Origin of the sequence: uncultured Methylovirgula sp., assembly GCF_947646745.1 — a bacterium.
Classification (GTDB): Bacteria; Pseudomonadota; Alphaproteobacteria; order Rhizobiales; family Beijerinckiaceae; genus Methylovirgula.
This window is the reverse complement of the sequence record NZ_CANSHK010000013.1, coordinates 1-53,354: the sequence shown is the minus strand read 5'-3', so window position 1 is coordinate 53,354 and position 53,354 is coordinate 1. Positions and strand designations below refer to the sequence as shown.

The 53,354-nt window shown below is 63.2% G+C and carries 68 protein-coding genes (1 of these 68 running past the window's edge); 22 read left to right on the top strand and 46 right to left on the bottom strand.

Going from position 1 to position 53,354, the window contains the following annotated elements; genetic code table 11:
- A protein-coding gene (locus tag Q0025_RS05695) for a histone deacetylase family protein (protein WP_297296918.1) crosses the window boundary here: on the top strand, positions 1-179 show its 3' portion. Its footprint begins 778 nt before the window's first position; the window shows 179 of its 957 coding nt (coding positions 779-957); the start codon falls outside the window, past its left edge; the stop codon is at positions 177-179.
- Here Q0025_RS05695 and ribB read toward each other — a convergent pair.
- Positions 152-1,234: a 3,4-dihydroxy-2-butanone-4-phosphate synthase gene (ribB, locus tag Q0025_RS05690; protein ID WP_297296891.1), complete on the bottom strand. Its 1,083-nt coding sequence runs from the start codon at positions 1,232-1,234 to the stop codon at positions 152-154. The genes Q0025_RS05695 and ribB overlap by 28 nt on opposite strands.
- A gap of 60 nt (positions 1,235-1,294) precedes the next feature.
- On the opposite strand from ribB, the gene Q0025_RS05685 reads away from it, so the two are divergent.
- On the top strand, positions 1,295-2,074 hold the full coding sequence (locus tag Q0025_RS05685) for a phosphodiester glycosidase family protein (RefSeq protein WP_297296889.1): 780 nt from the start codon (positions 1,295-1,297) through the stop codon (positions 2,072-2,074).
- Positions 2,075-2,078: 4 nt separating this feature from the next.
- Here the strand turns inward: Q0025_RS05685 and aroC are convergent, their stop codons facing one another.
- The 4 genes from aroC to Q0025_RS05665 form a co-directional block, all read right to left on the bottom strand.
- Positions 2,079-3,164, bottom strand: coding sequence for a chorismate synthase (aroC, locus tag Q0025_RS05680; RefSeq protein ID WP_297296887.1), 1,086 nt, complete (start codon positions 3,162-3,164; stop codon positions 2,079-2,081).
- An 18-nt stretch (positions 3,165-3,182) separates the two neighbouring features.
- Positions 3,183-4,031 carry an enoyl-ACP reductase FabI gene (gene fabI / locus Q0025_RS05675; RefSeq protein ID WP_297296885.1) on the bottom strand — a complete coding sequence of 283 codons (849 nt, stop codon included), beginning with the start codon at positions 4,029-4,031 and terminating at the stop codon, positions 3,183-3,185.
- A gap of 222 nt (positions 4,032-4,253) precedes the next feature.
- Positions 4,254-5,213, bottom strand: coding sequence for a DnaJ C-terminal domain-containing protein (locus Q0025_RS05670; RefSeq protein WP_297296883.1), 960 nt, complete (start codon positions 5,211-5,213; stop codon positions 4,254-4,256).
- Between the two features lie 110 nt (positions 5,214-5,323).
- Complete coding sequence (locus Q0025_RS05665) at positions 5,324-5,764, bottom strand: RT0821/Lpp0805 family surface protein (protein ID WP_297296881.1); 441 nt, start codon at positions 5,762-5,764, stop codon at positions 5,324-5,326.
- A gap of 80 nt (positions 5,765-5,844) precedes the next feature.
- On the opposite strand from Q0025_RS05665, the gene pdxH reads away from it, so the two are divergent.
- From pdxH to Q0025_RS05650, 3 genes are read left to right on the top strand one after another with little or no spacing between them, the layout of a single operon-like run.
- The gene (gene pdxH / locus Q0025_RS05660; protein WP_297296879.1) at positions 5,845-6,444 is read left to right on the top strand and encodes a pyridoxamine 5'-phosphate oxidase; all 600 of its coding nucleotides are present in this window, start codon (positions 5,845-5,847) and stop codon (positions 6,442-6,444) included.
- Positions 6,441-6,884, top strand: coding sequence for an NUDIX domain-containing protein (locus tag Q0025_RS05655; RefSeq protein WP_297296877.1), 444 nt, complete (start codon positions 6,441-6,443; stop codon positions 6,882-6,884). The genes pdxH and Q0025_RS05655 overlap by 4 nt, the downstream gene beginning before the upstream one ends.
- Before the next feature lie 4 nt (positions 6,885-6,888).
- Positions 6,889-7,449, top strand: a complete 561-nt coding sequence (locus tag Q0025_RS05650) for a TIGR02301 family protein (protein WP_297296876.1) — start codon at positions 6,889-6,891, stop codon at positions 7,447-7,449.
- Positions 7,450-7,452: 3 nt separating this feature from the next.
- On the opposite strand, the gene Q0025_RS05645 is transcribed toward Q0025_RS05650, so the two are convergent.
- Positions 7,453-8,778 (bottom strand): dihydroorotase, encoded by a 1,326-nt coding sequence (locus Q0025_RS05645; RefSeq protein WP_297296874.1) that lies wholly within the window; start codon positions 8,776-8,778, stop codon positions 7,453-7,455.
- A 95-nt stretch (positions 8,779-8,873) separates the two neighbouring features.
- On the opposite strand from Q0025_RS05645, the gene Q0025_RS05640 reads away from it, so the two are divergent.
- The 5 genes from Q0025_RS05640 (at position 8,874) to Q0025_RS05620 (ending at position 11,912) form a co-directional block, all read left to right on the top strand.
- Positions 8,874-9,716, top strand: coding sequence for a folate-binding protein (locus tag Q0025_RS05640; RefSeq protein ID WP_297296872.1), 843 nt, complete (start codon positions 8,874-8,876; stop codon positions 9,714-9,716).
- Positions 9,713-10,330 carry a DNA-3-methyladenine glycosylase I gene (locus tag Q0025_RS05635; protein ID WP_297296870.1) on the top strand — a complete coding sequence of 206 codons (618 nt, stop codon included), beginning with the start codon at positions 9,713-9,715 and terminating at the stop codon, positions 10,328-10,330. The genes Q0025_RS05640 and Q0025_RS05635 overlap by 4 nt, the downstream gene beginning before the upstream one ends.
- 1 nt (position 10,331) lies before the next feature.
- Complete coding sequence (locus Q0025_RS05630; RefSeq protein WP_297296868.1) at positions 10,332-10,994, top strand: phosphohydrolase; 663 nt, start codon at positions 10,332-10,334, stop codon at positions 10,992-10,994.
- A gap of 121 nt (positions 10,995-11,115) precedes the next feature.
- A complete protein-coding gene (locus tag Q0025_RS05625; RefSeq protein WP_297296866.1) occupies positions 11,116-11,628 on the top strand; it encodes a protein tyrosine phosphatase in 513 nt (170 codons plus the stop codon).
- Positions 11,629-11,663: 35 nt separating this feature from the next.
- Entirely contained in the window at positions 11,664-11,912 is a 249-nt protein-coding gene (locus Q0025_RS05620) for an exodeoxyribonuclease VII small subunit (RefSeq protein ID WP_297296864.1), read from the top strand.
- 22 nt (positions 11,913-11,934) lie between these two features.
- Here Q0025_RS05620 and Q0025_RS05615 read toward each other — a convergent pair whose 3' ends face one another.
- The 3 genes from Q0025_RS05615 to Q0025_RS05605 all read right to left on the bottom strand — a co-directional run bounded on the left by Q0025_RS05615 (position 11,935) and on the right by Q0025_RS05605 (position 13,357).
- Positions 11,935-12,843 (bottom strand): ion channel, encoded by a 909-nt coding sequence (locus Q0025_RS05615; RefSeq protein WP_297296862.1) that lies wholly within the window; start codon positions 12,841-12,843, stop codon positions 11,935-11,937.
- A 150-nt stretch (positions 12,844-12,993) separates the two neighbouring features.
- Positions 12,994-13,206: a hypothetical protein gene (locus tag Q0025_RS05610; RefSeq protein ID WP_297296860.1), complete on the bottom strand. Its 213-nt coding sequence runs from the start codon at positions 13,204-13,206 to the stop codon at positions 12,994-12,996.
- Positions 13,207-13,213: 7 nt separating this feature from the next.
- Positions 13,214-13,357, bottom strand: a complete 144-nt coding sequence (locus Q0025_RS05605) for a hypothetical protein (RefSeq protein ID WP_297296858.1) — start codon at positions 13,355-13,357, stop codon at positions 13,214-13,216.
- Between the two features lie 177 nt (positions 13,358-13,534).
- Between Q0025_RS05605 and Q0025_RS05600 the strand changes: the two genes are divergently transcribed.
- The gene (locus tag Q0025_RS05600; RefSeq protein WP_297296856.1) at positions 13,535-14,188 is read left to right on the top strand and encodes a glutathione S-transferase family protein; all 654 of its coding nucleotides are present in this window, start codon (positions 13,535-13,537) and stop codon (positions 14,186-14,188) included.
- 30 nt (positions 14,189-14,218) lie between these two features.
- On the opposite strand, the gene glyS is transcribed toward Q0025_RS05600, so the two are convergent.
- Complete coding sequence (glyS, locus tag Q0025_RS05595) at positions 14,219-16,345, bottom strand: glycine--tRNA ligase subunit beta (protein WP_297296853.1); 2,127 nt, start codon at positions 16,343-16,345, stop codon at positions 14,219-14,221.
- Positions 16,346-16,557: 212 nt separating this feature from the next.
- Here glyS and Q0025_RS05590 point away from each other — a divergent pair, with 212 nt between their 5' ends.
- Genes Q0025_RS05590 through Q0025_RS05580 form a run of 3 tightly spaced genes read left to right on the top strand, consistent with a single transcriptional unit; the run spans position 16,558 to position 18,348 of the window.
- Positions 16,558-16,944 carry a DUF6165 family protein gene (locus tag Q0025_RS05590; protein ID WP_297296851.1) on the top strand — a complete coding sequence of 129 codons (387 nt, stop codon included), beginning with the start codon at positions 16,558-16,560 and terminating at the stop codon, positions 16,942-16,944.
- Between the two features lie 32 nt (positions 16,945-16,976).
- The gene (locus Q0025_RS05585) at positions 16,977-17,783 is read left to right on the top strand and encodes an NAD kinase (protein WP_297296849.1); all 807 of its coding nucleotides are present in this window, start codon (positions 16,977-16,979) and stop codon (positions 17,781-17,783) included.
- Positions 17,767-18,348: an NUDIX domain-containing protein gene (locus tag Q0025_RS05580; protein ID WP_297296847.1), complete on the top strand. Its 582-nt coding sequence runs from the start codon at positions 17,767-17,769 to the stop codon at positions 18,346-18,348. Before Q0025_RS05585 ends, Q0025_RS05580 begins: the two co-directional genes overlap by 17 nt.
- Before the next feature lie 33 nt (positions 18,349-18,381).
- On the opposite strand, the gene Q0025_RS05575 is transcribed toward Q0025_RS05580, so the two are convergent.
- Entirely contained in the window at positions 18,382-19,677 is a 1,296-nt protein-coding gene (locus Q0025_RS05575; RefSeq protein ID WP_297296845.1) for a DUF2336 domain-containing protein, read from the bottom strand.
- A gap of 92 nt (positions 19,678-19,769) precedes the next feature.
- Between Q0025_RS05575 and Q0025_RS05570 the strand changes: the two genes are divergently transcribed.
- On the top strand, positions 19,770-20,378 hold the full coding sequence (locus Q0025_RS05570) for an aldolase/citrate lyase family protein (protein WP_297296843.1): 609 nt from the start codon (positions 19,770-19,772) through the stop codon (positions 20,376-20,378).
- Positions 20,379-20,389: 11 nt separating this feature from the next.
- Here Q0025_RS05570 and Q0025_RS05565 read toward each other — a convergent pair whose 3' ends face one another.
- Positions 20,390-20,950, bottom strand: coding sequence for a nitroreductase (locus tag Q0025_RS05565; RefSeq protein ID WP_297296841.1), 561 nt, complete (start codon positions 20,948-20,950; stop codon positions 20,390-20,392).
- Between the two features lie 142 nt (positions 20,951-21,092).
- Between Q0025_RS05565 and Q0025_RS05560 the strand changes: the two genes are divergently transcribed.
- The 4 genes from Q0025_RS05560 (at position 21,093) to cobS (ending at position 25,111) form a co-directional block, all read left to right on the top strand.
- Positions 21,093-22,064 (top strand): hypothetical protein, encoded by a 972-nt coding sequence (locus Q0025_RS05560; protein ID WP_297296839.1) that lies wholly within the window; start codon positions 21,093-21,095, stop codon positions 22,062-22,064.
- Between the two features lie 114 nt (positions 22,065-22,178).
- Positions 22,179-22,349: a DUF3311 domain-containing protein gene (locus tag Q0025_RS05555; protein WP_297296837.1), complete on the top strand. Its 171-nt coding sequence runs from the start codon at positions 22,179-22,181 to the stop codon at positions 22,347-22,349.
- Positions 22,346-23,896: a monocarboxylate uptake permease MctP gene (gene mctP, locus Q0025_RS05550; RefSeq protein WP_297296835.1), complete on the top strand. Its 1,551-nt coding sequence runs from the start codon at positions 22,346-22,348 to the stop codon at positions 23,894-23,896. Before Q0025_RS05555 ends, mctP begins: the two co-directional genes overlap by 4 nt.
- Positions 23,897-24,271: 375 nt before the next feature.
- Positions 24,272-25,111: an adenosylcobinamide-GDP ribazoletransferase gene (gene cobS, locus Q0025_RS05545; protein WP_297296833.1), complete on the top strand. Its 840-nt coding sequence runs from the start codon at positions 24,272-24,274 to the stop codon at positions 25,109-25,111.
- A 28-nt stretch (positions 25,112-25,139) separates the two neighbouring features.
- On the opposite strand, the gene Q0025_RS05540 is transcribed toward cobS, so the two are convergent.
- The 8 genes from Q0025_RS05540 to Q0025_RS05505 form a co-directional block, all read right to left on the bottom strand.
- Positions 25,140-26,387 carry a M23 family metallopeptidase gene (locus tag Q0025_RS05540; protein WP_297296831.1) on the bottom strand — a complete coding sequence of 416 codons (1,248 nt, stop codon included), beginning with the start codon at positions 26,385-26,387 and terminating at the stop codon, positions 25,140-25,142.
- Between the two features lie 128 nt (positions 26,388-26,515).
- Positions 26,516-27,211: an rRNA adenine N-6-methyltransferase family protein gene (locus tag Q0025_RS05535; protein WP_297296829.1), complete on the bottom strand. Its 696-nt coding sequence runs from the start codon at positions 27,209-27,211 to the stop codon at positions 26,516-26,518.
- 124 nt (positions 27,212-27,335) lie between these two features.
- Positions 27,336-28,136, bottom strand: coding sequence for a 5'/3'-nucleotidase SurE (gene surE, locus Q0025_RS05530; protein WP_297296827.1), 801 nt, complete (start codon positions 28,134-28,136; stop codon positions 27,336-27,338).
- A 13-nt stretch (positions 28,137-28,149) separates the two neighbouring features.
- Positions 28,150-29,673, bottom strand: coding sequence for a serine--tRNA ligase (gene serS / locus Q0025_RS05525; protein WP_297296825.1), 1,524 nt, complete (start codon positions 29,671-29,673; stop codon positions 28,150-28,152).
- A 16-nt stretch (positions 29,674-29,689) separates the two neighbouring features.
- Positions 29,690-30,472, bottom strand: a complete 783-nt coding sequence (gene tatC, locus Q0025_RS05520) for a twin-arginine translocase subunit TatC (protein ID WP_297296823.1) — start codon at positions 30,470-30,472, stop codon at positions 29,690-29,692.
- A 9-nt stretch (positions 30,473-30,481) separates the two neighbouring features.
- Positions 30,482-30,880, bottom strand: a complete 399-nt coding sequence (locus Q0025_RS05515; RefSeq protein WP_297296821.1) for a twin-arginine translocase subunit TatB — start codon at positions 30,878-30,880, stop codon at positions 30,482-30,484.
- A 24-nt stretch (positions 30,881-30,904) separates the two neighbouring features.
- On the bottom strand, positions 30,905-31,135 hold the full coding sequence (locus Q0025_RS05510; RefSeq protein WP_297296819.1) for a twin-arginine translocase TatA/TatE family subunit: 231 nt from the start codon (positions 31,133-31,135) through the stop codon (positions 30,905-30,907).
- 108 nt (positions 31,136-31,243) lie between these two features.
- Positions 31,244-32,062 (bottom strand): ATP12 family chaperone protein, encoded by an 819-nt coding sequence (locus Q0025_RS05505; protein ID WP_297296817.1) that lies wholly within the window; start codon positions 32,060-32,062, stop codon positions 31,244-31,246.
- Positions 32,063-32,189: 127 nt separating this feature from the next.
- Here Q0025_RS05505 and ppc point away from each other — a divergent pair, with 127 nt between their 5' ends.
- Complete coding sequence (gene ppc, locus Q0025_RS05500; protein ID WP_297296815.1) at positions 32,190-34,970, top strand: phosphoenolpyruvate carboxylase; 2,781 nt, start codon at positions 32,190-32,192, stop codon at positions 34,968-34,970.
- A 23-nt stretch (positions 34,971-34,993) separates the two neighbouring features.
- Positions 34,994-36,628 (top strand): NAD-dependent malic enzyme, encoded by a 1,635-nt coding sequence (locus Q0025_RS05495; protein WP_297296813.1) that lies wholly within the window; start codon positions 34,994-34,996, stop codon positions 36,626-36,628.
- Between the two features lie 185 nt (positions 36,629-36,813).
- Here Q0025_RS05495 and Q0025_RS05490 read toward each other — a convergent pair whose 3' ends face one another.
- Together Q0025_RS05490 and Q0025_RS05485 are read right to left on the bottom strand one after the other, a co-directional pair.
- Positions 36,814-37,812, bottom strand: a complete 999-nt coding sequence (locus Q0025_RS05490) for an RluA family pseudouridine synthase (protein WP_297296916.1) — start codon at positions 37,810-37,812, stop codon at positions 36,814-36,816.
- Positions 37,813-37,955: 143 nt separating this feature from the next.
- The gene (locus tag Q0025_RS05485) at positions 37,956-39,263 is read right to left on the bottom strand and encodes a replication-associated recombination protein A (RefSeq protein ID WP_297296811.1); all 1,308 of its coding nucleotides are present in this window, start codon (positions 39,261-39,263) and stop codon (positions 37,956-37,958) included.
- A 172-nt stretch (positions 39,264-39,435) separates the two neighbouring features.
- On the opposite strand from Q0025_RS05485, the gene Q0025_RS05480 reads away from it, so the two are divergent.
- Entirely contained in the window at positions 39,436-40,095 is a 660-nt protein-coding gene (locus Q0025_RS05480) for an AAA family ATPase (protein ID WP_297296809.1), read from the top strand.
- Positions 40,096-40,152: 57 nt separating this feature from the next.
- On the opposite strand, the gene Q0025_RS05475 is transcribed toward Q0025_RS05480, so the two are convergent.
- The 24 genes from Q0025_RS05475 to Q0025_RS05360 all read right to left on the bottom strand — a co-directional run.
- On the bottom strand, positions 40,153-41,562 hold the full coding sequence (locus Q0025_RS05475) for a DegQ family serine endoprotease (RefSeq protein WP_297296807.1): 1,410 nt from the start codon (positions 41,560-41,562) through the stop codon (positions 40,153-40,155).
- Positions 41,563-41,598: 36 nt separating this feature from the next.
- On the bottom strand, positions 41,599-41,991 hold the full coding sequence (locus Q0025_RS05470) for a DUF4260 domain-containing protein (RefSeq protein ID WP_297296805.1): 393 nt from the start codon (positions 41,989-41,991) through the stop codon (positions 41,599-41,601).
- Complete coding sequence (gene rplQ / locus Q0025_RS05465; protein WP_297296803.1) at positions 41,988-42,404, bottom strand: 50S ribosomal protein L17; 417 nt, start codon at positions 42,402-42,404, stop codon at positions 41,988-41,990. The genes Q0025_RS05470 and rplQ overlap by 4 nt, the downstream gene beginning before the upstream one ends.
- A gap of 89 nt (positions 42,405-42,493) precedes the next feature.
- Positions 42,494-43,555 (bottom strand): DNA-directed RNA polymerase subunit alpha, encoded by a 1,062-nt coding sequence (locus Q0025_RS05460; protein ID WP_297296914.1) that lies wholly within the window; start codon positions 43,553-43,555, stop codon positions 42,494-42,496.
- Positions 43,556-43,583: 28 nt separating this feature from the next.
- A complete protein-coding gene (rpsK, locus tag Q0025_RS05455; RefSeq protein ID WP_297296801.1) occupies positions 43,584-43,979 on the bottom strand; it encodes a 30S ribosomal protein S11 in 396 nt (131 codons plus the stop codon).
- 58 nt (positions 43,980-44,037) lie between these two features.
- Positions 44,038-44,406, bottom strand: a complete 369-nt coding sequence (rpsM, locus tag Q0025_RS05450; RefSeq protein ID WP_297296799.1) for a 30S ribosomal protein S13 — start codon at positions 44,404-44,406, stop codon at positions 44,038-44,040.
- A gap of 220 nt (positions 44,407-44,626) precedes the next feature.
- Complete coding sequence (locus Q0025_RS05445; RefSeq protein ID WP_297296797.1) at positions 44,627-45,220, bottom strand: adenylate kinase; 594 nt, start codon at positions 45,218-45,220, stop codon at positions 44,627-44,629.
- A complete protein-coding gene (secY, locus tag Q0025_RS05440; RefSeq protein ID WP_297296795.1) occupies positions 45,217-46,551 on the bottom strand; it encodes a preprotein translocase subunit SecY in 1,335 nt (444 codons plus the stop codon). Before secY ends, Q0025_RS05445 begins: the two co-directional genes overlap by 4 nt.
- Positions 46,552-46,643: 92 nt before the next feature.
- Entirely contained in the window at positions 46,644-47,129 is a 486-nt protein-coding gene (gene rplO / locus Q0025_RS05435) for a 50S ribosomal protein L15 (protein ID WP_297296793.1), read from the bottom strand.
- 10 nt (positions 47,130-47,139) lie between these two features.
- Positions 47,140-47,334, bottom strand: coding sequence for a 50S ribosomal protein L30 (gene rpmD, locus Q0025_RS05430; RefSeq protein WP_297296791.1), 195 nt, complete (start codon positions 47,332-47,334; stop codon positions 47,140-47,142).
- Positions 47,335-47,345: 11 nt separating this feature from the next.
- Positions 47,346-47,924 carry a 30S ribosomal protein S5 gene (gene rpsE / locus Q0025_RS05425; protein WP_297296789.1) on the bottom strand — a complete coding sequence of 193 codons (579 nt, stop codon included), beginning with the start codon at positions 47,922-47,924 and terminating at the stop codon, positions 47,346-47,348.
- A 67-nt stretch (positions 47,925-47,991) separates the two neighbouring features.
- Positions 47,992-48,354 carry a 50S ribosomal protein L18 gene (rplR, locus tag Q0025_RS05420; protein WP_297296787.1) on the bottom strand — a complete coding sequence of 121 codons (363 nt, stop codon included), beginning with the start codon at positions 48,352-48,354 and terminating at the stop codon, positions 47,992-47,994.
- 72 nt (positions 48,355-48,426) lie between these two features.
- Complete coding sequence (gene rplF / locus Q0025_RS05415) at positions 48,427-48,960, bottom strand: 50S ribosomal protein L6 (RefSeq protein WP_297296785.1); 534 nt, start codon at positions 48,958-48,960, stop codon at positions 48,427-48,429.
- Positions 48,961-48,981: 21 nt separating this feature from the next.
- Complete coding sequence (rpsH, locus tag Q0025_RS05410) at positions 48,982-49,380, bottom strand: 30S ribosomal protein S8 (protein ID WP_297296783.1); 399 nt, start codon at positions 49,378-49,380, stop codon at positions 48,982-48,984.
- A gap of 10 nt (positions 49,381-49,390) precedes the next feature.
- The gene (gene rpsN / locus Q0025_RS05405; protein ID WP_297296781.1) at positions 49,391-49,696 is read right to left on the bottom strand and encodes a 30S ribosomal protein S14; all 306 of its coding nucleotides are present in this window, start codon (positions 49,694-49,696) and stop codon (positions 49,391-49,393) included.
- A gap of 36 nt (positions 49,697-49,732) precedes the next feature.
- Positions 49,733-50,419, bottom strand: a complete 687-nt coding sequence (gene rplE, locus Q0025_RS05400; protein ID WP_297296779.1) for a 50S ribosomal protein L5 — start codon at positions 50,417-50,419, stop codon at positions 49,733-49,735.
- Complete coding sequence (gene rplX / locus Q0025_RS05395) at positions 50,412-50,729, bottom strand: 50S ribosomal protein L24 (RefSeq protein WP_297296777.1); 318 nt, start codon at positions 50,727-50,729, stop codon at positions 50,412-50,414. The genes rplE and rplX overlap by 8 nt, the downstream gene beginning before the upstream one ends.
- Complete coding sequence (gene rplN / locus Q0025_RS05390; RefSeq protein WP_297296775.1) at positions 50,729-51,097, bottom strand: 50S ribosomal protein L14; 369 nt, start codon at positions 51,095-51,097, stop codon at positions 50,729-50,731. Before rplN ends, rplX begins: the two co-directional genes overlap by 1 nt.
- An 86-nt stretch (positions 51,098-51,183) precedes the next feature.
- Positions 51,184-51,435, bottom strand: coding sequence for a 30S ribosomal protein S17 (rpsQ, locus tag Q0025_RS05385; RefSeq protein WP_297296773.1), 252 nt, complete (start codon positions 51,433-51,435; stop codon positions 51,184-51,186).
- A gap of 3 nt (positions 51,436-51,438) precedes the next feature.
- Entirely contained in the window at positions 51,439-51,648 is a 210-nt protein-coding gene (gene rpmC, locus Q0025_RS05380) for a 50S ribosomal protein L29 (protein WP_297296771.1), read from the bottom strand.
- A 10-nt stretch (positions 51,649-51,658) separates the two neighbouring features.
- A complete protein-coding gene (gene rplP / locus Q0025_RS05375) occupies positions 51,659-52,072 on the bottom strand; it encodes a 50S ribosomal protein L16 (RefSeq protein ID WP_297296770.1) in 414 nt (137 codons plus the stop codon).
- Positions 52,073-52,101: 29 nt separating this feature from the next.
- On the bottom strand, positions 52,102-52,824 hold the full coding sequence (rpsC, locus tag Q0025_RS05370) for a 30S ribosomal protein S3 (protein WP_297296768.1): 723 nt from the start codon (positions 52,822-52,824) through the stop codon (positions 52,102-52,104).
- Between the two features lie 10 nt (positions 52,825-52,834).
- Positions 52,835-53,227 carry a 50S ribosomal protein L22 gene (gene rplV / locus Q0025_RS05365; protein ID WP_297296766.1) on the bottom strand — a complete coding sequence of 131 codons (393 nt, stop codon included), beginning with the start codon at positions 53,225-53,227 and terminating at the stop codon, positions 52,835-52,837.
- Between the two features lies 1 nt (position 53,228).
- Positions 53,229-53,354, bottom strand: a 126-nt coding sequence (locus Q0025_RS05360; protein WP_297296913.1) for a ribosomal protein S19 family protein, incomplete at its 5' end; no start/stop codon positions are given.

Below are 53,354 nucleotides of genomic sequence, written 5' to 3'. Positions count from 1 at the left end.
AGGCCGATTTCGCTTGGGTGACGGCGCAGATCATGGACGTCGCCGAGCATTGCTGCGACGGCCGCGTCATCTCGCTGCTGGAAGGCGGCTATGATCTCGCGGCGCTCGGCCGTTCCGCCGCCGCGCATGTCGCGGCGCTGATGGGCACAAGCTATTTTTCGCCTTCGACGGATTCGTAGGCAACGATCTCAATGCCGAAGCCCGAGAGGCCGACATAGTTCAGCGGCGACGATGTCCGCAGCCGAATCGAGGAAATGCCGAGATCGCGCAGGATCTGTGCGCCGACGCCGATTTCGCGCCACTCCTTGGTCCGCTGCGCCTCGGAGGCGGTTTCCTTCAGTTCCGAGAGAACCGGTACGCCCGCCGTGCCGTCGCGCAGCAGGACGAGGACGCCGCGGCCTTCCTGCCGGAATCGCTCCAGCGTCTTCGGAATGAGAGTGCTGCCGGTGATGACATCGGCGATGAGGTCGACGCGATGCAGACGCGCCGGCATGCCGCGTCCATCGCCGATGTCGCCTTGCACGAAGGCGAAATGATGCACCGGCTCATACGGCGTCGCATAGGCATAGCCGGTCAGCCGTCCGCTCGGCGCTTCGACCGGGAAAACCTTCACCCGCTCGACCAGCTTCTCGCGCTCCTGCCGGTAGGCGATGAGCTGGGCGACGGAGAGCCGTTTCAATTTATAAGTATCGGCAAAGGCCTGGATTTGCGGACCGGCCATGACGCTGCCGTCGTCATTGGCGAGCTCGCAGATAACGCCGACCGGCGGCAGGCCGGCGAGGCGGCAGAGATCGACCGCCGCCTCCGTATGGCCGGTCCGCATCAAGACCCCGCCTTCCCGGGCGATGAGCGGGAACACATGCCCCGGCCGGACGAAATCCGCCGCGCCCATATTGCCGTTGGCCAGCGCCCGAACGGTGTTGGTGCGCTGCTCGGCGGAAATGCCGGTCGTCAGCCCATGCCGCACGTCGACAGACACGGTGAAAGCGGTGCCGAGCGGCGCATCGTTCGTTGCAACCATCGGCTGAAGATTGAGCCGGCGCGCCTCCGCCGCCGTGAGCGGCGCGCAAACGATGCCGCTCGTATGGCGGATGATAAAGCCCATCTTTTCCGGCGTGCAAAGCGAGGCCGCACAGATCAGATCGCCTTCGTTCTCGCGGTCGTCGTCATCGGTGACGATCACGATCTCGCCGCGTGCAATCGCCTCGATCGCCTCGGTCACGGTATGACGCATGCTGAAAACCCCACGAATCCTGTTAAAATGGCTAGATAAGCAACATCGCCCGTTCGAACAATGCTGCGCAAACCCGGCCTTCCGACGCTCCTGCGCATCGCGCTTGGACTCCTCGGCGTTTTCGTCTCCCTGCCCGCCGCGCGGCCGGCGGAGAGCGCCCCTTGCAGCGACATCAGCGAGGCCGGCCAGCGTTATACGATCTGCGTCTTCGACGCCCGCACGAGCCGGCTGCGGCTGTTTCTCGCCGGCACCGACGGCAAGCCCTACAGCAGTTTCGCGGCCGTCGCTGCGGCGCTGAAGGATCGGGGTGATTCGCTCGCCTTCGCGATGAACGCCGGCATGTTCGGAACCGATTTCCGCCCCGTTGGGCTTTATGTTGAGAACGGCCGCCGCCTCGTGCCGGCGAATACGCGCTCCGGCTCCGGCAATTTCCATATGAAGCCCAACGGGATCTTCTATTTCGGCGGCAGCAGCGCCGGCATCATGGAGACGAGCCGCTTTCTCAAGGCGCGGCTGCATCCCGAATATGCGACCCAATCGGGGCCCATGTTGGTCATCGACGGCGCCCTGCATCCGAAGATAGAGGCCACCGGCACATCGGAGAAAATCCGCAACGGCGTCGGGGTGCGGGATGGCCATGTCGTCGTCTTCGCGATTTCCGATGAACCGGTCACCTTCTATCGCTTTGCGACGCTGTTCCGCGACCGGCTGCATTGCCCCAACGCACTCTTCCTCGACGGCTCGGTGTCAAGCCTCTACGCGCCGGAGGCTGGCCGCGATGACACCCTGCTGCCGCTTGGGCCCATTGTCGGCGTGGTCGGCAAGGGCGGCGTGCGCTAACCCTTCAGCCTATTTGGGCGCGATGGCGCAGGAACTGGTCGGCCAGCACGCAGGCGACCATCGCCTCGCCGACCGGCACGGCGCGGATGCCGACGCAGGGGTCGTGGCGCCCCTTGGTGACGATTTCGGTCTCCGCGCCCAGACGGTCGATCGTCTTGCGCGGCGCCAGAATCGACGAGGTCGGCTTGACCGCGAAGCGCGCCACGATCGCCTGTCCGGTCGAAATGCCGCCCAAAATGCCGCCGGCATGATTGCTCGAAAAAACCGGCTGGCCGTCGTTGCCGATCCGCATCTCGTCGGCATTGTCTTCGCCGCTGAGGGCCGCCGTTGCGAAGCCGTCGCCGATCTCGACGCCTTTCACCGCATTGATCGACATCAGCGCCGCGGCGAGTTCGGCATCGAGCTTGCCATAGATCGGCGCGCCCCAGCCGGCTGGCACATTCTCCGCGACGATCTCGATCACGGCGCCAATGGACGACCCCGCCTTGCGGATCGCATCGAGCTTCGCTTCGAACTCGCGCGCCTTACCGGCGTCCGGCGAGAAGAAGGCGTTGCGCCGCGTCTCGGCCCAATCCCATTTGGCGCGATCGATCCAATCCGCGCCCATCGCGACGAGCGCACCGCGGATCGTGACATCGCCGATCACCTTGCGGGCGATGGCGCCGGCAGCGACGCGCATCGCCGTTTCGCGCGCCGAGGCGCGCCCGCCGCCGCGGTAATCACGGATGCCGTATTTGGCATCATAGGTGAAGTCGGCGTGGCCAGGGCGGAATTTGTCCTTGATCGCGTCGTAATCTTTCGAGCGCTGATCCTCGTTTTCGATCAAAAGGCCGATCGGCGTGCCGGTCGTCACCTGCTGCCCGGCAGGGCCTTCGAAGACGCCGGAGAGGATTTTGACCGTGTCGCTCTCCTGGCGCTGCGTCGTGAAACGCGACGTCCCCGGCCGGCGCTCGTCGAGATAGCGCTGAATATCCGCTTCGCTCAGCGGGATGCCGGGCGGGCAGCCATCGACGACGCAGCCGATCGCCGGCCCGTGGCTCTCGCCGAAGGTCGTAACCCGGAATAAATGGCCGAAGGTGTTATGGGACATGGCGGGAGAGCGTTTGCGCTACTCCTTGATGAGCGCCGACATGTCGGGCGCGGCCGGGTTCTTCATGCCGACGATATGATAGCCGGCGTCGACATGCATGACTTCGCCGGTGATCCCGCGCGCCAGCGGCGAAAGCAGAAAGGCGGCGCTTTCGCCGACTTCCTCGATCGTCACCGAGCGGCGCAGCGGCGCGTTATATTCGTTCCACTTCAGGATATAGCGGAAGTCGCCGATGCCCGAGGCCGCGAGCGTCTTGATCGGGCCGGCCGAGATCGCGTTGACGCGGATGTTCTTCTGGCCGAGATCGGCCGCGAGATAGCGCACCGAGGCTTCGAGCGCCGCCTTGGCGACGCCCATGACATTATAGTGCGGCATCCATTTCTCGGCGCCGTAATAGGTGAGCGTGAGGAGCGAGCCGCCGTCGGTCATCAGCTTCTCAGCGCGCTGCGCGATCGCGGTGAAGGAATAGCAGGAGACGAGCAGCGTATTGGCGAAATTGTCGGCGGTCGTCTCGACATAGCGGCCAGTGAGCTGGTCCTTGTCGGAGAAGGCGATGCAATGGACGACGAAGTCGAGGCTGCCCCAGAGCCGCTCGACCTCGGCGAAGACCGCATCGATCGTCGCCTCTTCGGTGACGTCGCAATGGCCGACGACAGCGGCCTGCAGCTCCTCGGCCAGGGGGCGAACCCGCTTTTCGAGCGATTCGCCCTGGTAGGTGAAAGCAAGCTCGGCGCCGGCCGCGCGCGCCGCCTTGGCAATGCCCCAGGCGATCGAGCGATTGTTCGCCGCACCCAGGACGAGGCCGCGTTTGCCGGCCAAAATTCCAGGGGCGATTGTTTCTGCGGATAGGCGCTCCGGCTGCGTCATTCTGGGTCCTGGGCAATGGTGGGGGCCCCGGCCGGCAAAGCCGGCCTCGGGCAGAAGCCTTTAACCCGGTTTACGACGATTGGCCAAGCCCATGTCGCGCGCAGCGGCGCTGCGAACGCACGCATTTTGCGAGGAACGAGCGCGGTTGGCGCCCGATTGGCGCGAATCAATCACAATGCTTTCGGATTGTTGCAGGTGACGGCTGCAATCGTGATGGGCAGCTCAGGCCAGATCGTGGCGCGGATCGTAGGGCCGCTGCTTCTGCCATTTCTCGGCGAGCGCCGTCAGATCGGGGTCGGTCCCGTCAGGCAGGACGATCCGCAGCGTGACGAGCAGGTCGCCGGGGGTCCCGCTCGGGTTCGGCAGGCCCTTGCCGCGCAGCCGTAGCGTGCGGCCGCCGTTCGAGCCGGCAGGCACCGTCAGTTCCACCTTGCCGTCGAGCGTCGGCACGTTCACCTTCGCGCCCAACACAGCTTCATAAAGCGTCAGCGGAAGATCGAGCCGCAAGTCCCTGTTATCGACTCGAAAATAGGGATGCTTGGCGATCTTGACCGTCACCAGAGCGTCGCCGGTCTCGCCGCCATAGGCACTGGGATGGCCCTGCCCTTTCAGCCGGATCGCCTGGCCGTCCTCGATCCCAGCCGGAATCGAAACTTCGAGCGTGCGTCCGGTCGGCAAGGTCACGCGGCTCTTGCCGCCATGCACCGCTTCGCGCAGGCTCACGCTGATCTCGGCGCTGACATCCTCGCCGCGCGGCAGGCTCGTGCGGCTCTGCTGGCCGCCGCCCCCGCGCCGCGCCGCGCCGAAGAGCTCGCTGAAAAGGTCGCTCGCGTCGAAACCGGCCGCACCGCCGCCTGGCGCCGAGCGAAACTCGAAATGCTCAAAACCACCGCCCGGCGAGCGCCGCGTAAACCCACCGGGGCCAGCGCCGGCGCCAAAGCCTTCGAAGCCTTGGAAGCGCGGCTTGCCTTCGGCATCGATCTCGCCACGATCGTACTGGCCGCGCTTCGCCTCGTCGCCAAGAATTTCATAGGCGGCACTGACTTCGGCGAATTTGTCCTTCGCCTTGGGGTCCTTGCTCTGATCGGGATGATATTTCTTGGCAAGCTTGCGATAGGCCTTCTTGATCTCGGCCAGATCAGCCGTCTTCGCTATGCCCAGAATTGTATAAGGATCGCGCATCTTCGAGCCCGTTGGCGCGGCCGCCCTTTATGGCGCGGACGCAATGTCTCGACGCCAACTTGGGGGTTTCATGCGTCTGACGCAAGTCTGCCGTAAATGCCGCAGCGAGCTCAGCCTTTGGCGGCCGGCCGCACATCGGTGACTTGCCAATCGCCTGTCCGGTTGGAGCAAGCGGTGCCTTGCAACGAGTCGTCGATATCGTTGCGGTCGACCGCGGCGGAAAAGGCGCGGCAGGTTCCCGATGCCGTCGCATAGGCCGCGCCGACCGGCGAGAACGAGCCTTTCGTGCCGGAATCGGGATTGGTCCAGGCAACGGGAGCATTTCCAGCGCCAAGCGCCGCGATCAGCGCCGCCTTGGCCCGACGCCAATCTTCGCCGACAAGGCCGTCAAGCTGCGGTTTCTGGATCGAACCGGTCGTATCATCGTCGCCGAGCAGCGAGCCCATCGGCATCGACACGGAGCAGCCGCTCAAAAGCGTGCCGGCAAACAGGACGACCAAAGGCCATGCCGAAGCCCTCGTCAGAGCCTTCCTCTTTCCCTTATAACCCATGCGGCGAGACCCCCATCTCGGCAGGTAGGCTTAACCTCATCACCGACGGTGGCAGAAGTCTAGAGTGGAATGAATTAACCGTGCGTGACTTTACCGAAGCTGACGACCCTTTCGCCCTTTTTGCCGATTGGCTTGCCGCCGCCGAGAAGACCGAGCCGAACGATCCCAATGCGATGGCGTTGGCGACCGTCGATGCCGATGACCTGCCCGATGTCCGCATGGTCCTGCTCAAGTCGTTCGATGGCAATGGCTTTGTTTTCTATAGCAATTCGGAAAGCGCGAAGGGGCGTGAACTGGCCCACACGATGAAAGCGGCCGGTCTGTTTCATTGGAAATCGCTGCGCCGGCAAGTGAGGCTACGCGGTCCGGTGGAAAAAGTCAGCGACGCCGAAGCCGACGCTTATTTTTCCACCCGTCCGTTGCAAAGCCGCATCGGCGCTTGGGCCAGCCAGCAATCGCGCCCGCTCGAGAGCCGGTTTGCGCTGGAAACGGCCGTCGCCAAATATGCCGCCAAATTCGCGCTCGGCTCGGTGCCGCGGCCATCCTATTGGATCGGCTATCGAATCCGCCCGGTGGCGATTGAATTCTGGTCGGACGGCGCGTTCCGGCTGCATGACCGCATCCTGTTCAGCCGCTCTGTCCCCGAGGGCTCCTGGCAGAAGCAGCGGCTCTCGCCGTGACCCTCGCGGCGCCGCGGCCGCATGTCGGCGTGAGCATATCGGTGTTCCGCAATGGCCGCGTCCTGCTCGCGACGCGGACCAAGCCGCCCTATTCCGGCCTTTTCACCTTGCCCGGCGGCCATATCGAAGCGGGCGAGAAAGCCGCCGATGCGGCGCTGCGCGAGCTTGAAGAGGAAACCGGCGTTAAGGCCGCGCTGATCGGCTTCAACCAATATGTCGAGATCATCGCGCCGCCGGATGCGGCCGGTATCCGGCGGCATTTCGTGATCCTCTCCTTCGTCGGCGGCTGGCTTTCGGGCGAGGGCACGCCCGGCCCTGAAGCCGGCGAAATTTTGTGGACTTATCCGCAAGACATCGCCCTACTTAAGACATCGCCGCAGCTCATCGAGGTGGTGGCGAATGCGTGGAAGGTTTTGCTGCGGCAAACATCGCCGGACTGAACGCGTGCAGAAAAGTCGGCCTCTGATCCTTGTCATGCTCTGCCTTGCCGGCCCGCCGGCGGCGCAAGCGCAGGGATTCTTCAATTTCAATTTCTTCGGGCCGCCACCGCAATACCGGCCGCAAGAGTTCGAGCCGGCGCCGCGCCGGGTGCATCCGCACCCTCACCCGCATCCCCACATGACGGCGCTGCCCAAGCCCGCCGTCGCCAATGCCAAGCCCGGCGCGCCGGCGACACCGGCACCGCTGCCGGACGAACCGCCGCCGCCCTATGAGCCGCAGCTTCTGCGCCTCTCCGAATTGCTCGGTGCCCTGACCTATTTGCAGGATCTCTGCGGCGGCCAGAGCGGGCAGGTCTGGCGGCAGAAAATGACGTCGCTCATGAATGCGGAGACGCAAAATCCATCGCGGCGCTCGCGCCTCGCCGGCGCCTATAACCGCGGCTTCAATGGCTATGAGCTGAGCTACCGGCAATGCACGCCGAATGCGCAGGCAGTGATCACCCGTTTCCTTGACGAATCCGGCCGGATCGCCCGCGACGTCACGCACCGTTACGGGACGTCTTAGGTGTCACAGGCCGCCGACGAATCGCACCGCTTCGCCCTGCCCCGGTGTCACAATCTCGCCCTGCCACATCACCCGCCGACCGCGGATAATCGTGCCGACCGGCCAGCCCACGACGCTTACGCCGTCATAAGGCGTCCAGCCGCTGCGCGAAGCGCTCCAGGCGTCAGAGATCGTCTCGCGCCGTTTCAGATCGACGAGGGTGAAATCGGCATCGTAGCCGACGGCGACACGGCCCTTGCCGGCGATGCCGAAGAGCCGCGCCGGGCCCGCGCTCGTCATATCGACGAAACGTTCGAGGCTCAGCCGCCCGGCATTCACATGATCGAGCATGACGGGCACCAAAGTCTGCACGCCGGTCATGCCCGAAGGGCTTTGCGGATAAGGCTTGGCCTTCTCCTCCAGCGTATGCGGCGCGTGGTCCGAGCCAAGAATATCGGCAATGCCTTGGCTGAGCCCCCACCAGAGACGCTCGCGATGCCGCGGCGCACGAATCGGCGGATTCATCTGCAGTCGCGTGCCGAGCCTAGCATAATCGTCGGCGCTGAAACTCAGATGCTGCGGCGTCACTTCGACACTGGCGACATCCTTATGCTCCGCCAGAAAATCGATTTCCTCCGCCGTCGAGACATGCAGCACATGGATCGCCGCATGCTGTTCGCGGGCAATGCGCACGAGCCTGCGCGTCGAACGCAATGCCGCTTCTTCGTCGCGCCAGACGGGATGCGACGCCGCATCGCCGGCGACGCGCAAAGGCTTACGCTCCTCGAGGCGATATTCGTCCTCGGAATGAAAAGCCGCGCGCCGCCGCGTTTGGCCAAGAATCGCGGCAACGCCTTGATCGTCGGCAACAAGCAGCGAGCCGGTCGACGAGCCCATGAAGACTTTGATGCCCGCGGCGCCCGGCAATCGCTCTAGCTCGGGAATGTCGTTGACATTCTCATGCGTGCCGCCGACCCAAAAGGCGAAATCGCAATGCATCCGGTGATGCGCGCGGCGCAGCTTGTCGGCGAGTTCGGCAGCGCCGGTCGTCAACGGATTGGTATTGGGCATTTCGAAGACCGCCGTGACGCCGCCCAGGACCGCGCCGCGCGAACCCGTCTCCAGATCTTCCTTATGCGTCGCGCCCGGCTCGCGGAAATGCACCTGCGTATCGATGACGCCCGGCAGGATATGCAATCCCTTCGCGTCGAGGGTCTCGCCGGCCGACGCGCGCGACAAGTCGCCGATCGCGGCGATCCGGCCGCCGCGGACGCCGATGTCGCGCGGGCCAATGCCGTCCTGATTGACCAGAACGCCGCCCTTGAGAATGAGATCAAAAGTCTCCGACATGATCCTCGCTCGCCTGCGGCGGAAAAAGCTTGCCTTGCGGCCCCGTGCGGGCCGATTAAATACGAATGGACTGCAACGCAAGCCGGAATGGATCGATGGATAGAGGCGCGAGCCTGCTTGCCGACCGCGGGATCATCAAAATATCGGGTGCCGAGGCGCTTGGCTTCCTGCACCGGCTGGTGACCAACAGCCTCCTTGATCTAAAGCCCGGCGCGGCCCGCTATGCGGCCCTGCTCTCCGGCCAGGGCAAGCTTTTGTTCGATTTCTTTGTTGTCCCTTTGCCCGAAGGGCCGGAGGCCGGCTGCCTGCTCGACTGCCCGCGCAGCCAAATCCCCGATCTCGTCAAAAAGCTCAATCTGCATAAGCTCAGGGTGCCGATCACGATCGAGGATGTGAGCGCGAGCCTGGCTGTTGCCGCCGTTTGGGGCGAACCGCCGCCGGCAGGCTTTTCCGGCGTCGCCTTTGCCGATCCGCGGGCTGAGGATCTCGGCCTGCGGCTCATTGCGCCGCCCGAGTCGCTCGCCTTCGCCACGGCTCCGCAGGACGGCTATGAGGCACACCGCACCGCCTTGGGCGTGCCGAAGGGCGGCGTCGATTTTCCCTATGGCGACGCCTTCGTGCATGATGCCGATCTTGATTGGCTGAACGGCGTCGACTTTCAGAAAGGCTGCTATCCCGGCCAGGAGGTCGTCGCCCGCGTGCATTTCCGCAAATCGGCGCGCAAGCGCATATTGAAAGTGCGTTTCGATGGCCCCCCGCCTGCTCCCGGCAGCGCGGTGACGATGGGCGAGATCAACATCGGCCATATCGGCTCGGTCGCCGGCGCGCGCGGCCTCGCCATGCTGCGGCTCGACCGTGTCGAGGATGCCAAAGCCGCCGGCACGCCGCTGATGGCCGGCACCGCGGCGCTCGATGTCGCCCCGGTGCCGCCGCAATGACGCACACGCATGCGCATGCCGACGGCAAGACGCGCTGTCATTGGCCGGGCGACGACACGCTCTATCTCGCCTATCACGACGACGAGTGGGGCGTGCCGGAATATGACGACCGCGCACTGTTCGAAAAATTCATCCTCGATGGCTTTCAGGCCGGGCTGTCATGGATCACCATCCTGCGCCGGCGCGACAGCTTCCGCAAAGCCTTCGACCATTTCGATCCGGCCAAGATCGCCCGCTATAAGCCGACGAAGCTCGCCGCACTGATGCAGGACCAAGGCATTATCCGCAATCGCGCCAAGATCGAAGCTTCGGTCAGCTCGGCGCAGGCCTATTTGGCTTTGCAGGAGCAAGGCGGCTTCAGCCAATACCTCTGGAATTTCGTCGACGGCGCGCCAGTGCAGAACAAATTCCGCCGCCAGGATCAAATCCCGGCCGAGACGCCGCTCTCGCTCAAAATCTCGAAGGACCTGAAGCAGCGCGGCTTCAAATTCTGCGGCCCGACCATCGTCTATGCCTTCATGCAGGCGATCGGCATGGTCAACGACCATATCGTGCCCTGCTGGCGGCATGAGGCCGTCGCCGCGCTCGCCGAACAGAACGCCAAGGGCCGCTGACATGGCTGCGGCGCGCGCTTGGGTCCGGCTGCTATCGGGCAAGAGACTGGATCTCCTCAACCCGACGCCCTTCGACTGGGAAGACGAGGATCTGGCGCTCGGCCTCGCACGCACTTATCGCTGGGGCGGCCATTCGGCATGGCCGTTGCCTTTGTCGGTGGCGCAGCATTCGCTGTTCGTGCTGCAATTGCGACGGCAGCGGTTTCCCGAGGCGAAAGACGCGCGCGCCGACCTGCGCGAATTGCTGCATGATGCCGACGAGGGTTTGCTCGGCTTCGATTCAATCTCGCCGCTCAAGCCTTTCCTCGGCGAGGCCTATCATGATCTCGTCGCGCGCCTGCAGAATGCCATCGGGGTGCGTTACGGCCTGCCGGCCTGGACCGCAAAGGAAAAGCGCATCCATAAAGAGGCCGACCGGATCGCCGCGGCGACCGAGGCGGTGCGCGTCGTCGGCTGGACGCTCGACGAGGTGCACCGCGTCCTGCGCATTCCCTTTGAGCCTTTGACGCAGGATCCGCTCGAGCCGGTCTATGGCGACAAAGCCTTTGCGCCCTGGCCGCCGCAGTGCGCCGCCGAGCGCTTCCTGGCCGAACTCAAGGCTTTGACACGGGCCGCAGCCGGTCCGTCGAAAAAGGCCGATAAGCGAGAAAAATCCTTGGCTTAAATTATAAAACGCGGGCTTGAACCATCGGACGCGGCAGCTTGCCTCTCGCCGCCCCGCGCCGAGGCGTTTAGAATGGCGCAAGCCGCGATTCAGGCGGCCGTTCGATCATGAGGAAACGCCGGTGCCGCGCCTTCACGTTTGCTCGCTTTTTCGGATTTCCGAAATCACCGAGGCGACGGGTGCAAAATCGCTCGTCACGCTGATCAACCGCGACATTCACGTCGAGCGGCCGCCGGCGATCGCCCCGGAGCGGCATCTGCATGTTGCGATCTCCGATATTTGCGAGGCCACCGAAGGGCATGTGCTGGCCGACGCCGGCCATGTCGAAACCCTGATTGATTTCGTTCGCGCCTGGGACCGGGCGCAACCGCTGGTGATTCATTGTTTCGCCGGCGTCAGCCGTTCGACGGCGGCCGCCTACATCACAGCCTGCGCTCTCAGTCCCGATACGCGCGAAAGCGAGATAGCCCGGCGCCTGCGGCACGCTTCGCCGACCGCCACGCCGAATGCGCATCTTGTCGGCCTCGCCGACCGGATTCTGGCGCGCGGCGGCCGCATGAGCGCCGCCATCAAGCAGATCGGCCGCGGCGCGGATTGCATCGAAGCCGAGCCTTTCGCATTGGACCTCAATTAAACCGATCCATCTCCTCTTGCCGATATGAGCCGAATGTGAGCGACGACCAAAACGACATCAGCACGTTGACGTTCGAAAGCGCGATGAAGGAACTCGAATCGATCGTCGAGCGGCTGGAAAAAGGCAATGTCGAGCTCGAGGAGTCGATCGCGATCTATGCCCGCGGCGAAGCCTTGAAGAAACGCTGCGATGAACTGCTCAGAAGCGCCGAGGAGCGGATTCAGAAGATCACGCTTGGCGCCGACGGCAAGCCGACCGGGACCGAGGCGCTCGACGCCGAATAGCGAATAGAAGCGCCCCGCCGCCTCAATCCAGTGCGCCAGCGGGAGCCTCGGGCTCGGTCCAGCCGACGCGCGAAAGATCGGCAATCGTGCGGCCCTGCTCATCGATCGCAACCGCATCGGCGTAACGGTGACCAAACAGAATTTCGCTCGGATCGTAATCCTTGTTGTCGTAAACGTGCGCCGAAAGCATCGGGTCGCGTGACTCGATCGACAGGAAGAGACGTGTCACGAATTTCGGAAAGCTCTCCGCGTCGTATTGATGGAGCGGGCTTGTTGCATCGATCCGGTGCATCAAGGTCCAAGTCAGGCCGAAGATCGGAATATGCGAGCGCATCAGCGGCAGATCGTAGATGCGGCGGAAGAATTGCCCTTCCGCGGTCCATTCGCTGATCAACGCCGAAAGCTCGGCCTTGGTCTCGGCCATGGCATGGGCGCGGCCGTTGCCGATGCGGATCATCAGCGTGCGCTCGCCGTTGAAGTGGCCGATGACGGCTTTTTCGGCATAAATGACCCGCGCACGCGGTCGCGAGAACCGAACGAAAACGAGACCGGTCATGATCGTCATGAAGGTCATGCCGGCGAAAATCTCGGTCGAGGCGACGATATGGCCATAAAGCGTTGCCGGCGACATGACGCCGTAGCCAACCGTCGCCAGGGTTTCGAGGCTGAAGAAAAAGGCGTCGCCCAGCGAACCCGGACGGACATTGTTCACGCTTCCGGGCTGCGCAAGGTAGAGCAGCGCGAAGATGAAGTTGAGCGACAGATCGATCGCCAGAAGCGTTGCGACGAATCGCGGCCAGCTCATGGCGAGCGCGATGTGATAAGGATCGCGCCAGTCGAGTTTGCGCGCATCGCGGCCGCGCAGCACAAAGGCGCCGCCGCGCAGCGTCATGCCCGTCGGCTTGAGCTTTCTCATCTTGTCGTTGGCCATGACCAATCTCCGCCAAGCCGCTTTGGTAGCGGATCGGCGGAGAAAGTCGAGCGCGCAGAGCGCGTCAAAACTGGAATCGAGAACCTCGGTTTTTCAATCGCATCGAATTGATCCGAAAACCGCTTCGCACTTTTCGGTCCGATGCTCTAACTATCCGAATTTCATACTGATCGGGTCGCGGCTGATTTCGAGCTCGCCCTGATAGGCCTCGCATTCTTCTTCGGCATAGCGCAGCGCCGCCGCTTCATCGCGGAACAGGCCGCCGCAAAGGCCGTGCGTTTCGATAACGATCCAGCCAGCTTCAGGGTCACGTCCGACGACAAAATGGGCGCCGTCGGCAGCGGGAGGGTGTTGGTCGCTCATCTGGATTTCAATGCCCCGCCAAAAAGTCGGCGGCGCGAACGAGCAGGCCGAATGCAACCATGCAGGCGATCGTGCCTGCCAGCAAAACCTCGGGCCGCACGAGAAGGCTCGGCTCCGATTCCGCACGACGCGCGCGCGCTCTTGATCTCATCTTCATCTCCAACGCCGAAACCTCGGCAGCGGCCGAAATTTGGCGATGAGACCATATAGATTCGAGAGGCGCCGAAGCCGCGCGGTATATAAGGCGCAAGAGGTCTCCAATCTCTTGATTTGGCCTTGAAAGCTTGCCGACCCCGCAGCCGATGCTTTTTTACCCGGAGGCCCCGCGATGACCGTCGTCATTACCGCCTTTGAAAGGTCACCCGATGGCGGCAAGGGGCTGGCGCGTGATACGCGCGTGCGCTGGGCGCTCGAGGAAGTGGGACAGCCTTACGAGGTTCGCCATGTTTCGTTCCGCGCGATGAAGGAATCCACACATCTTCTTCTTCATCCCTTCGGCCAGATTCCCACCTATGAAGAGGGCGACCTCGCCCTATTCGAGACAGGGTCGATCGTCTTCCACATCGCCGAACGCCATGCGGGGCTGCTGCCGAACGATGCGAATGCGCGAGCGCGCGCCATCACATGGATGTTTGCCGCGCTCAATACGGTGGAACCGACAATCCTTGAACTGGCGACCGCCAGACTGCTGGAAGCTGACAAGCCCTGGAATAAGGAACGCCTGCCTTTGGTCGAGGAGCGCGTCCGAAGCCGGTTGAAGCAACTGTCCGCTCGCCTTGGCGATGCAGACTGGCTCGATGGCGCGTTCAGCGCCGGCGATCTGATGATGGTGTCGGTGCTGCTCAGGTTAAAATCTTCAGGCATTCTCGACGAATGTCCGAACTTAGCCGCCTATGTCGCCCGCGGCGAAGCGCGGCCCGCCTACAAGCGGGCTTTCGACGCCCAATTGGCCGTTAACAGCGGCAAGCCACCGACCGCCTGATTGAGGTCCGTCCTGCACGGCGTTTCAGCTCTAGCCCGCGATCTTTGAGAAATCCGCGACCTGATGAACCGCATCGCGGAGCGCGCTCAGCAACCGCAGACGATTGAGACGCAGCGCCGGATCGTCGGCATTGACGGTGACCTTGTCGAAGAAGGCATCGACCGGCGCGCGCAACTGCGACAAAGCCCGCATCGCCCCGGCAAAATCTTCCGCAGCAATGGCACGCTCCGCGTCGGCAACCGCGATGCCGAGGCTTTCCGCCAAAGCCTTTTCTTCCGGGAGAGCGAGCTTTCCTGATGCGAAAGGCTCGGCATAGCTTTTCGCTTCCGCGGCGCCGGCTTTCTTTTCTTCGGCGCGCAGAATATTCGCCGCGCGGCGATAGCCGGCGAGAAGATTCCTGCCATCGTCACTCTCGAGAAAAGCGCCGAGCGCCTCGACGCGGCGGACGATGAGCAGCAAGTCATCGTTCGTTCCGCCCGGCCCCGGCGCGGCGAAAACCGCATCGATCAGATCGTGCCGTGCGCCCTTGTCGCGCAGATAGACTTTCAAGCGGTCGGCGAAAAAGCCTAGCACGCTTTGGATGAGATCGTCCGGCACGCTTTTGAGATTCGCATAGCCCGCACGTGCGGCCTGCGTCGCCGCGGCGATCCGCAGCCGCAGATCGTTTTCGAGAATGATCCGGATGATGCCGAGCGCGGCGCGGCGCAAGGCATAAGGGTCTTTGCTGCCGGTCGGCTTTTCGTCGATCGCGAAGAATCCCACGAGCGTATCGAGCTTGTCGGCCAGCGCCACGGCGATCGAAACCGGCGCCGTCGGGATCAAATCCGACGGGCCTTGCGGCCGGTAATGATCGCCGATCGCCGCGGCGATCTCCGCCGGTTCGCCGTGGGCGCGGGCATAATATTGGCCCATCAGCCCTTGCAGCTCGGGAAATTCGCCGACCATCTCGGTGACGAGATCGGCCTTGGCGAGACGCGCCGCCCGCGCTGCCTTTTCGGAATTGGCGCCCACGACCGGCGCCAATTCCTGCGCCAAGCTCATGATCCGCCGCACCCGCGCACCCTGCGAGCCCAGCTTGGCATGAAAGACGATATTTTCGAGCTTTGGCAGCCGGTCTTCAAGCTTCGTCTGAAGATCGGTCTCGTAGAAGAATTTGGCGTCCGCCAGCCGCGCCCGCACGACACGGCCATTGCCTGCGATGATCGCCGCCCCGCCATCGGGCGCGGCGATATTGGCGACCAGCGCGAATTTATTGGCGAGCGCCCCGGTCGCGGCATCGCGCAGCACGAAACATTTCTGGTTGGCGCGGATCGTGGCGCGGATGACTTCCGGCGGCAGGGCCAAAAAATCTTTGTCGAACGTGCCGATCAGCACGACCGGCCATTCGACAAGGCCGGCGACCTCTTCGAGAAGGCCCGCGTCCTCGACGAGCTCCAGCCCCTGCGCATGGGCAAGCGTGCGGGCATCATAAAGGATGATGTCGCGCCGGCGGGCGGGATCGAGCACCACCTTCGCTTTTTCGAGCGCGCTCACATAATCGTCGAAACGGCGCACCCGGATCGCGCCCGGCGCCAGAAAACGATGCCCATAGGTGACATTGCCCGCCGCGATCCCGGCGACGGAAAAATGCACGATCTCCGGCTCTTCCGTCTCCGGCCCGAAGGTGGCGAGGATGGCGTGCAGCGGCCGCACCCAGCGGAAAGCGTCGGGCTTCACCGATTCGGCGCCCCAGCGCATCGATTTCGGCCAGGGGAAATTCGTCAGGATCGGCGGCAGGATGTCGGCCAGAACCTCTTGCGTCGCCTTGCCCGGCCGGGCGATGGTCGCGACGTAGAAATCGCCCTTTTTCGGATCGCTTTCGATCTGCGCTTCGGCGACGCTCGCCAAGCCCGCACTCTTCAAGAAGCCGTTGATCGCTGCGGCCGGCGCATCGGTGCGCGGCCCCTTGCGGACCTCTTTCGTGTCGCTCTGGCGTGGCGGCAGGCCGGCGATCTGCAGCGCAAGCCGGCGCGGCGTGACGAAACTGCCGGCGGATTCGCTGAAAAGATTGCGCTCGGCCAAGGCATCGGTAACGAGCTTTTTCAGGTCCTGCGCCGCCTGCGCCTGCATGCGGGCGGGGATTTCCTCGGAAAAGAGCTCAAGCAAAAAATCGGGCATGGATGTCACAACGGCCGGGGTGCGGGCCGCTTCTATAGGCGGGCGGCTTACATTTCAACGTATTGCCGGGCGCCCCCGGAGCCGCTAAGAGGCAAACGCATCCGCTGGCGCGCCGATCCGTCGAGGGGAAGCCGCGCCACTTCACGATGTTGGAGCATGGTCCGATCGAAAACGTCGGGCAAGTTTCGGTCCATGCTCTGAGGGGGCGGTCCATGCCTATTCTGGTCGAAATCGCCGCCGGCGAATTGATCGACAAGATCACCATTCTCGAGATCAAGCTCGATCAGATCGGCGAGGCCGCCAAGCGCGCCAATATCAGCCGCGAATATGAGCATTTGCGCGCCGTTTTCCGCGACCAGATCAGGCCGAGCGAGCGGCTTGCCGAACTGACGGCGGCGCTCAAAGCCGCCAATCAGGAACTCTGGCATATCGAAGACGATATCCGCGACCGCGAGCGGGCGAAGGATTTCGGCCCGGACTTCATCGCCCTCGCCCGTTCCGTCTATCAGACCAACGACCGCCGGGCGGCGCTGAAACGCGAAATCAACGCCCTGCTGCAAAGCCCGATCGTCGAGGAAAAAAGCTACGCGGCTTATTAAGCCGGCCTCCAACATGCGGTGAATCACGACCGATGCCCGACTCCAACGCCAGTCCGCACTTGAAGCGCATCGCGTTTCTGTCATCCGGCGTGCCGGAGGCCGAGGCGGCGCGCATCCGCCTGATCCACCTTTATGGCAACAGCGACGCCGCGACGGCCGATGTCATTGTTGCGCTCGGCGGCGATGGGCTGATGTTGCAGACGCTGCACCGGTTCATGAATACCGGCAAGCCGATCTACGGCATGAACCGCGGTTCGGTCGGCTTCCTCATGAACGAATATCACGAAGAGAACCTCGTCCAGCGGATCGAGGAAGCCGAATCGTCGGTGATCCATCCGCTGGCCATGATCGCGACCGACATCCACGGCAAGATCGCCACTGCGATGGCGATCAACGAAGTGTCGGTGCTGCGGCAATCCTATCAAGCGGCGAAAATCCGCATCTCGATCGACGGCAAGGAGCGGCTCGCCGAGTTGATCGCCGACGGCGTGCTACTTGCGACGCCGGCAGGCTCCTCCGCTTATAATCTTTCCGTCGATGGGCCGATCCTGCCGCTCAACTCGCCGCTGATGGCGCTCACGCCGATCTCGGCCTTCCGGCCGCGGCGCTGGCGCGGCGCGCTGCTGCCCGATACCGCGCATGTGACGCTCGACGTGCTCGAAGCCGATAAGCGGCCGGTGGCCGCCGTCGCCGATCATTTCGAGTTCAAGGAAGTTCTCAAAGTCGAAATCGCCATGGACCACGCGACCAATCTGGTCATCCTGCACGATCCCGGTCATTCGCTCGACGAGCGAATCCTGCGCGAACAATTCGGCTTCCAAGATGAGCGGCGCAGTTAAAATCCTTTGCCGCGAGATCGTCTCGCGCGGCTTCGGCTTGCTTGAACGCGTCACCTGGCGGCGGCGCAAATTCGACGGCACGCCGCAGGAGATCACGCGCGAATTCTACGACACCGGTCCCGGCGCCACGATCCTGCTCTACGATAGAGAGCGGCGGCGCATCTTGCTCGTGCGGCAGTTTCGGCCTGCGGTCTATCTTGTCGAGGGTCGCGACAGCCTGCTCGAGACTTGCGCCGGCAAGCTCGAAGGGGCTGCGGCGGCTGAGCGCATCGTCATGGAGGTTCTGGAGGAAACCGGCCTCAGGATCGGCGCGCCGACCTATCTTTTCTCCGCCTATATGAGCCCCGGCGTCTACGCCGAGAAGATCAGCTTCTTCACCGCGCCTTATTCCCCGCGCGACCGCGTGACGAACGGCGGCGGCCTCGCCGATGAAGGCGAGGATATCGAAATCGTCGAACCCACTCTCGACGAGGCCTTGGCGATGATCGAAACCGGCGAGATCGCCGATGCCAAGACGATCCTGCTCATCCATTACGCCGTGCTCCACCGGCTGATGGAGCGCTAAAATCTCGCCGCCGGATCGCTCAGGCGCGATGCGTCAGGCTGCAGCGAGTTCCGCTTCGATCGCGGCGAGATCGATGGTGATCCCGACCGGCATGGCCTCGAAAGCATCCTGGTCGGTCAACCACAACGGTGCTTCCTCGGCCTCGGGCAAGACGGGCATGTCGGCGGCGGCCGCCAGGCCGATCGCCCCTTCTGCCGCCGGCAACGCCGCGGAAAATTGCCGGGCTTCGTCGCGCGCGGCTTCGGCCGCGAAACGGCGCAGGACCGCGAGAAGAGAATCGAGTTCGCCGGTATTCTCCGCCTCGCAGGCGGTCAGCACCCTCTCGACCCTTTGCCGCGACAGGCTGGCGCCCGACACATCGCCGATATCGCCTTTGCCGAGCGCTTCGATGGCGGCGCGGAACGCGGGCAACAACGCCTCCGGCAGACCGGCCTTGCGATAAAGCGCAGCGAAGCCGACGCCGCGCCAATCCCGCGTCAAGCCCCTCACCCGCAGAAGCGGCAGTCCCGAAAGCTCGGCGAGCGCAGCTTCGAGCAGGCTGGCATTGCCGGAGAGCAGCGCGCGCAGCAGGAGGCTCGCCGTCAACTGGCCGCAGGCACGCAGATGGGCGACGAGCGCGGCAGCGCCATTCTCGCCCTCCTGGCTTGTCGCGGCAATGATGACGCGTGCCTGTTCGCAGGCGTCGCGCGTCACGCGCTGCGCCCGCTCGCCGGAGATCCATTCGCGCTCGGTGACGAAGGCGCGCAGCGCATCCGCCATGGCGGCAACGAGATCGGCCCGCAAGGCCGCCGGCAGGCCGGGCCGCAGCAGCAAGGCTTCGCGCATCTCGGCATCGAAACCAAACCGCTCGACCATCCGCCGCAGCGAGAAATCCGGCACGTCGGCGCCGGGATTGATCGCGAGCGAGATCAAGGCTTCGCGCGCCCCGACTTCGGCGATCGCCGCAGCAACCGCCGCCGAAACGCTCGGCCGCAAAGCCACCGCGGATTGAGCGATGGCATCGCCGATCGCCGCGCAATCGATCAGGTCTGAATCCGACAAAACCGGCGAACGGCCGAGAACGATGGAAGAAATATCCGATTGGTCGTCCGCGAGGCCGAGCACAATCGGATGCGGTGCCTCCGGCGCGCTGGCAAAGGCTTCGGCGAGCGCCCGGCGCACGAGCGGCGACGGATCGTCGAGAAGGCCGGTCAGCGCGAGTTCGGCCTCTTCCCGATCGGCTGGCTCCAGATCGGCGATCAGATAAACTCGCGCGAGCGCCGCCGCCGCTTCCGCCCGCTGCGCTGCCCCCGCGGTCCGCGCCCAATGCATGAATCGACGCACAATCATCAGCTTTTTCCGCACCGCGGGCGAAGCGCCGGCGTCTTAAGTTCCTCTTCACCATCTGCGATCATGGTAAATGTATCCTTAAGGCAAGGCTCATGCTCGTTCATCTTCTCGTCCCGGCCGAGATTCCAAAGCTTGAAAATGCGCTCGCGCGCGGCGCCGATGCGCTTTGGCTCGCCGGCCGCTCTTCCGCGGTCGCGGATTGTCTGCGCGCGGCGCGACAACTGCGCCCCGGCCGGCAGAAACTCTATGTCCACATCGAGTCGCGCGGCGAAACGATCGAGCAAGACCTCGACGAACTGATCGCGGCGGCGCCGGATGGGATCGTCCTGCCGGTCAGCCATGGCGCCGAGGTCGAGCATCTCGGCGTCAGGCTTGCCGTGCGGGAAGCCGAGCTGGGCCTTGAGGACGGGACGACGCAGATCATCGGGCTGATCGCTGCGCCTGCCGCGATCTTTCAATTGAGGACGCTTGCCGCCACAAGCCGGCGCCTCGTGGCTCTTAGCTTCGACGCTCGCGCATTTGCCAACGCCCTCGATGTGAGCGACGGGGACAGCGGCCCGCTCAATCTCGCCCGCCATCTCACGGTGCTGGCCGCCAAGGCGGCTGGAATTCCGGCTTTGCTGATCGACGACGAAACGGAAAGCCTCGCCACGACGGCGAAACGGGACGGATTTGATGGGATTGTGAGACGCGCGCCCTGAAGTTTCGTTCGTCAAGCCCGGAAATCGGTAACGATCTCGGAAAGCTGCGGCCGCACACGGTCTTCTCGCGGCCCCGGATCGCGGCCGATGTGAATGAAGCCCGCGATCTTCTCATGCTCGGCGAGGCCGAAACGTTTCAACACCGTCCGGTCGTAGCCGTACCATTCCGTCAGCCACGTGCTCGCAAAGCCGAGCGCATGGGCGGCGACTTCGAGATTGAAGCACACCGCCCCGACGCAGAGTATCTGCTCCCATTCCGGAATTTTATGATGCGGTGCGGCGCGCGAGACGACGCCGATCACGAGTGGCGCCAGGGCGAGACGCGCGCGCTCTTTTTCTAGATCGGCGCCGCCGGCTTCGGGATGTGCGGCGGCAAAAACCTCGGCAATGATCGCGCCGGCTTTCTCCCGCGCCTCGCCTTCGAAAACAATGAAACGAAACGGCACGAGCTTGCCATGGTCAGGGACGCGCGAGGCAAGCGTCAGAAGTAGGTCGCGCTCTGGTGGCGTCGGTCCGGGGCCCCTCAACAAGGCAGGCGGCGCCGAGCGCCGCTTACGCAGAAGATCGATCATGTCATTGTTCAAGCTGGCAACCTTTCCCGTAGAATTCGGCGCCGCTCATTCGCATGGAACAGGCGGCGTTGCACGCGATTTTGCCTGTCCCCTCGGTGCGGGTCAGCCATCACAAAGCCGGATTCTCTGCTAGATTCCGCCGATGAACTTGTTGCCGCGCCGCTTTGCGTTCGCCCTTCCGGCCCTCGTCCTTCATCTGAGCCTCGGCCTCTTCTCGCCGGCCCTTGCGCAAGACAACGGCGATGTGATCGCGCCGATCATTCCGCCCGGCGGCCTGATGGCGCCCCGCCACGACAGCACGCCGCAGACACCGCGTCATCCCTTGCTTCTGTCGGCGCTGCTGAGCGCGACCGATTTGCATCCGATCAGCGACGGCCTCAAATGGCGCATCTTCGATGAAACGCTCGAAGCCGACGGTTCGCACAAGCTCGTCGCGGAATCGAACGAGGCCGCACCCTCGCTCTCTTTGCCGGACGGCACTTACATCGTCCATTGTGCGATGGGGCTCGCCGGCATGACACAGCGCGTCACCATGGCTGGCGCGCCGATGAGCGAGCGGCTCGTGCTCAATGCCGGCGGCCTGCGCATCGTGCCCATGCTTGGCGACCAGCCGATCAATCCGGCGAAATTGACGATTTCGATCTATGTCCCCGCCCACAACAACGCCGAAGCCAAGCTCATCCTCTCCAAGGCGAGGGCCGGCGATATCATCGGCCTGCCGGAGGGCAATTATCACGTGGTCTCGACTTTGCTCGACACGACCGGTGTCGGCTCGCTGGCACAGAATGGCATCGCCAACGCCACCAATTCGGTCGTCAGCGCAGACCTGCACGTGCAGGCAGGTAAACTGACGGATGCAACGCTGCGCCACCGCGCCGCCGTCATGACCTTGAAGCTCGTCAATGCGCCGGGCGGTGAGGCCCTCGCCAATTCGGCATTCACGATCCTGACGCCGGGCGGCGACGTGATCCGCGAATTGATCGGCGCCTTCCCGTCCGTCGTCCTGGCCGAGGGCGAATATGTCGCTATCGCGCGGCATGGCGCCAAATCCTATCAGGCGACATTCAAAGTCGAATCGACGCATGACCACGATGTCGAGGTCATCGCCCGCTAGAGCACCTCCGCGGCGCGCAGAGCATGCAGACTTGATCGCCGCGCGCCGCTTCGCTAAGTCTTCTCCTCGGCCGGCGTCGCCTCGCTGCCGTGCCGCAAGCCGCACGGGGGGACGATGAAATATCTGCTTTTGACGTTGCCCTCGTTAGCGACTTTGCTCGTCCCGTTCTACAATGTCGCCGAGCCGCGGCTGTTCGGCTTTCCCTTCTTCTATTGGTTTCTCATTGTCCTGATCCCGCTCTCGAGCCTCGTGACCTATCTTGTCTATAAAGGTGAGAAGCGGTGATCGACCATTTGAATTGGGCCGCAACTGCCGTCTTCATCGGTTTTTTTCTTCTCGTCACGGTTCTCGGCTTCGTCGCGGCGCATTGGAAACGCGGCGACCTCAACGATCTCAATGAATGGGGCCTCGGCGGCCGCCGGTTTGGCGCCTGGGTCTCGTGGTTCCTGATCGGCGGCGATCTTTACACGGCCTATACCGTCATCGCCGTACCCTCCGTGCTCTATGCTGTCGGCGCCTATGGCTTCTTCGCCGTACCTTATACGATCATCATCTATCCGCTGCTCTATCTGACCTTTCCCCGGCTCTGGGCGGTCGCGCATCGCAAGAATTATTTGACCGCCAGCGATTACGTGCTCGGCCGGTACGGCAACCGATGGCTGGAACTCGCCGTCGCCTTCACCGGCATCCTCGCGACCATGCCCTATATCGCGCTGCAGCTCGTCGGCATGGAGCGGGTGATCGAGGCGCTAGGCTTCGAAGGCCGCGGGCTGATGAGCCACCTGCCGCTTACGGTCGCTTTCGTCATCCTGGCGCTTTACACCTATCGCAGCGGTTTGCGGGCGCCGGCGATGATCGCCTTCGTCAAAGACATCATGATCTATATCTTCGTCATCGCCGCAATCGTCGTCATTCCGGCGAAGCTTGGCGGCTACGGCGCGATTTTCGATGCCGCGGGCGCGGCGCTGGCGAAAAAGGCCGCGTTGAGCGGCAGCAAGGCCGCTGCGGGCCTCTTGCTCACGCCGAAGCAGATCGTTCCCTTCATCACACTCGCGTTCGGATCGGGCCTCGCGGTGCTCATGTACCCGCACGCGATGACCGGGATGCTTTCGGCACGCAGCGGCAATACGATCCGCATCAATGCCGTCGCACTGCCGGCCTATTCGGTGATGCTCGCGCTGATCGCGTTGATGGGCTACATGGCGCTTGCCGTGGGCGTCCATGTGAAGAATCCGCAGGATGCCGTGCCGCATCTCATCCTCAGCGTGTTTCCGGACTGGTTCGTCGGCTTCTGCTTCGCCGCCATTGCCATCGGCGCGCTCGTTCCCGCGGCGATCATGTCGATCGGCGCGGCCAACACCTTTACGCGCAACATCTGGAAGCCTTTCATTCACCCGGCGATGAACGCACGGGAAGAAGCGGTGATCGCCAAGCTGATGTCGCTGATCGTCAAGGTTGGCGCGCTCGCCTTCATTCTCTTCGTGCCGACCAAGTTCGCGCTTGATCTACAATTGCTTGGCGGCATGTGGATGGCGCAGATCTTTCCGGCGGTGATCTTCGGGCTCTATACACGTTGGTTCAACGGCTGGGCCCTGCTCGCCGGCTGGGCGGCCGGCATGGTCATCGGCACATGGCTGGCCTGGACGCCGGCGGCCTGGGTGCCGGTGCATAATGTTTTTGGATCAAGCTTCGCGGTCTATAACGGGATCACGGCGTTTCTTGCCAATGTGCTGGTTGCCGCCGTGTTGTCAGCGCTGCTGCCCAATACGGCGCGCGACGACACGCGCGCCGAAGATTATGCCGACCTGCCGGACGCCCAGCTCGCCGAATAGGCGGCACCAAACCGTCTAGCAGCCGGTCATAGTGACGTTGCTGTTGCAACGCATGGCCGAAAAACCATTCAGCGGCTGCGCCGGCGTCGACGAAGAACTCGAGACCGAAGGCAGCGCGAGCGGCCCGCATCCAGCAAGCCCAAGCAGGAGAAGGGCCAGTGCGATCCGTTTGAGCATTTCCGCACTCCCAAGTTTAAATTTATCGTGACTGAGGACTATGGCCGAGCGGTCATGGACTCGCTAGCGCATCGAAGACACACCGCTTGCAGGCGATATGGCCAAAAAGAGGCGCAGCTTCGCGCGTACTCTTTTTGTTTTCGCTTCTCGCCGCAATACGCGTCTTTGCCGACTATCGCGACGGTGAAGGGCCGCCAGATGGCGCTCGACAAAACAGGGGCCTCGCAGGAGACTGCCGGGATGAACCTGCCCGATGTGCGTGAAGTCCTGACCGACTTGGCGAGCGACCTCTTGGCTTGCCTGCGTTTCTATTCGCGGCTGCCCATTCCGCCTCTCGGTTTCGAACGCAATCCGCATGGTGCGGAAATATCCGCCCGCGTAAAAATGCTGCCCTTCGCCGGGGCGCTGATTGGCGCGGTCGCGGCCCTCCTCATGGTGCTTGCGACGCAAATCGGGTTGCCGGTGCAACTCGCCGCGGTCTTCGCGATCGTCACGCTCATCGTCGTCACCGGCGCGTTCCACGAGGACGGTCTGGCCGATTTTGCCGATGCGATGGGAGGCAACGCACCGGAACAGCGTCTCGCCATCATGAAGGACAGCCGGATCGGCAGCTTCGGAACGCTGGCGCTTATGACGAGCCTCTTGCTGCGGATTTTCAGCGTCGCAATCGTGGCGCGGCACAATCTGCTGCTGGCCGCTCTGGTGCTGATCGCGACCGCCGCCGTCTCGCGTACGCTGGCGCTTCTACCGCTTGTCCTGTTGCCGCCGGCCCGAATGGAAGGCGCGGGCTTCTCCGCCAGAAGCGATCAGCCGCCGCTGCGCATCGCGGCACTCGCGGCTTTCGTTCTGAGCTTGCTGCCATGGCTCGCGGGCGCGAGCCTTGGGCGCATTCTCACCGGGCTGCTGCTCAGCATTTTGGGCGCTTACGGCGTGACGGCTTTGGCCCGGCGGCTCATCGGCGGCCAGACCGGCGATGTTGCCGGCGCCGCCCAGCAGGCCGCGGAAATCGCGGCCTATCTCGTTTTCGCGGCGCGGTGAGCGTCCGACAATTTCTGCCTCCGGCGCGTTAAAGCCCGGCGAGATATTGAGTCGGATCGACCGGCGTCGCGCCCTTGCGAACTTCGAAGTGGAGCTGCGGTGATGTCGCATTACCGGTTTCGCCCGACTTGGCGATGACCTGCCCGCGCCGGACCACCTGCCCTCGCCTGACTTCCAGCTCGTCGTTGTTGGCATAAGCCGTTACGAAACCATTGGGGTGGCGGATGAGGACAAGGTTGCCGTAGCCGCGCACCTCGTTGCCCGCATAGACGACGACGCCGGCTTCCGCGGCCTTGACCGAGGTGCCTTCCGGCAACGCGATATTGATACCGTCGTTGCTGCCGCGCCGATAGCCTTCGGTGATCCGGCCGCGCGCGGGCCAGCGGAATTCCGGCGGCGCATCGGCTGCCGCAGCGGTTTCCTCGTGCGCCGGCTCGAGGCTTGCCGTCGGCATATGGTCGACTGGCCGCTTGATGATCGGGGCCGCTTCGGCGACACGGGTGTGGCGGTGCTCGACAGGCGCGGCATCGGCCTCCGGCCGTACATGCATCTTGGCAATTTTTTCGTGCTTCTCGCGCAGCGCCAGCTTTTCCCGCGCCTCGGCTTCGCGCTTTTCGGCGCGGAGGCGGCGTGTATCCGCGGGCTCCGGTCCACGCACGAAGTGCAGCCGTTCGGCGTGGATCCGCGCCTGGGCGCGACGCTGCGCGTCCCGCGCCGCGTCGAGGCGCACGCCGCTCGAGGCCGCGAGGGAAGCGTTATACGTCGGGATCACGATGTGCGCGCCCGGCCGGATCTGGCCGGCATAGGAATAGCCATTGGTATGCACCAGCGCTTCGGTCGGAATGCCGTAGCGGCGGGCGATGATCTCGGCGTTCTCGCCCGAGGCCACGACGACCGGCATGCCGCCCTCCGCGGTCCAGCCTGCCGCGCTCTGGCGAACGGGGCCTGTCGCCGTATCGCTGCCGCTCCAGCCGCGCGAGGCTAAATGCTGGCTGGGATAGGCCGGCGCCGCATAGCTCGAATAGGGATGGCTCGCGTAATTGCCCGGCGGCGGGGTCAGCGGCCGCGACTCGACCGGCTGGGTCGGCGCCGACTGCGCCGGCTCGGAAATGCTCGCTGTCGGCGTGCGGTCGATGTCGCCGCGGAACGGATCGGAGAAGGGATTTCCCGCCAGGCGATCCGAATCGGCACACCCGGCGAGCAGGCCGGCGCAGCAACCGGCTATCAAAAGACGAATCGTGAGACCGGTGTTCAATGCCGACGCAAAACTGGCCATGACGCAACCCACAGACAAAGATCGTGGGTCGCATTAAGCGAGCAAGCGAGTTAAGGGAGCGTTTAAGATGAACGCCGCTTCACCCAATTCCGTCGCATTTTAGCTTAATGCGCGCTTAACGCGCCGGCTCACAAAACCTCCGCGGTGCCCGCCAGCAAGGCCGGCAACCGGCATGGGCCAAGCACCGTTTCGACAAGGTCGCCATCGGGGCCGCGGCGCAATTCGACGAGCACCTGACGCCATGTCACCTGCGCATCCCGCCGCGCCATGACGATGCGGCCATCCTCCGGCAGGAGGCCGGCGAAAGCAGCCGGCGGGCAATCGAGCCGGCCGTGGATCAAGATGCGATCGAAGGGGCCGGCCGATGCCGGCACGGAAAGACCGTCGGCGAAGATTACTTCGACGTTCTGCTTGCCGAGGCGCTCGAGCCGTAGCCGCGCCGCGATCGCCAAAGTCTGGAAGCGCTCGATCGATATGACTTGCGCGGCGATCTCGGCGAGGATCGCCGTTGCATAGCCGGACCCGGTGCCGATTTCGAGCACGCGATGATCTTGGGTCAGTCCCAGGGCTGCGATCATGCGGGCGACGAGCGAGGGCTCGGTCAGCGTCTGGCCGCAGCCGATCGGCAGCGCGAGATCGCGCCGGGCAAGATCGACGAAACGATGCGGCACGAACATTTCGCGCGGCACTTTTTCGAGCGCGCGCAGCAGGTCGAGATCGCGGATACCGCCGGAACGCAGACGCAAGAGAAACGCCGCTTTCTCCTCGGCACGCGCCGCGGCGGCGTCTTCCTCCGCGATAGCCAGCGATCCGCTTTTCTTCACGTTCCGCGCTTTCTCGCAACGCAGCGCCGGCCGCCGGGACAGCATCGCCACGGCCGAATCACGCGGAGATCGATGATTTCACGATTTAGGCCAAGCCGGAAGCCAATGGCCCGGGCACCAACAGCTATTCGGCGCTTTCCTTCCGACGCGGCGCAAATTGGACGCCATCGAAAATGCGGGTGTAACGCGTGACCGAGACCTCGTCGGTCATGTCGAGCTTGAGTGGCGTCACCGAGATGCGTTTGTTCCACAAGGCATCGAGATCGGTCCCTGGACGCCTCGCGCTGATGTCACGGTCGAAGGCGATCCAATAATAAGGATTGCCGCGGCCATCGAGGCGACGCTCAAGCCGGGCCAATTGCATATCGCGCCGGCCCTGCACCGTTACCGAGACGCCCGTCACTTCCTCGGCCGGACAACCGGGAAAATTCATATTGATCAACACGTCGCGGTCGATGCCTTCGTCGAGCAGCGCCTTGATGATGCGCGGCGCATGAACTTCGGCGCAATCCCAATCGAGTTCATTGTGATCGGCGGGGTGATAAGTCTGCGACAGCGCAATCGACGGCACACCGAGGATCGTGCCTTCGATCGCCGCCGCAATCGTGCCCGAATAGGTGACATCGTCGGCGATATTCGAGCCGCGGTTGACGCCTGACAGAACCAGATCCGGCTGGCGGCCCCGCAAAATCTCGCGCACGCCCATGATGACGCAATCCGTCGGCGTGCCTTTGACGGCGTATCGACGCTCGGAAATCTTGCGCAGCCGCAGCGGATCGTTGAGCGAGAGCGAATGCGAGACACCGCTTTGGTCGTGCTCGGGCGCCACGACGACGATATCGTCGGAAAGCTGCGCGGCGATTCGCTCCAGAACCTGAAGCCCCGTCGCGTGAATGCCATCGTCGTTGGTGACCAAAATGCGCATATGAGTCGCGAATCTATGCCGTTTTCGTGAGCCGCTTGATACCGCCCATATATGGCAGCAAGACATCAGGCACGGTTACGGAGCCGTCCTCGTTCTGATAATTTTCCAGCACGGCAACGAGGGCGCGGCCCACCGCCACCCCGGATCCGTTGAGCGTATGGACGAAGCGGGTCGCCTTGCTGCCCTCCGGCCGGTAACGCGCCTCCATGCGGCGGGCCTGGAAATCGCCGCAAAGCGAGCAAGAGGAAATCTCGCGATAGCGCCCCTGCCCCGGCAGCCAGACTTCGATGTCATAGGTTTTCTGCGAGGCAAAACCCATATCGCCCGTGCAGAGCGTCACCACCCGATAGGCAAGGCCCAAGCGCTTCAACACGGCCTCGGCGCTGGCAAGCAGCCGCTCGTGTTCGTCATGCGACTGCTCCGGCGTCGTCACCGAGACGAGTTCGACCTTGGTGAATTGATGCTGGCGGATCATGCCGCGCGTATCGCGCCCCGCCGCGCCCGCCTCGGCGCGAAAACAGGGCGTCGCGGCGGTGACGCGCAGCGGCAATTGGCTCTCGTCGAGGATCGACTCACGCACGAGATTGGTCAGTGGCACTTCGGCCGTCGGGATCAGCCACAGCGCCCGCTTGGCGAGCTGATGGTTCCAATATTTGAGATCGAATTCGGCAAAGAGATCGTAGCGCGCATCGCGCTTTGCCAGGTTCCGCGCATAGCGTTCATCGAGCCCGCGGCCCTTGGCGCCGCGAATGAAATCATCGACGAATTGCTCGGCGCGCGCCTCGGCCTCGGCTTCGATCGTGTCTTTTTCTTCGCCGCGCCGGCGTTCATATTCGATCATGCTTTCAAGCTGCGTGATCGGCTCGAGGTAGGTCGGAAACTGGTCGTCGCGGAACTTCGGCAATTGCGCTGTGCCGAACATCGTCTCGTCGCGGACGAGCAGCGGCGGATTGACCTCGGTATAGCCATGCTCGCTCGTATGCAGATCGAGCATGAACTGGCCCAGCGCGCGTTCGAGCCGCGCCAGAGCGCCTTTCAAGATGACGAAACGGGCGCCGGATAGTTTTGTCGCCGTCTCGAAATCCATCAGGCCGAGCGCCTCGCCGATCTCGAAATGCTCCTTTGGCTTGAAAGCAAACTCTGGCTTGCTGCCGACAGCGCGCAATTGCGGATTGTCGTTCTCGTCCTTGCCTTCGGGAACCTCGGCCAGTGGAATGTTCGGGACTTGCGCGAGCGCCGCATCGAGCGCGGCAATGGCGCTGCGCTCCTCCTCCTCATAGGTGGTCAGAGCCAATTTGAGGTCGGCGACTTCCTGCTTCAGCGCCGCGGCCTTGACGCCGTCGCCCGCCTTCATCGCAGCGCCGACTTCCTTCGAGGCGGCGTTGCGCCGCTCCTGTGCGCTTTGCGCCTTGGCGATGGCGGCGCGGCGCTGATCGTCGAGGGCGAGCAGCGACGCCGACAACGACGTGAGCCCACGCCGCGCCAAGCCAGTGTCAAAAGCTCCCGGATTCTCCCGGATCCACTTGATGTCGTACATGAAAGAAACCTCGAAATCAGGTGCCGGCGGCCGCCCGCGCCTCGGCTGCGCGCTGCTTTTCAATGAAAGCGACGGCGAGGATCGAAAGTTCGTAGAGGAGCAGGCCGGGGACGGCAAGGGCCATCATGGAGAAGACGTCCGGCGGGGTCAGCACCGCCGCGGCAACGAAGACCAGCACGGCGGCATAGCGGCGCTGACGCCGCAGAAACGCCGCATCGACAAGGCCGACACGGCCCAGCAGCGTCAAAACCACGGGGAGTTGAAAGACCACCCCGAAGGCGAAGATCAGCGTCATGATCAGCGACAGATATTCGCTGACCCGCGGCAGAAGCTCGATCTGCGGCCGGCCGGGCTGCGCCGCCTGCTGCATGCCCATGAAGAAGCCGAGCAGGTTCGGCATCACGACGAAATAGACGAGCAGCGCGCCGAGCAGAAAGAAAATCGGCGTCGCGAACAGATAAGGCGCGAAGGCACGCCGCTCCTGCTTGTAAAGGCCCGGCGCAACGAAGGCATAGATTTGCGCGAAGATGATCGGACAGGCGAGGACGGCGGCGGCGAAAATCGCGACCGTGATCTGCGTGAAGAAATATTCCTGCGGCGCCGTGAAGATGAGTTTTGCGCCCGGACCGGCCACCCGCTCGTAGGGCATGAGCAGGACGTTGTAGATGTTCTTGGCGAAGAAGAAGCAGATGATAAACATCGCGACGAAGGCGAGCAGCGCCCGAATGAGACGCGCCCGCAATTCGATCAGATGGTCGATCAGCGGCGCGCGTGTCGCCTCAATATCGGCGTCGGACATGAAATCGCATCAATCTTTCGCGCGCGCGACGGCGAGAGGCTCCGCCACGCTGAGACTTTCTTCCGAGACCTCCGGGACGGCCGCTGGGACCGCCGCCTCCACCGGCTTGACCGGGGCCTCGATCTGACGGACGGCGCTCATCATTTCGCTCTTGGCCGCGTGCAGCGGATCAAAGCCGAGATCGATCTTGGCGCTTTCGGTGAGCTTATGGACATCGGCCTTGAGGTCCTCGGCACCGGCCTCATTCATCGCTTCCATGAATTGGGCCTGGAACTCGGCCCCCATGCGCCGCAGCTTGCCGACCGCCTGGCCCACCTGCCGCATGACGCGCGGCAGGTCTTTCGGACCGATGAAAATCAGCGCGGCAATCGCGATGATGATCAGCTTGCCGGCATCGAATTCAAACATGGGAATGCCGTTCGAGCGCGCGGATCAACTGGCCTTTTGCGACTGTGAGACGGGGTTTGCCTCGACACCGGGGCGATGGTCGAGCGCCTGCGGTGCGCCCGCCGCGGGCGTCTCGTCGTCGGCAAGGCCTTTCTTGAAGGATTTTATGCCTTTAGCGAAATCGCCCATGATGTCGGAAATCTTGCCCTTGCCGCCGAACAACAGCAGGACGACGGCGCCGAGGATCAACAGGTGCCAAATTGAAAACGATCCCATTGCGGGCCTCCATTCTGGTCTGGCCGGAACCTATGCTTCCGGGCCAGGGAACACAAGGAGGCGAACGGCGGGATCGCGCTGGCGTTCCGGGCGTTTTCCGGCAATGGCCTAGGCGGCGTTGATGAGCCGCCAAAATTCCACCGCCGCCGCCATATCGGCAAAGCGCCGGTCGCGGCGCACCATCGCTTCGCGGTCCTCCCCCCATTGGCGGATTTGATGATCTTCGTCCACATGGGCGGCGCCCCAGGCCGCGTCGAGGCTCAGTTGCCCCTGCGTCAGCGCCAGGGCGATGAGGACCGAACCGGTCAGCGCCGTCATGGTGGCAAGGCTCGCGAGCGCGAAGGGCGCGACCCGGCTGCCGCCGATCTCGACAATGTGGTCCCGCACGGCGGCCCGTGCGGCCGCGGGCTGCGCCACAAAGCTCACGCCCTCGACACAGAAGAACCGCGCACCGAGCTGCGTTGCAGCAAAATCAAGAACCGGGTCCCAAGCCGCCGCCTGGGCTTCGACCAGGCTCGCCGGCGCCTCGGCGCGATAGCAGACGAGATCGGTTTCGGCATATTTGGCGATATCGTCAATGACCGCCGGGATCTGGCCGGCGACGCCGTCGACGGCGGTGAAGGCCAGCCGCGTCAGCGGCATCGCCGCGAAATCGATGCTCTCTTGCTGGGCCTGCCATTCGCCGGCGATGGCGTCGGCCAGCGCCTGGGTCGGCACGATAAGATCGTGCTTGGCGGGGGTCTTGGCGAGACGGCCGTCGAGCACAAGCCCGAAGCCGTCCCCGGCGGGCTGGGCGCGCGCATCTTGATAGAAGCGCCGCGGCAGGGGTTTTTGTTGCTCCCGCCGCGCCAAGGCGACGGGGTCGGCGGCCGGGTTGGCGACCGGATCGGCCGGCTGAGCTTGCGGTTTGGGTGGATCTTCGCGCATTAATCCCCCTTTAGCCCATAAAAGTCGGGGGTGAAATGTCGCGCTGGACCGGCCGAAAAATCCGCAGCGTGCCCTTTCGGCAGGAGCTATAGAGAAGTTAGGACCAGAGGGAGCGCCGGAGCGTCATATGAACAAAGAAACCGACAGGGCCGAATTTGCCGCCGACCGCGAGCCCGACCGCGCGCTGAAGGACGACATCCGGCTGCTCGGCCGCATTCTCGGCGATACCGTCCGCGAGGAACAGGGCCAGGACATTTTCGATCTGGTGGAGCTGATCCGCCAGACCTCCGTGCGCTTCCACCGCGACGGCGACGAGGCCGAGCGGCGCAAGCTCGAATCCATTCTGGAATCGCTGACCCCGTCGCAATCCATGCAGATTGTGCGAGCCTATTCCTATTTCTCGCATCTCTCGAATATTGCCGAGGATCAAGATCAGATCCGCAAATTGCGCCGCGATGCGATTGCCAATCTGCCGCCGCCGCCGAGCACTTTGGCGCGCGCCCTCTCCCGCGCGCATGAAGCCGGCATCACCGCGGAGCAATTGCAGGACTTTTTCGACCATGCCTTCATGGTTCCCGTCCTGACCGCGCATCCGACAGAAGTGCGGCGCAAGAGCACGATGATGCGCGAAATGGCGATCGCGCATCTGCTCGAACGGCGCGACCGGCAGCAATGGACACCGGAGGAAGAGACCGAAATCGAGGACAAGATCCGCCGCGCCGTGCTGATCCTCTGGCAGACGAGTCTCCTCCGCCGCACCAAGCTCAACGTCCGCGACGAAGTTTCGAACGGCCTCGCCTATTACGACTATACGTTCCTCAAGGAAGTGCCACGGCTCTACCAGCAGATCGAGCGGCAGGTCCGCGCCTATGACCCGTCGCTGGATGATGTGCCGATCCCGTCGTTCCTACGGCTCGGCAGCTGGATCGGCGGCGACCGCGACGGCAACCCCTATGTCGATGCCGAAGTGCTGCGCACGACGACGCAGATGCATGGCGCGCGCATTCTGACCCATTATCTCGACGAATTGAGCAAACTCGGCAGCGAACTATCGCTCACCGCAGAACTCGTCGAGGTCACGGACGAATTGCGCGAGCTCGCCTCGAGCTCGCCCGATTCCTCGCCGCATCGCATGGCCGAGCCTTATCGCCGCGCGGTCGCTGCGATCCGCGGCCGGATCGCCGCCAACCTGCGCGCCATCGACGATCAATATCCGATCCGCTCGCGCGGCGATTTCATGCCGGCCTATCGCAACGCCGACGAATTCCGCCGCGACCTGCATATCATCGACCAATCGCTGAAACTGCACGGCTCGCGGCTGATCACCCGCGGCCGGCTGCGGGCCTTGCGCCGCGCCGCAAGCTGCTTTGGCTTCCATCTCGCAACGATCGATCTGCGGCAGAATTCGGACGTGCATGAACGCACGATCGCCGAGCTGCTCGAGGCCGTCGCACCCGGCACCGATTATAAGTCCCGCAGCGAGGACGAGCGCGTCACGCTTCTCGTCAAGGAGCTGAACGAAGTCCGCCAGCTCGTCTCGCCGTTCTGCACCTATTCCGAAGAGACCCGCAAGGAGCTCGCGATCTTTCATGCGGCGGTCGAGGTCCGCGCGACCTACGGCGCCGAAGCCATCCGCACGGCCATCATCTCGAAGGCGGAATCGGTCTCCGACATGCTCGAACTGGCGGTCCTCCTCAAGGAGGTCGGCCTCATCACGCCGGACGGCAAGAGCAAGATCGATATCGTGCCGCTGTTCGAGACGATCGCCGACCTGCGCAATTGCGCCGGCGTCATGGAAAAAGCCTTTGCCCTGCCCGCCTATCGCCGCCTGGTCGAGAGCCGCGGCCATACGCAGGAGATCATGCTCGGCTATTCCGACAGCAACAAGGACGGCGGCTTCATCACCTCCGGCTGGGAATTATACAAAGCGGAAATCAGCCTGATCGAGACGTTCAAGCGCCATGACGTGAAGATGCGCCTGTTCCACGGCCGCGGCGGCTCGGTCGGCCGCGGCGGCGGACCGGCCTATGAAGCCATCCTGGCGCAGCCGAGCGGCGCGGTCGGCGGCCAGATCCGCGTCACCGAGCAGGGCGAGATCATCTCGTCGAAATTCTCGAACCCGGATGTCGGCCGGCGCAATCTCGAAACATTCGTCGCCGCGACCTTCGAAGCCTCACTGCTGATGCCGGAGCAGCATGCGCCGCGCGAGGAATATTTGTCGGCGATGGAGGAAATTTCCGGTCACGCCTTCAAGGCCTATCGCGCCCTCGTCTACGACACCCCCGAATTCGAGAGCTATTTCTGGGCCTCGACCGTCATTACCGAGATCGCCACGCTGAATATCGGCAGCCGGCCGGCCTCGCGCACCAAGACGCGCAAGATCGAGCATCTGCGCGCTATCCCTTGGGTTTTCTCCTGGGCGCAGTGCCGGCTGATGCTGCCGGGCTGGTTCGGCTTCGGTGCCGCCTTCAAGGCATGGACGCAGAAACATCCGGACACCGGATTGAAGTTCCTGCAGGACATGTATCGCGAATGGGGCTTCTTCCGCACCATGCTCTCCAACATGGAAATGGTCCTGGCCAAGAGCAACATCGGCATCGCCTCGCGCTACGCCGAACTCGTGCCCGATCGCAATGTGCGCGATAAGATCTTTCAGGCCATCCGCGCCGAATGGATGGCTTCCGTCGATGCGCTCCTGAAAGTGACCGGCCAGAACGAACTGCTGCAGGACAATCCGACGCTCGACGCCTCGCTCAAGATGCGCATTCCCTATCTCGATCCGCTCAATCATGTGCAAGTCGAGCTGCTCAAGCTGCATCGCGCCGCGGACAACGAGGACGAATCGATCTTGCGCGCCGTGCAGATCACGATCAACGGCATTTCAGCCGGCCTGCGCAACAGCGGCTGATCGCAGAAATTCGGGGGCGGAGAATGTCTGGGGAAACCACGGTCGGCTATGAGCTTCTCCGCAATCCCCGCTTGAACAAAGGCACGGCCTTTTCCGACGCCGAGCGCCGCGCGCACGGCCTTGAGGGCCTGCTGCCGCCGCGCCCGGTGACGCTCGAATTGCAGATGGCGCGGATTCACGCCGAATTGTCCAATCTCGACAACGATCTGCAGAAATATATGTTCTTGTCCGATCTCCAGGCGCGCAACGAGACCTTGTTCTATGCGATCCTGATGTCGGACCCGGCCACGTTCATGCCGATCGTCTACACGCCGACGGTCGGCGAGGCCTGCCAGAAATTCGATCAGATCTTCCGCGTGCCGCGCGGCCTCTATCTGCCGATCAGCGCGCGCGGCCGCATCAAGGAACTGCTCGGCCATTGGCCGCAGAAAGACGTGCGCTTCATCGTCGTCACAGATGGCGAGCGCATTCTGGGCCTCGGCGACCTCGGCGTCGGCGGCATGGGCATTCCGATCGGCAAGCTCGCGCTTTACACCGCCTGCGCCGGCACGCCGCCGCAATATTGCCTGCCGATCACGCTCGATGTCGGCACCAACAATCCCGAACTGCTCGAAGACCCGCTCTATCTCGGGCTCAATCAGAAACGCGTGCGCGGCGCCGATTATGCCGCCTTCATCGATGAATTCGTCCAAGCGGTGCAGGCGCTTTATCCGAAGTGCTGCATCCAGTGGGAGGATTTCGCCAATTTCAATGCGGTGCCGATTCTAGAGCTTTATCGGGACAGGATCTGCACCTTCAACGATGACATTCAGGGCACGGCGGCTGTCGCGCTCGCCGGCATTTTCGCCGCTTTGCGCATCAAGAAAGAGAAACTGGCGGACCAGCGCTTCTTGTTCCTCGGCGGCGGCTCGGCGGCGACCGGCATCGCGGAATTGATCAGCCAGGCGATGGCGCTCGACGGCCTCGACATCAAGGCGGCGCGGGCGCGCAATGCGCTTTTCGATATCAATGGGCTCGTCGACCGTTCACGCAACGATCTCGCCGATTTCCAGCGCCCCTTCGCTCTCGATCATGCGCCGATTTCGCGATTCGTCGATGCGATCAAGGACCTGCGGCCGACCGGCATTATCGGCGTCAGCACGGTGCCGAAATTGTTCAATCAGGCCGTCATCGAGACCATGGCCGATATCAACAAAAGGCCGATCATCTTCCCCTATTCCAATCCGACCTCGCGTTCCGAATGCACGGCGGAAGAAGCCTATCGCTGGTCGCAAGGCCGCGCGATCTTCGCCAGCGGCAGCCCATTTCCGCCGGTCGAGATCGAGGGCCAGAGTTTCATCCCCGGCCAAGGCAACAATGTCTATATTTTCCCGGCGATGGGCATGGCGGTGTTCGCGACCGAGGCAAAGCGCGTGACGGAAGAAATGTTCATCGTCGCCGCCAAGGCCGTCGCCGAACAGGTCACCGAGAAAAATCTTGCCGACGGCCTCATCTATCCGCCGCAGAGCAAGATTCTCGAAGCCTCACTGCATGTGGCGGCGCGAGTGGCCGAATATATTTTCGATCACGATCTGGCCCGCGTGCCGCGCCCGGCGGATATTCCGGGGCATATCTTAAGCCGCGCCTACCGGCCGATCTATGCGAGCTTCGCATCCTGACGTCGCTTCCGCATGGCCTTGTCGAAAAAGTCGTGCAACTTTTTCGGACCATGCCGTGATTGAAGAAGCCGGCGCATGGCCTTGTCGAAAAAGTCCTGCAACTTTTTCGGACCATGCCGTGATTGAAGAAGCCGGCGCATGGCCTTGTCGAAAAAGTCCTGCAACTTTTTCGGACCATGCGCTGATTACTCCGGCGCGTCTTCGATCGGGTCCCGGCCTTTGACGTCGAAGCCGAAGAGATCGAAGCTTTTCTGCATATGCGGCGGCAGCGGCGCGGTGACATCGAGCGTGCCGCCGCGCGGATGCGGCAGAACGAGGCGCCGCGCGAGCAGATGCAGTTTGCGCTCGATCCCCTCGGGGATCAGCCGCGCCGGGTCGTGATGGCGCGGCGCCTTCGCATCGCCCGAATATTTCGGATCGCCGATGATCGGATGACCGATCGCCTCGGCATGGGCACGCAATTGATGCGTCCGGCCGGTGATCGGCTTCATCGACAGCCAGGCAAGCCGCGAGGGAAGCTTGTCGACGACGGCATAATAGGTCACCGAATGCTGCGCCTCGGCATCGCCATGTTTGGCGATCTGCATTTTTTCGCGCGCGGGCTGCGCGCCCGGCGTTTTTTTCCCCCGCACGTCACCCATGCCCTCGCCCTTAGCCAGAAAGAGCGAGATGCGGCCTTGCGCCGGCTTCGGCACGCCTTCGACCAGCGCCCAATAGATTTTCTGCGCCTGACGCGAGCGGAAAATCTCGCCGAGCTTGGCCGCCACGCGGCGCGACTTGGCGACAAGGAGCACACCGGCCGTATCGCGATCGAGCCGATGGACGAGTACCGGACGCTCGCCCTTTTCATCCGCGAGCGAAGCCAGCATGCCATCGATATGATGCTTGGTGCCTGAGCCGCCCTGCACGGCAAGGCCGTGCGGCTTGTTGAGCACCATCAGGTCCTGATCCTCGTAGAGGATCATGCTGCGAATCGCCCTGCGATCGGCTTCGGACACTGGGGGCTTCGGCGCCGATGGCGCCACGGTGACCGGCGGAATGCGGATTTTCTGTCCGGCGGCAAGCCGCGTCGACGTCGTCGCCCGCGCGCCATCGACGCGCACCTGGCCGGTGCGGACGATCTTGTTCAGATGCGACAGCGACAGGCTCGGCAGATGCCGCTTGAACCAGCGGTCGAGGCGCAGACCATCTTCGTCTTCGCTGACGGTGAGGGTCTGGACCGGGCTTGCCTGCCCGCCTCCGTCATGACGCGGCGCATGGCGCCGAAGCTGCCCGGGCTTTCCGTCCGGATCGCTTTGCTTCCCCTGCACCGGCGCGCGTTCCTCGCTCACGACTGATCCCGCTCCTTCCTGAGCTTTTCCCAATAATCGAGCCGCTTCTTGATCTCGCGTTCGAAGCCGCGTTCGACCGGCGCGTAGAGCTGCTGGCGGCCGAGCTTTTCCGGCCAATAATCCTGGCCCGAAAAGGCTTCGGGCGAATCATGATCATATTCATAGCCCGCGCCATAACCTTCGTTCTTCATCAATTTGGTCGGCGCGTTGAGAATGATCTTCGGCGGCATCAACGAGCCATGCTCCTTGGCGAGCCGCTGGGCGGCGCCATAGGCGCGATAGGCGGCATTCGATTTGGGCGCGGTCGCCACATAGATCAGCGCATTGGCGAGCGCCAGCTCGCCCTCGGGGGAGCCGAGAAAATCATAGGCCTCTTTCGCCGCATTGGCGACGACAAGCGCCTGCGGATCGGCGAGGCCGATATCCTCGACCGCCATGCGGACGATGCGCCGCGCGATGAAGAGCGGCGCCTCGCCGGCATCGAGCATGCGCGCGAGATAATAGAGCGCCGCATCGGGGTCGGAGCCGCGCACGCATTTGTGCAGCGCGCTGATCAGATTGTAGTGGCCCTCCTGGGCTTTATCGTAGATCGGCGCGCGGCGCTGGACGATCTCGGTCAGGGAGGCGACATCGAGCGGCGCCGGCGGCGCGGCACGCCAGATTTCCTCGGCGAGCGTCAGCACGGCGCGGCCGTCGCCATCTGCCATGCGCAGCAGCGCATCGCGCGCCTCGGGCGTCAGCGGCAGATCCCTGCCCTCGACCTTTTCCGCGCGCAGCAGAAGTTTGGCCAAAGCCGCCTCGTCCAAAGCGCGGAAGGTCAGCACCCGCGCCCGCGACAGCAGCGCCGCGTTCAATTCGAAGCTCGGGTTTTCCGTGGTCGCGCCGATCAAAGTGATCGTGCCGTCTTCCATCACCGGCAGAAAACTGTCCTGCTGCGTGCGGTTGAAGCGGTGGATCTCGTCGACGAAAAGCAGCGTGCCCTGGCCGATGGCGCGGCGCTTGCGCGCTTCGTCGAAGACTTTCTTAAGTTCGGCGATGCCGGAAAAAATCGCCGAGATCTGCACGAAAGCGAGCTTGGTCTCCTGAGCCAGGAGCCGCGCGACCGTGGTCTTGCCGGTGCCGGGCGGGCCCCAAAAGATCAGGCTGCCGAGCGAACCGGCGCGGATCAGACGCGTCAGCGCGCCGTCGGGCCCAAGCAGATGGTCTTGGCCCGCGACCTCGTCGAGGTTTTGCGGACGCAGCCGGTCGGCCAGCGGATGAGGCGCTTGATCGGATAAATGTGCGGCGGTGAAAAGATCGGACATATAGCTTCAATTTGGGCGCGAAAGTCTCGGAAATGAAGAGCAAAAAGCGCTCGCCGCGAATATTCGCAAGCTCGGGCTGCAGCGCCAAATCCAAATCTTTATCAGTCAGTTAACGTTTCGATGAGAAATGAAAGCAAGTATAATTTTGCATCGAATCGCGGGAGCTCCTCACATGCGTATTGTCGCAATGGTCAATCAAAAGGGCGGATCCGGCAAAAGCACTTTGGCTGCCTGCCTTGCCGTCGCCGCGCAGGAAGCCGGCGAACGCGTCTTTCTTATCGATATGGACCCGCAGAAGTCGTTGTTGAAATGGGGCCATCGCCGCCAGGACAAGGACCTGCCGGTCGAGGCCGTGACCGCTGCAAAGCTCGATGCCGCGCTGGCCGCGCTCGCCCGCGGTCGCGTGACGCTGGTCATCGTCGATACGCCCGCCACCGACTCGCCCGCCGCCGATGCCGCAATGCGCGCCGCCGACCTCTGCCTCATCCCGGCGCGGCCGACCATCTTCGACATTTGGGCCAGCGAAGCCACCCGCGGCAAACTGAAGACGCTCAGCAAGGATTACGCCTTCGTCCTCAACCAATGCCCGCCGATGCAAGAGAGCCAGCGCGTCAATGACGGCGCTGCCGCCGTCGAGGCTATGGGTGGATTGCTGCGGCCCTTCGTCGTCGCCCGCGTCGATTATCAGGAAGCGGCGCGCGAAGGCATGGGCGTTACCGAGATCGATACCGAGGGCAAGGCTGCCGAAGAGGTGCGCCATCTCTGGTCGTCGCTGAAACGCCGCCTCAGCCGATTGAAGCACGCGGAAAAGGGTACCCGCCGCGCCGCGTAAGCGGCGGGTCCGTTAGCCTCGCATGGCACTAAGACCGCTGCGCGTCTCGGCGACGCGCTAGCCGCCCACCACCGTGGTGATGATCTGATTGCCGCGACCGATGCTGATTTTCCAGAAATAATGATCGCCGAGGGTGGCTTTCTCCAGGTCGTGCGTCGTCTCGATCTTCTTGTTGTTGACGGCGATCACGACGTCGCCCTTTTGCAGGTTCAACGCCGCGGCGCGCGAATCTTGATCGATGTCGCTGATCACCACGCCCTGGTTGGGCGATTCGAGCGAATATTCCTCCGCCACCGCCGGCGAGATGTTGATGACCGTTGCGCCGGCAAAAGGCGATGATCCGGTGATCTTGACCGGGTCACGCGGCAGGTCCGGCGCGGCCTCCGCCTTGACTGTGAGCTCCAGCGGCTTACCGCTGCGAATGACCGAAAACACCGCATTGCTGCCGAGCGGCACAGTGGCGAAACGGTAGCTGAAGGCCTCGACATCGTCCGTCGGCTGGCCGTCGATGGCGACGATGAGGTCGCCATGTTGCAGGCCCGCGGCTTCCGCCGGGCTCTTCGGCGTCACGTCGGTGACGAGCGTACCGACCGGCCGGTCAAGATTGAGCGAATCGGCAATATCCTTCGAAATGTTCTGCAGGCCGGCGCCGAGATAAGGACGCCGGACCGCCGAGCGGCCAGCTTTGGCGGTGGCGACGATCACCTTCACCATATCCGAGGGAATGGCAAAGCCGATGCCGACCGAACTGCCGGTTTGCGAGACGATCGCCGAATTGATGCCGATGAGCCGCCCATGCATATCGACCAAAGCGCCGCCGGAATTGCCCGGATTGATCGCCGCGTCCGTCTGGATGAAGAAGCCGTAATGGGAAATGCCCTCTTCCGTGCGCGCCAGCGCCGAGATGATGCCCTGGGTGACGGTCTGGCCGACGCCGAAGGGATCACCGATGGCGAGCACCAGATCGCCCACTTGAAGCTTGTCGGAATCGTCGAATTCCATGAAGGGAAACGGCCCTTTGCCTTTGAGCCGCAAAACCGCGAGATCGGTGCGCTGATCGCGGAGCACGATCTCAGCCGGCATTTCGCGCCGGTCGGCGAGCGCGACCTTCACGTCGGTCATGCCGGAGATCACGTGATAATTGGTGACGACAAGCCCGCTCGGATCGATCAGCACGCCGGAGCCGAGCGATTGCGCTGTCGGCCCGCCTGGCCGCTCCTCCTGCGAATCGCCGAAGAAATGCCGGAAGATCGGATCGTCGAACAAAGGATTGCGCGGCGCGGTGTCGGTGCGCGATGCGTAGACGTTGACGACCGCGGGCGCGACCTTTTTGACGATCGGTGCGAACGACAAAGTAATCTCGGCGGCTGAGGCCGGCACGGTTTGCTCCGCGGCCAAAGGCGTCGCCGCAAGAGCCGCGCCGAACGTCAAGGCAAACACGATCAGAGGGCGAGACAGCACTTTCATACGATCCTCGTCATTTGCCGCCGATAGAACCAAATCCTAGCGGCCGATATGTCCCAAATGTGTGTCGCCGAAGGCCGTGGCATATTTTAGCCCGTAGCCCAAAGCCCGGTCGGCGCCGATATGGGCAAGCCAGATCAAGGCGATAGATTGGCCCAGGGGATGCACCAGCAGGCTGGAGAGGCCGAGCAATACGAGCGGAGCCAGCGTCGTATGGACGAGATTATAGGCGAAGGCGCCGATGCGAGGCGAAACGAGATAAGCCAGGAACGACAAATCCGGCGTGAAGAACAGAAGCGCAAACAAGAGCCAGGAGCCGTGGCCGAGCCAAAAGAAAAAGGCGGCGCCGATCGCCAGCGCCGCCCCTTCCAAACGTAAAATCCAACGGGGGCCGCCGGTGACGGCACCCGTCACGGCGAGATCGGCGCTCATGCCTCGGCCGCAGCCTCGTCCAGCACCGGCCCCGAATCCTTGCCCTTCGCGTCCTCGTCGCGGTCGACGAATTCGATCACCGCAAGCGCCGCGTTGTCGCCCTGGCGGAAACCTGCCTTCAACACGCGCGTATAGCCGCCGTTGCGGGTCTTGTAGCGCGGACCCAGGACATCGAAGAGCTTGCGGACGAGATCGACGTCCTTGATCTGAGCAATCGCCTGGCGGCGCGCATGTAGATCGCCGCGCTTGCCGAGCGTCACGAGCTTTTCGACGACCGGACGCAAATCCTTCGCTTTCGGCAGCGTTGTGACGATCTGCTCATGCTTGATGAGCGCCTGGGACAGATTGGCGAACATCGCCTTGCGATGTTCATGCGTGCGGTTGAAGCGGCGCTTCGCGCGACCGTGATACATGGCCCATCTCCTTATGCGGCCGCCGTGCCAAGGTACGGCCGGGTGTTGTTATCCAACAAAGGCCCTCCCCCGAAGGAGAGGGCTTGCTCTCAATAATGCTCTTCGAACCGCTTGGCGAGTTCGTCGATATTCTCCGGCGGCCAGCCGGTGACTTCCATGCCGAGGTGCAGGCCCATCTGCGCCAGCACCTCCTTGATTTCGTTCAGCGACTTGCGGCCGAAGTTCGGCGTCCGCAGCATCTCGGCTTCGGTCTTCTGGATCAGATCGCCGATATAGATGATGTTGTCGTTCTTCAGGCAGTTCGCCGAACGCACCGAGAGCTCGAGCTCGTCGACTTTCTTGAGCAGCGCCGGATTGAAAGCGAGCTCGGGAATCGACGGCGCGACTTCCTCGCGGCGCGGCTCCTCGAAATTGACGAAGACATTGAGCTGGTCCTGGAGAATACGCGCCGCGTAGGCGACGGCATCCTCGGGCGAGACCGAGCCATCGGTTTCGATCTGCATCGTCAGCTTGTCATAATCGAGGATCTGGCCCTCGCGGGTGTTCTCGACGCGATAGCTCACCTTGCGCACCGGCGAATAGAGGCTGTCGACGGGGATCAGGCCGATCGGCGCATCTTCGCTGCGATTGCGGTCGGCCGTCACATAGCCCTTGCCGGTGTTGACGGTGAATTCCATGCGGATTTCCGCACCCTCGTCCAGGGTGCAGATGACGAGATTCGGGTTCAGCACCTGAACGTCGCCGACCGTCGAAATATCGCCGGCGGTGACCTTACCCGGGCCGGTCTTCTTCAAGACCATGCGCTTCGGACCCTCGCCCTGCATCTTGATGGCGATGTCCTTGATGTTGAGGACGATGTCCGTCACATCCTCGCGCACGCCGGGGATCGACGAGAATTCATGCAGCACGCCGTCGATATGCACCGAGGTGATCGCCGCGCCCTGCAGCGACGACAACAAAATCCGCCGCAGCGAATTGCCGAGCGTAACGCCGAAGCCGCGCTCGAGCGGTTCGGCAACAATCGTCGCAAGCCGCTTCGGGTCGTCGCCGGCGGCGACCTCGAGCTTGTTCGGCTTGATGAGCTCTTGCCAGTTTTTCTGAATCACGAGAGCATCCTCATTGGGGCATGAGGGACCTTCGGCTGAAACCAGCGCCGAAGGCCTCTGCACAGTTAAACAATCAAACGCGGCGGCGCTTGCGCGGGCGGCAGCCGTTATGCGGAATGGGCGTCACGTCACGGATGGAGGTGACGGTAAAGCCGGCAGCCTGCAGAGCACGCAGCGCAGATTCGCGGCCGGAACCCGGCCCCGACACTTCGACTTCGAGCGTGCGCATACCGTGTTCGGCAGCTTTGCGCGCAGCGTCCTCGGCCGCCATCTGCGCGGCATAGGGCGTCGACTTGCGCGAACCCTTGAACCCCATCGTCCCCGCCGACGACCAGGAGATCGTATTGCCCTGGGCGTCACTGATGGTGATCATCGTATTGTTGAACGACGAATTCACATGCGCCACGCCGGAGACGATATTCTTACGCTCGCGGCGGCGGACGCGTGTCCCTGTTGCTTCTTTTGCCATGCTTCGGTCCTTCCAGCGCGCCCGTAATGCCAGGCGCTCGGGCTTCTCGGTTTATCGGTTACTTCTTTTTGCCGGCGATCGGCTTCGCCTTGCCCTTGCGGGTACGGGCATTGGTATGCGTGCGCTGGCCGCGCACCGGCAATTGGCGGCGATGACGCAAACCGCGATAGACGCCGAGGTCGGTCAGCCGCTTGATGTTCATCGACACTTCGCGGCGCAGATCGCCTTCGACCTGATAGTCGCGGTCGATCGTCTCGCGGATTTGCAGAATTTCGGCATCGGTCAGATCATGCACGCGCCGTTCCGGCGCGATATGAACCTTTTCGATGATTTCCTGCGCCTTCTTGGGGCCGATCCCGTGGATATATTGAAGAGCAATGACGACGCGCTTGTTCGTCGGAATGTTAACGCCGGCAATACGTGCCACTAGTTTCTCCATATCTGCCGCAAAGCCACGGCGAAAACCCGCGTCCGGTGGAGGCCGGCCCTTGCGGGGCACCTGATAACAGGAAACCGGCCCTCTGTGGCTGCCCAAAGAGGCCGGGTCCGATCATTTCGGTTTGGAACGCTTGATCTAGTGTTTCGAGCGCCCCGCGTCAACTGCAAATCGCGGCGAAATCAGCGCTTTAACCAATGATTCCGCGATCTCAAACCCGCTGCCCTGCGGCGAGCGCATGATCTATGGCCGCGCTGACGGTTTCGATCGGCGCCATGCCGTCAACTGCCTTCAACTCGCCCCGCCCGGCGTAATAAGCGGAAACCGGGGCTGTCATTTCGCGATAGGCATCGAGGCGGATTTTGAAAGCCTCGGCATTGTCGTCAGCACGCACCGTGCCGCCGGCGGCAAGCGTGTCCTTGACCCGCTTTTCGATCCGTCCGAGCAATTCGGCCTCGTTCACCTTCAATTCGATGACGGCGTCGAGGCTGAGATGCTTGTCGGCGAGCAATTTATCGAGACCTTCAGCCTGTTTCACGGTCCTAGGAAAACCGTCGAGGATGAAGCCTTTGGCCGCGTCCGGCTGCTCGATCCGCTCGGCAATGATACCGAGCACGATATCGTCGGAGACGAGGCTGCCAGAATCCATGACCGCCTTGGCCGCGCGGCCGATCGGCGTCCCGGCGGCGACTGCGGCACGCAGCATGTCACCGGTCGAAAGTTGCGGAATGCCGTATTTGTTGACGAGGCGTGCTGATTGCGTCCCCTTGCCTGCTCCGGGTGGGCCGAGCAGAATCAACCTCATCGTTTCTTCCCTCTCAATCTGGCTTTTTTGACCAGACCTTCATACTGGTGCGCCTGAAGGTGGCCGTGGATCTGCGCCACGGTATCCATCATAACGCTTACCACGATGAGGAGCGAGGTGCCGCCGAAATAAAATGGCATGGCGGCATAGGAGACGAGAATCTCGGGCAAGATGCAGATGAGGCAAAGATAGGCGGCACCGAGAACGGTGATCCGCATCAAAACCTTATCGATATATTGTGCGGTGCGTTCGCCGGGCCGGATACCGGGGATGAAGCCCGAGTGTTTCTTCAGATTGTCGGCGGTCTCGGTCGGGTTGAAGACGACCGCCGTATAAAAGAAGGTGAAGAAAACAATCAGCACGACATAAAGGATCATGTAAAGCGGTCGGCCGTGGCCGAGATAGAGCGAGATTGTCGCGAGAATGCCGCCGCCGCCACTGTGCGCCGAAAAATTGGCGATCGTGGTCGGCAGCAACAACAGCGACGAGGCAAAAATCGGCGGGATGACACCCGACGTATTGAGCTTCAGCGGCAGGAAAGAAGTCTGCCGATCATACGTCCGGTTGCCTTGCTGGCGCTTCGGGTAGGTGATCACCAAACGCCGCTGCGCGCGCTCCATGAAAACGATGAAGGCGATGACGGCGATCGCCATCACCATCACGGTCAGGATCAGGAAGGTCGAAAGCTGCCCCTGGCGGCCGAGTTCGAGCGTGTGGACGATGGCTGCCGGAAAGGCCGCGACAATGCCGGCGAAAATGATCAACGACGAACCATTGCCGATACCGCGCGAGGTGATCTGCTCGCCGAGCCACATCAGGAAAAGCGTGCCGCCGGTCAGCGTGATTGTCGTCGAGATCGAAAAGAAGATACCGGGATTGGTGACGATCCCCGCCTGCCCCTGCAAGCCGACGGAAATGCCATAGGCCTGGAAGGCGGCGAGAACAACCGTCAGATAGCGCGTATATTGATTGATGATCTTACGGCCCGATTCGCCCTCCTTCTTCAGCGCTTCGAGCGACGGGAACACGCTCGTCAGAAGCTGAATGATGATCGAGGCGGAAATGTAGGGCATGATGTTCAGGGCGAAGATCGCCATGCGCTGTACGGCGCCGCCCGAGAACATGTTGAAGAGCTGCAGGACGCCCTGGCTGTTGCCGTTGAAGGCGCGGGCGAAAGCGGCGGGATCGATTCCCGGCAGTGGGATATAGGTGCCGAGCCGGTAAATGATCAGCGCGCCGAGCGTGAACCAAATCCGTTTCTTCAGTTCATCGGCTTTGGCGAAGGCGCCCCAATTGACGTTAGCTGCAAGCTGTTCGGCGGCCGATGCCATGAAGTGCTCCGCACGGCGCGCGCAGCGCCAAATCCCGAGAATGACCCGAAGCCCAGGATGTGGGGAGCCGGAGGCTCCCCCGCAACCGAGGTTTAGGCGCCGGCCGCGGCCTCCGCCACGGCAGCGAGAAGCTTGACCGATCCGCCCGCCTTTTCGATGGCAGCGACGGCCGATTTCGAGGCCGCCGCGACTTCAAAGGCGAGTTTGGCGCTGATTTCGCCGACGCCGAGGATTTTCACGCCGTCGCGGCGCTTGCTGACGACACCCGCGGCAAGCAAGGTGTCGATCGTGACCGGCGCATCGGTCGCGAGCTTGCCGGCGGCGACCGCTTCCTGAATGCGGCCGACATTGACCTCATTGTAATCCTTGCTGAACGGCGGCGTGAACCCGCGCTTCGGCAAGCGCCGATGCAGCGGCATCTGGCCGCCCTCGAAGCCCTTGATTGCGACGCCGGTGCGCGCCTTCTGGCCCTTGACGCCGCGGCCACCGGTCTTGCCCTTGCCGGAGCCGATGCCGCGGCCGACGCGCATGCGCTTCTTCGAAGCGCCCTCGTTATCGGTGATTTCGTTGAGTTTCATGGCTCTGTCCTCACGCGTTCTCGACGATGCGCACGAGATGCGCGACTTTATCGATCATGCCGCGGATGGCCGGCGTGTCGGCAAGCTCAACGCGGCGGCCGAGCTTGTTGAGGCCGAGGCCGATGAGCGTTGTGCGTTGCACGGCGGGCCGGCCGATCGGGCTCTTGATCTGCTCGACGACGAGCTTCGTTTTGGTGTTCGTCATGGCGGAATTCCTTACGCCTCGGCCGCGGCTTCGGCTTCGCCGCCAAGGCGGCGCGCCTGCAAGGTCGAGACCTTCAGGCTGCGGCGGGCGGCGACCGCCCGTGGCGAATCTTCCTGCTGCAGGGCGTCAAAGGTCGCGCGGATCATGTTGTAAGGATTGGACGAGCCCTGCGACTTGGCGACGACGTCGTGCATGCCGAGCGTCTCGAACACGGCGCGCATCGGGCCGCCGGCGATGATGCCTGTGCCAGCCGGCGCGGCGCGTAGCACGACGCGGCCGGCGCCATGGCGGCCGGTCACATCGTGATGCAAGGTGCGGCCTTCGCGCAGCGGCACGCGGATCAGAGCGTGCTTGGCGGCTTCCGTCGCCTTGCGGATCGCCTCCGGCACTTCGCGCGCCTTGCCGTGGCCGAAGCCGACGCGGCCCTTCTGATCGCCGACAACGACAAGCGCGGCAAAGCCGAAGCGCCGGCCGCCCTTCACCACTTTGGCGACACGATTGATATGGACCAGACGATCCACAAATTCGCTGTCGCGCTCTTCCCGATCCCGCTCGCGGCCGCGGCCGCCGCCTTCACCTTCGCGTGCCATAGTCTTTTCCGTTCTTTCGTCACTTGCGCGGCCGGCGTTCTGCCGCCGCTCGCTTCGAAGTCCTCAATTAGATGGTCAACCCCGCCTCGCGCGCGCCCTCGGCCAGGGCCTTGACCCGGCCGTGATAGACATAAGCGCCGCGGTCGAAGACGACCTCTTTGATCCCCGCCTCGAGCGCGCGGGCGGCAATCTGCTTGCCGATTTCGCGCGCCGCCTCGATCGTCGCGCCGGTCTTCAGCGCGTCGCGATTGGCCTTTTCGAGCGTCGAAGCCGCGGCGAGCGTCACGCCGCCGGCATCATCGATGATCTGCGCATAGATCTGCTTCGACGAACGATGCACCGACAGACGCGGCTTGCCATAGGCATGCGCCTTGACCGCCCGCCTGACGCGAGCCTTGCGGCGTGCCCCTGTCTTAATATCCTTCGCCATAGTCTGCTCCTACCGCACGCAGCCGGAAAAGGTTTAGACTTTCCGGACAAAGGGCATGCGAAAACGTTTGCCTTATTTCTTTTTGCCTTCCTTGCGGAAGATGAATTCATCGGAATATTTCACGCCCTTGCCCTTATAGGGCTCCGGCGGACGGAAGGCGCGGATTTCCGCAGCGACCTGCCCCACCTGGCGCTTGTCGATGCCGGTGATCGTGATCTCGGTCGGCTTCGGCGTCGTGATCGCGATCCCCTGTGGGATCGGGAAGATCACGTCATGGCTGTAGCCGAGCGACAATTGCAGATTCTTGCCGGCGACGGCGGCCTTGTAGCCGACGCCGTTGATCTCGAGCTTCTTCTCGAAGCCCTTGGTGACGCCGACGACAAGATTGTTGACCTGCGCACGCGCCGTGCCCCAGAGCGCGCGGGCGCGCTTGGTCTCGTTGCGAGGGTCGACCTTGATCTGATTGTCAGCAAAGCTGACATTGACGTCGCCCGGCACGACGAAGCGCAATTCGCCCTTCGCGCCTTTGACGGCGACGCTCTGGCCCTCGACCTTGGCGGTGACGCCAGCCGGCAGAGTTACGGCCCTTTTTCCGACGCGGGACATGATCTCAATCCATCCTTCCGATCAGAAGACTTTGCAGAGCACTTCGCCGCCCACATGCGCATCACGCGCCGCATGGTCGGCCATCACGCCCTTCGACGTCGAGACGATGGTGATGCCAAGGCCGTTCGCAACTTGCGGCATCTCGGCGACCGCCGCATAGACGCGGCGGCCGGGCTTCGACACGCGCTCCAATTCCCGAATGACCGGCTCACCGTCATAATATTTGAGTTCGATTTCGAACTCGGTGCGGCCGTTGCCATATTCCGTCGTCGAATAGCCGCGGATATAGCCCTCCTGGGTCAAAACGTCGAGCACATGCGCACGCAGCCGCGAGCCAGGCGTATTCACCTTGCCCTTGCGGCGCATCTGCGCATTGCGGATGCGGGTCAGCATATCGCCGAGCGGATCGTTCACGGACATGCGGCCCTCCTTACCAGCTCGACTTCACAAGGCCAGGAATCTGGCCGCGCGAGCCAAGATCCCGGACCGCGATACGCGACATTTTCATCTTGCCGATAAAGGCGCGCGGCCGGCCGGTGACCTCACAGCGGTTGCGAATGCGCGTCGCCGACGAATTGCGCGGCAATTCGGCGAGCTTCAGCCGTGCGGCAAACCGCTCCTCGGCGCTGAGGTTCTGATCCTCGGCCAGGGCCTTCAGCCGCTTGCGGCGCGCCGCATATTGCTTGACGAGCTTCTCGCGATGCTTGTTCTTTTCGACCGAACTTTTCTTAGCCATATCTCTACCTCTTGGCTCCGCGTTTGAGACCTTGCCTCACTGCCGGAACGGGAAGTTGAATGCGCGCAAAAGGGCGCGCGCCTCTTCGTCGGTTTTTGCCGTCGTACACACAATCACATCGAGGCCGAGAACGCTCTCGGCTTTGTCGTAATCGATCTCCGGGAACACGATGTGCTCCTTGATGCCGAGCGCATAATTGCCACGCCCGTCGAAGCTCTTCGGGTTCAAGCCGCGGAAGTCGCGCACCCGCGGCAGCGCGATCGTCACCAGACGATCGAGAAATTCGTACATCCGCGTCTTGCGCAGCGTCACCTTGGCGCCGATCGGCATATTCTCGCGCACCTTGAAGGTCGCGATCGCCTTGCGGGCCCGCGTGACGATCGGTTTCTGGCCGGCGATCAACGCGAGATCGGCCGCCGCGACCGTCACTTTCTTGGTGTCGTTGACGGCTTCGCCGACGCCCATGTTCAGCACGATCTTCTCGATCTGCGGCACTTCGAGCGGGTTCTTATAGCCGAACTGCTTGATGAGCTGATCGCGCACGACCTCGGTGTAATGCTTCTTGAGACGCGGCACATAATCCGCCGGCGCGGTGAACGGCTCCGCCGCCGCACCCTCGCGCGCGCGGGACTGCGCGGTCTTGGCCTCGCCGCCCTTGCCAGACTTTGCGTCTTTCTTGGCGCCGCCCTTCGGTGCGGCCTTTTCGTTCTTCGGCTCAGCCATCGATCAGGTCTCCCGAACGTTTGGCAACGCGGACCTTGCGGCCGTCGTCGAGAATCTTGAAACCAACCCGCGTCGCCTTGCCGTCCTTCGGATCGGCCAGCGCAAGGTTGGAGAGATGAATCGTCCCCTCTTTCGAGATGATCCCGCCTTCCTGGCTCGGCGTCTGGCGCTGGTGGCGCTTAACGATGTTGACGCCGCGCACGACGGCACGGCCGTCCTTCGGCAGAACCTGCAGCACTTCCCCGGCACGCCCCTTGTCGCGCCCGGCAAGTACGACGACCTTGTCGCCCTTCTTGATCTTTGCGGCCATTACAGGACCTCCGGCGCGAGCGAGATGATCTTCATGTGGTTCTTGGCGCGCAACTCGCGCGGCACCGGCCCGAAGATACGGGTGCCGACCGGCTCCGACTGATTGTTGATCAACACCGCCGCATTGGAATCGAAGCGGATGACCGAACCATCGGGGCGCTTGATGTCCTTGGCGGTGCGCACGACGACCGCCTTCATCACATCGCCCTTCTTGACGCGACCGCGCGGGATCGCCTCCTTGACCGACACGACGATGATATCGCCGATCGAAGCATATTTCCGCTTCGACCCGCCGAGCACTTTGATGCACATCACGCGGCGCGCGCCGGAATTGTCGGCGACGTCGAGATTGGTCTGCATCTGTATCATGGCCTTACGCCTTTCTTGTCAGACAGGTTTCCGTTGCCGGACTTCGCCTGAGCTTCCCTTGTTCCAGTGCCCTTGCGGGCCATGCCTTAATTCGTCGTAGCCGCTGCCGCGCCCTCGACTACGATCCAGCGCTTGAGGCGCGAGATCGGCCGCGTCTCCTCGATCAGCACCGTATCGCCGACCTTGGACTTATTCGCCTCGTCATGCGCGTGATAGTTCTTCGACCGCCGCACCGTCTTCTTCAGAAGCGGATGGGTGAAGCGCCGCTCGACCTTCACCACGACGGTCTTGTCCTGCTTGTCGCTGACGACAATGCCCTGGAGAACGCGTTTCGGCATGACTTAAACCTTTTTCTTGGCGCGCTCGGCGGCGATCGTCTTCGCCCGCGCAATGTCGCGGCGCACGATGCGCACCCGCGCCGTATCCTGAAGCTGGCCGGTCGCCCGCTGAAAGCGCAGATTGAACTGCTCCTTCTTGAGGCCCAGGACTTCGTGTTCCAATTGATCCTCGGACATGACGCGCAGGTCCGACAGGCGTTGCTTGCTCTTCACGGCGCGTCTCCTATTCCACGATGCGCTGCACGAAGCGCGTCTTGATCGGCAGCTTGGCGGCCGCCAGCGTCAAGGCCTCACGCGCAAGCTCGGTTGGCACGCCGCCGATCTCGAACATGATGCGGCCCGGCGCAATGCGCACCGCCCAGAATTCCGGCGCGCCCTTGCCCTTACCCATGCGCACTTCGGTCGGCTTCTTCGATACCGGCACGTCGGGGAAGACGCGGATCCAGACGCGGCCGGCGCGCTTCATATGACGCGTCATGGCGCGGCGCGCGGCCTCGATCTGGCGCGCGGTGACGCGCTCGGGCTCCATCGCCTTCAGGCCATATTCGCCGAAGTCGAGATTGAAGCCAGCCTTCGAAGCGCCGTGGATACGGCCCTTGAAAGCTTTGCGGAACTTCGTGCGCTTTGGTTGCAACATGGTTTTAGTCTTTCAAATGCTTTCGCGTCTCAGGCCGCGTCACGATCGCGACGGCGGCGCTCGCCGCCGGAACCGCCGCCATGATCCTGCTCGGCCATCTTCTTGTCCTGCGCCATCGGATCGTGCTCGAGGATCTCGCCCTTGAACACCCAGACCTTGATGCCGCACGTACCATAAGCGGTATGTGCCGTCGCCGTGCCGTAATCGACATCGGCGCGCAGCGTATGCAGCGGCACCCGGCCCTCGCGATACCATTCGAGGCGCGCGATCTCGGCACCGCCGAGACGGCCGGAGCAATTGATGCGGATGCCTTCGGCGCCGAGGCGCATGGCCGATTGCACGGCGCGCTTCATTGCGCGGCGGAACGCGACGCGCCGCTCAAGCTGCTGGGCAATCGAATCGGCTATGAGCGTCGCATCGATCTCAGGCTTGCGCACTTCGACGATATTGATGACGACTTCCGACTCGGTGAGCTTCGACACCGCCTTGCGGATCTTGTCGATATCGGCGCCCTTCTTGCCGATGACGACGCCGGGGCGCGCCGAATAGATCGTCACGCGGCACTTCTTGTGCGGCCGCTCGATGATGATCTTCGACACCGCCGCCTGCTTCAACATCTTGAAGAGAAGCTCGCGGATACGGATGTCCTCGTGCAGCAGCTTGCCGTATTCGACCTTGTTCGCATACCAGCGCGAATCCCAGGTGCGGTTGATGCCGAGGCGCAGGCCGATTGGATTGACTTTCTGTCCCATTGCTTGCTCCTCAGGCCCCGGCCGATGCCGGCGCTTCGACCTCGCGCACGACGATGGTCAAATTCGAAAACGGCTTTTCGATCCGCCCGGCGCGGCCGCGCGCCCGCGGCGAGAACCGCTTGAGCACCAGGCCCTTGCCGACGAAAGCCTCGGCGACGATCAGATCGTCGACATCGAGGTTGTGATTGTTTTCCGCATTGGCGATGGCGCTCTCGAGCGTCTTCCTGACGTCGAGGGCGATGCGCTTGCGCGAGAACTGAAGCTCGGCCAAAGCCCGCTCCACCTTCTTGCCGCGGATCAACTGGGCGACGAGGTTCAGCTTCTGCGGGCTGATGCGGATCATCCGGCAGACGGCTTTGGCCTCATTATCCTTCAAAGCGCGCGGCGCCTGTTGCTTGCCCATATCAGCCTCGCTTGGCTTTCTTGTCGCCCGCGTGACCGTGGAAGGTGCGGGTGGGCGAGAACTCGCCGAACTTGTGGCCGATCATGTCCTCGCTCACCGAGACCGGGATATGCTTGTGGCCGTTATG

Bases quoted from the DNA above. Each gene is read 5' to 3' on its own strand.
- Q0025_RS05475 (WP_297296807.1), bottom strand. From the start codon at position 41,562: ATGAAAGTGCTGTCTCGCCCTCTGATCGTGTTTGCCTTGACGTTCGGC.
- glyS (WP_297296853.1), bottom strand. From the start codon at position 16,345: ATGCCCGATTTTTTGCTTGAGCTCTTTTCCGAGGAAATCCCCGCCCGC.
- rplV (WP_297296766.1), bottom strand. From the start codon at position 53,227: ATGGGCAAGCAACAGGCGCCGCGCGCTTTGAAGGATAATGAGGCCAAA.
- Q0025_RS05565 (WP_297296841.1), bottom strand. From the start codon at position 20,950: ATGATCGATCTTCTGCGTAAGCGGCGCTCGGCGCCGCCTGCCTTGTTG.
- serS (WP_297296825.1), bottom strand. From the start codon at position 29,673: ATGTACGACATCAAGTGGATCCGGGAGAATCCGGGAGCTTTTGACACT.
- rplE (WP_297296779.1), bottom strand. From the start codon at position 50,419: ATGGCTGAGCCGAAGAACGAAAAGGCCGCACCGAAGGGCGGCGCCAAG.
- rplN (WP_297296775.1), bottom strand. From the start codon at position 51,097: ATGATACAGATGCAGACCAATCTCGACGTCGCCGACAATTCCGGCGCG.
- rpsK (WP_297296801.1), bottom strand. From the start codon at position 43,979: ATGGCAAAAGAAGCAACAGGGACACGCGTCCGCCGCCGCGAGCGTAAG.
- Q0025_RS05555 (WP_297296837.1), top strand. From the start codon at position 22,179: ATGAAATATCTGCTTTTGACGTTGCCCTCGTTAGCGACTTTGCTCGTC.
- Q0025_RS05645 (WP_297296874.1), bottom strand. From the start codon at position 8,778: ATGTCGGAGACTTTTGATCTCATTCTCAAGGGCGGCGTTCTGGTCAAT.
- rplF (WP_297296785.1), bottom strand. From the start codon at position 48,960: ATGTCCCGCGTCGGAAAAAGGGCCGTAACTCTGCCGGCTGGCGTCACC.
- secY (WP_297296795.1), bottom strand. From the start codon at position 46,551: ATGGCATCGGCCGCCGAACAGCTTGCAGCTAACGTCAATTGGGGCGCC.
- Q0025_RS05575 (WP_297296845.1), bottom strand. From the start codon at position 19,677: ATGATTGTGCGTCGATTCATGCATTGGGCGCGGACCGCGGGGGCAGCG.
- Q0025_RS05445 (WP_297296797.1), bottom strand. From the start codon at position 45,220: ATGAGGTTGATTCTGCTCGGCCCACCCGGAGCAGGCAAGGGGACGCAA.
- aroC (WP_297296887.1), bottom strand. From the start codon at position 3,164: ATGTCCCATAACACCTTCGGCCATTTATTCCGGGTTACGACCTTCGGC.
- ribB (WP_297296891.1), bottom strand. From the start codon at position 1,234: ATGCGTCATACCGTGACCGAGGCGATCGAGGCGATTGCACGCGGCGAG.
- Q0025_RS05615 (WP_297296862.1), bottom strand. From the start codon at position 12,843: ATGGCCAACGACAAGATGAGAAAGCTCAAGCCGACGGGCATGACGCTG.
- surE (WP_297296827.1), bottom strand. From the start codon at position 28,136: ATGCGCATTTTGGTCACCAACGACGATGGCATTCACGCGACGGGGCTT.
- tatC (WP_297296823.1), bottom strand. From the start codon at position 30,472: ATGTCCGACGCCGATATTGAGGCGACACGCGCGCCGCTGATCGACCAT.
- Q0025_RS05610 (WP_297296860.1), bottom strand. From the start codon at position 13,206: ATGAGCGACCAACACCCTCCCGCTGCCGACGGCGCCCATTTTGTCGTC.
- fabI (WP_297296885.1), bottom strand. From the start codon at position 4,031: ATGACGCAGCCGGAGCGCCTATCCGCAGAAACAATCGCCCCTGGAATT.
- rplX (WP_297296777.1), bottom strand. From the start codon at position 50,729: ATGGCCGCAAAGATCAAGAAGGGCGACAAGGTCGTCGTACTTGCCGGG.
- Q0025_RS05685 (WP_297296889.1), top strand. From the start codon at position 1,295: ATGCTGCGCAAACCCGGCCTTCCGACGCTCCTGCGCATCGCGCTTGGA.
- Q0025_RS05470 (WP_297296805.1), bottom strand. From the start codon at position 41,991: ATGAGCGCCGATCTCGCCGTGACGGGTGCCGTCACCGGCGGCCCCCGT.
- Q0025_RS05580 (WP_297296847.1), top strand. From the start codon at position 17,767: ATGAGCGGCGCAGTTAAAATCCTTTGCCGCGAGATCGTCTCGCGCGGC.
- Q0025_RS05630 (WP_297296868.1), top strand. From the start codon at position 10,332: ATGGCTGCGGCGCGCGCTTGGGTCCGGCTGCTATCGGGCAAGAGACTG.
- rplO (WP_297296793.1), bottom strand. From the start codon at position 47,129: ATGAAACTCAACGAAATCACCGATAACGAGGGCGCTTCGAAGAAGCGC.
- Q0025_RS05515 (WP_297296821.1), bottom strand. From the start codon at position 30,880: ATGTTTGAATTCGATGCCGGCAAGCTGATCATCATCGCGATTGCCGCG.
- Q0025_RS05590 (WP_297296851.1), top strand. From the start codon at position 16,558: ATGCCTATTCTGGTCGAAATCGCCGCCGGCGAATTGATCGACAAGATC.
- Q0025_RS05670 (WP_297296883.1), bottom strand. From the start codon at position 5,213: ATGCGCGATCCTTATACAATTCTGGGCATAGCGAAGACGGCTGATCTG.
- Q0025_RS05505 (WP_297296817.1), bottom strand. From the start codon at position 32,062: ATGCGCGAAGATCCACCCAAACCGCAAGCTCAGCCGGCCGATCCGGTC.
- rpsE (WP_297296789.1), bottom strand. From the start codon at position 47,924: ATGGCACGCGAAGGTGAAGGCGGCGGCCGCGGCCGCGAGCGGGATCGG.
- Q0025_RS05570 (WP_297296843.1), top strand. From the start codon at position 19,770: ATGCTCGTTCATCTTCTCGTCCCGGCCGAGATTCCAAAGCTTGAAAAT.
- Q0025_RS05665 (WP_297296881.1), bottom strand. From the start codon at position 5,764: ATGGGTTATAAGGGAAAGAGGAAGGCTCTGACGAGGGCTTCGGCATGG.
- rpsQ (WP_297296773.1), bottom strand. From the start codon at position 51,435: ATGCCGAAACGCGTTCTCCAGGGCATTGTCGTCAGCGACAAGCAGGAC.
- Q0025_RS05540 (WP_297296831.1), bottom strand. From the start codon at position 26,387: ATGGCCAGTTTTGCGTCGGCATTGAACACCGGTCTCACGATTCGTCTT.
- rplR (WP_297296787.1), bottom strand. From the start codon at position 48,354: ATGGCGAAGGATATTAAGACAGGGGCACGCCGCAAGGCTCGCGTCAGG.
- Q0025_RS05640 (WP_297296872.1), top strand. From the start codon at position 8,874: ATGGATAGAGGCGCGAGCCTGCTTGCCGACCGCGGGATCATCAAAATA.
- rplQ (WP_297296803.1), bottom strand. From the start codon at position 42,404: ATGTATCACGGTCGCGCGAAGCGCCGCTTCAACCGCACGCATGAACAT.
- rpsN (WP_297296781.1), bottom strand. From the start codon at position 49,696: ATGGCTAAGAAAAGTTCGGTCGAAAAGAACAAGCATCGCGAGAAGCTC.
- Q0025_RS05510 (WP_297296819.1), bottom strand. From the start codon at position 31,135: ATGGGATCGTTTTCAATTTGGCACCTGTTGATCCTCGGCGCCGTCGTC.
- cobS (WP_297296833.1), top strand. From the start codon at position 24,272: ATGGCGCTCGACAAAACAGGGGCCTCGCAGGAGACTGCCGGGATGAAC.
- Q0025_RS05485 (WP_297296811.1), bottom strand. From the start codon at position 39,263: ATGTCCGATCTTTTCACCGCCGCACATTTATCCGATCAAGCGCCTCAT.
- Q0025_RS05480 (WP_297296809.1), top strand. From the start codon at position 39,436: ATGCGTATTGTCGCAATGGTCAATCAAAAGGGCGGATCCGGCAAAAGC.
- rpsH (WP_297296783.1), bottom strand. From the start codon at position 49,380: ATGTCCGTGAACGATCCGCTCGGCGATATGCTGACCCGCATCCGCAAT.
- rpsC (WP_297296768.1), bottom strand. From the start codon at position 52,824: ATGGGACAGAAAGTCAATCCAATCGGCCTGCGCCTCGGCATCAACCGC.
- ppc (WP_297296815.1), top strand. From the start codon at position 32,190: ATGAACAAAGAAACCGACAGGGCCGAATTTGCCGCCGACCGCGAGCCC.
- Q0025_RS05605 (WP_297296858.1), bottom strand. From the start codon at position 13,357: ATGAGATCAAGAGCGCGCGCGCGTCGTGCGGAATCGGAGCCGAGCCTT.
- Q0025_RS05600 (WP_297296856.1), top strand. From the start codon at position 13,535: ATGACCGTCGTCATTACCGCCTTTGAAAGGTCACCCGATGGCGGCAAG.
- Q0025_RS05495 (WP_297296813.1), top strand. From the start codon at position 34,994: ATGTCTGGGGAAACCACGGTCGGCTATGAGCTTCTCCGCAATCCCCGC.
- Q0025_RS05635 (WP_297296870.1), top strand. From the start codon at position 9,713: ATGACGCACACGCATGCGCATGCCGACGGCAAGACGCGCTGTCATTGG.
- Q0025_RS05560 (WP_297296839.1), top strand. From the start codon at position 21,093: ATGAACTTGTTGCCGCGCCGCTTTGCGTTCGCCCTTCCGGCCCTCGTC.
- Q0025_RS05585 (WP_297296849.1), top strand. From the start codon at position 16,977: ATGCCCGACTCCAACGCCAGTCCGCACTTGAAGCGCATCGCGTTTCTG.
- rpmD (WP_297296791.1), bottom strand. From the start codon at position 47,334: ATGACGAACACCAAAACGAAGCTCGTCGTCGAGCAGATCAAGAGCCCG.
- rplP (WP_297296770.1), bottom strand. From the start codon at position 52,072: ATGTTGCAACCAAAGCGCACGAAGTTCCGCAAAGCTTTCAAGGGCCGT.